The sequence below is a fragment of the Bacillota bacterium genome (assembly GCA_029961055.1).
Taxonomy (GTDB): domain Bacteria; phylum Bacillota; class Sulfobacillia; order JAIMAT01; family JAIMAT01; genus JAIMAT01.
The window spans coordinates 1-57357 of sequence record JASBVM010000017.1 but is presented as its reverse complement, the minus strand read 5'-3'; the positions used below and the strand labels follow the sequence as shown (position 1 = coordinate 57357).

51 protein-coding genes and 1 pseudogene (1 of these 52 only partly in view) are annotated in these 57357 nt (G+C 74.5%); 36 read left to right on the top strand and 16 right to left on the bottom strand.

Features of this window, described 5'->3' with window-relative positions:
• The 7 genes from purF to purE all read right to left on the bottom strand — a co-directional run.
• On the bottom strand, window positions 1-1362 hold the 5' portion of the coding sequence (gene purF, locus QJR14_05940; GenBank protein ID MDI3317141.1) for an amidophosphoribosyltransferase. It extends 105 nt beyond the left edge of the window; 1362 of the gene's 1467 nt are visible here — the first part of the coding sequence; the start codon lies at window positions 1360-1362; its stop codon lies off the left edge, out of view.
• Entirely contained in the window at window positions 1350-3440 is a 2091-nt protein-coding gene (purL, locus tag QJR14_05935; GenBank protein MDI3317140.1) for a phosphoribosylformylglycinamidine synthase subunit PurL, read from the bottom strand. The genes purF and purL overlap by 13 nt, the downstream gene beginning before the upstream one ends.
• 63 nt (window positions 3441-3503) lie before the next feature.
• Window positions 3504-4256 carry a phosphoribosylformylglycinamidine synthase I gene (gene purQ / locus QJR14_05930; GenBank protein MDI3317139.1) on the bottom strand — a complete coding sequence of 251 codons (753 nt, stop codon included), beginning with the start codon at window positions 4254-4256 and terminating at the stop codon, window positions 3504-3506.
• Complete coding sequence (locus QJR14_05925) at window positions 4253-4531, bottom strand: phosphoribosylformylglycinamidine synthase subunit PurS (protein MDI3317138.1); 279 nt, start codon at window positions 4529-4531, stop codon at window positions 4253-4255. The genes purQ and QJR14_05925 overlap by 4 nt, the downstream gene beginning before the upstream one ends.
• On the bottom strand, window positions 4528-5250 hold the full coding sequence (locus QJR14_05920; protein ID MDI3317137.1) for a phosphoribosylaminoimidazolesuccinocarboxamide synthase: 723 nt from the start codon (window positions 5248-5250) through the stop codon (window positions 4528-4530). Before QJR14_05920 ends, QJR14_05925 begins: the two co-directional genes overlap by 4 nt.
• Window positions 5219-6682 (bottom strand): adenylosuccinate lyase, encoded by a 1464-nt coding sequence (gene purB / locus QJR14_05915; protein MDI3317136.1) that lies wholly within the window; start codon window positions 6680-6682, stop codon window positions 5219-5221. Before purB ends, QJR14_05920 begins: the two co-directional genes overlap by 32 nt.
• Window positions 6679-7197, bottom strand: coding sequence for a 5-(carboxyamino)imidazole ribonucleotide mutase (gene purE, locus QJR14_05910; protein MDI3317135.1), 519 nt, complete (start codon window positions 7195-7197; stop codon window positions 6679-6681). The genes purB and purE overlap by 4 nt, the downstream gene beginning before the upstream one ends.
• A gap of 259 nt (window positions 7198-7456) precedes the next feature.
• On the opposite strand from purE, the gene QJR14_05905 reads away from it, so the two are divergent.
• The 5 genes from QJR14_05905 (at window position 7457) to QJR14_05885 (ending at window position 11049) form a co-directional block, all read left to right on the top strand.
• The gene (locus QJR14_05905; GenBank protein ID MDI3317134.1) at window positions 7457-8512 is read left to right on the top strand and encodes a pirin family protein; all 1056 of its coding nucleotides are present in this window, start codon (window positions 7457-7459) and stop codon (window positions 8510-8512) included.
• A complete protein-coding gene (locus QJR14_05900) occupies window positions 8509-8658 on the top strand; it encodes a hypothetical protein (GenBank protein MDI3317133.1) in 150 nt (49 codons plus the stop codon). Before QJR14_05905 ends, QJR14_05900 begins: the two co-directional genes overlap by 4 nt.
• Before the next feature lie 73 nt (window positions 8659-8731).
• Complete coding sequence (gene trxA, locus QJR14_05895; protein MDI3317132.1) at window positions 8732-9055, top strand: thioredoxin; 324 nt, start codon at window positions 8732-8734, stop codon at window positions 9053-9055.
• A 261-nt stretch (window positions 9056-9316) separates the two neighbouring features.
• A complete protein-coding gene (gene sufB / locus QJR14_05890; protein ID MDI3317131.1) occupies window positions 9317-10717 on the top strand; it encodes a Fe-S cluster assembly protein SufB in 1401 nt (466 codons plus the stop codon).
• Window positions 10714-11049 carry a non-heme iron oxygenase ferredoxin subunit gene (locus tag QJR14_05885; protein MDI3317130.1) on the top strand — a complete coding sequence of 112 codons (336 nt, stop codon included), beginning with the start codon at window positions 10714-10716 and terminating at the stop codon, window positions 11047-11049. Before sufB ends, QJR14_05885 begins: the two co-directional genes overlap by 4 nt.
• Here QJR14_05885 and QJR14_05880 read toward each other — a convergent pair.
• Genes QJR14_05880 through QJR14_05870 form a run of 3 tightly spaced genes read right to left on the bottom strand, consistent with a single transcriptional unit; the run spans window position 11031 to window position 14588 of the window.
• Window positions 11031-12107 (bottom strand): NUDIX hydrolase, encoded by a 1077-nt coding sequence (locus QJR14_05880; protein MDI3317129.1) that lies wholly within the window; start codon window positions 12105-12107, stop codon window positions 11031-11033. The two genes, QJR14_05885 and QJR14_05880, sit on opposite strands and share 19 nt — an antisense overlap.
• Before the next feature lie 5 nt (window positions 12108-12112).
• Complete coding sequence (locus tag QJR14_05875) at window positions 12113-13348, bottom strand: alanine--glyoxylate aminotransferase family protein (protein ID MDI3317128.1); 1236 nt, start codon at window positions 13346-13348, stop codon at window positions 12113-12115.
• 40 nt (window positions 13349-13388) lie between these two features.
• On the bottom strand, window positions 13389-14588 hold the full coding sequence (locus QJR14_05870) for an MFS transporter (GenBank protein ID MDI3317127.1): 1200 nt from the start codon (window positions 14586-14588) through the stop codon (window positions 13389-13391).
• A 131-nt stretch (window positions 14589-14719) separates the two neighbouring features.
• Here QJR14_05870 and QJR14_05865 point away from each other — a divergent pair, with 131 nt between their 5' ends.
• Entirely contained in the window at window positions 14720-15445 is a 726-nt protein-coding gene (locus QJR14_05865) for a haloacid dehalogenase-like hydrolase (protein MDI3317126.1), read from the top strand.
• A gap of 23 nt (window positions 15446-15468) precedes the next feature.
• Here the strand turns inward: QJR14_05865 and thrB are convergent, their stop codons facing one another.
• A complete protein-coding gene (thrB, locus tag QJR14_05860) occupies window positions 15469-16434 on the bottom strand; it encodes a homoserine kinase (GenBank protein MDI3317125.1) in 966 nt (321 codons plus the stop codon).
• A complete protein-coding gene (gene thrC / locus QJR14_05855; protein MDI3317124.1) occupies window positions 16431-17510 on the bottom strand; it encodes a threonine synthase in 1080 nt (359 codons plus the stop codon). The genes thrB and thrC overlap by 4 nt, the downstream gene beginning before the upstream one ends.
• A gap of 125 nt (window positions 17511-17635) precedes the next feature.
• Between thrC and QJR14_05850 the strand changes: the two genes are divergently transcribed.
• From QJR14_05850 to QJR14_05790, 13 genes are all read left to right on the top strand, one after another.
• Entirely contained in the window at window positions 17636-18925 is a 1290-nt protein-coding gene (locus tag QJR14_05850) for a homoserine dehydrogenase (GenBank protein ID MDI3317123.1), read from the top strand.
• A 191-nt stretch (window positions 18926-19116) separates the two neighbouring features.
• Entirely contained in the window at window positions 19117-20514 is a 1398-nt protein-coding gene (locus QJR14_05845; GenBank protein MDI3317122.1) for an argininosuccinate synthase, read from the top strand.
• Window positions 20515-20516: 2 nt separating this feature from the next.
• Window positions 20517-21908 (top strand): argininosuccinate lyase, encoded by a 1392-nt coding sequence (gene argH, locus QJR14_05840; GenBank protein ID MDI3317121.1) that lies wholly within the window; start codon window positions 20517-20519, stop codon window positions 21906-21908.
• On the top strand, window positions 21901-23007 hold the full coding sequence (gene argC / locus QJR14_05835) for an N-acetyl-gamma-glutamyl-phosphate reductase (GenBank protein ID MDI3317120.1): 1107 nt from the start codon (window positions 21901-21903) through the stop codon (window positions 23005-23007). The genes argH and argC overlap by 8 nt, the downstream gene beginning before the upstream one ends.
• 22 nt (window positions 23008-23029) lie before the next feature.
• A complete protein-coding gene (argJ, locus tag QJR14_05830) occupies window positions 23030-24355 on the top strand; it encodes a bifunctional glutamate N-acetyltransferase/amino-acid acetyltransferase ArgJ (protein ID MDI3317119.1) in 1326 nt (441 codons plus the stop codon).
• Entirely contained in the window at window positions 24324-25208 is an 885-nt protein-coding gene (gene argB, locus QJR14_05825) for an acetylglutamate kinase (GenBank protein MDI3317118.1), read from the top strand. The genes argJ and argB overlap by 32 nt, the downstream gene beginning before the upstream one ends.
• Window positions 25205-26449 (top strand): acetylornithine transaminase, encoded by a 1245-nt coding sequence (locus QJR14_05820; protein ID MDI3317117.1) that lies wholly within the window; start codon window positions 25205-25207, stop codon window positions 26447-26449. Before argB ends, QJR14_05820 begins: the two co-directional genes overlap by 4 nt.
• Entirely contained in the window at window positions 26446-27630 is a 1185-nt protein-coding gene (gene carA, locus QJR14_05815) for a glutamine-hydrolyzing carbamoyl-phosphate synthase small subunit (GenBank protein MDI3317116.1), read from the top strand. The genes QJR14_05820 and carA overlap by 4 nt, the downstream gene beginning before the upstream one ends.
• Complete coding sequence (gene carB / locus QJR14_05810; GenBank protein MDI3317115.1) at window positions 27623-30991, top strand: carbamoyl-phosphate synthase large subunit; 3369 nt, start codon at window positions 27623-27625, stop codon at window positions 30989-30991. The genes carA and carB overlap by 8 nt, the downstream gene beginning before the upstream one ends.
• Window positions 30992-31040: 49 nt before the next feature.
• The gene (locus QJR14_05805) at window positions 31041-32303 is read left to right on the top strand and encodes an aspartate kinase (protein MDI3317114.1); all 1263 of its coding nucleotides are present in this window, start codon (window positions 31041-31043) and stop codon (window positions 32301-32303) included.
• A gap of 4 nt (window positions 32304-32307) precedes the next feature.
• Entirely contained in the window at window positions 32308-32637 is a 330-nt protein-coding gene (locus QJR14_05800) for a hypothetical protein (protein MDI3317113.1), read from the top strand.
• Window positions 32638-32699: 62 nt separating this feature from the next.
• Complete coding sequence (locus tag QJR14_05795) at window positions 32700-33827, top strand: DegT/DnrJ/EryC1/StrS family aminotransferase (protein MDI3317112.1); 1128 nt, start codon at window positions 32700-32702, stop codon at window positions 33825-33827.
• A 96-nt stretch (window positions 33828-33923) separates the two neighbouring features.
• On the top strand, window positions 33924-34205 hold the full coding sequence (locus QJR14_05790) for a YciI family protein (protein ID MDI3317111.1): 282 nt from the start codon (window positions 33924-33926) through the stop codon (window positions 34203-34205).
• A 24-nt stretch (window positions 34206-34229) separates the two neighbouring features.
• Here QJR14_05790 and QJR14_05785 read toward each other — a convergent pair whose 3' ends face one another.
• Complete coding sequence (locus QJR14_05785; protein MDI3317110.1) at window positions 34230-34913, bottom strand: hypothetical protein; 684 nt, start codon at window positions 34911-34913, stop codon at window positions 34230-34232.
• Between the two features lie 179 nt (window positions 34914-35092).
• Here QJR14_05785 and QJR14_05780 point away from each other — a divergent pair, with 179 nt between their 5' ends.
• The 7 genes from QJR14_05780 to QJR14_05750 all read left to right on the top strand — a co-directional run bounded on the left by QJR14_05780 (window position 35093) and on the right by QJR14_05750 (window position 43177).
• A complete protein-coding gene (locus QJR14_05780) occupies window positions 35093-36526 on the top strand; it encodes an RtcB family protein (protein ID MDI3317109.1) in 1434 nt (477 codons plus the stop codon).
• Between the two features lie 26 nt (window positions 36527-36552).
• Window positions 36553-36996: an archease gene (locus tag QJR14_05775; GenBank protein MDI3317108.1), complete on the top strand. Its 444-nt coding sequence runs from the start codon at window positions 36553-36555 to the stop codon at window positions 36994-36996.
• Window positions 36997-37135: 139 nt separating this feature from the next.
• Window positions 37136-39403 (top strand): cytochrome c-type biogenesis CcmF C-terminal domain-containing protein, encoded by a 2268-nt coding sequence (locus QJR14_05770; GenBank protein ID MDI3317107.1) that lies wholly within the window; start codon window positions 37136-37138, stop codon window positions 39401-39403.
• On the top strand, window positions 39400-40146 hold the full coding sequence (locus QJR14_05765) for a cytochrome c biogenesis protein CcdA (GenBank protein ID MDI3317106.1): 747 nt from the start codon (window positions 39400-39402) through the stop codon (window positions 40144-40146). Before QJR14_05770 ends, QJR14_05765 begins: the two co-directional genes overlap by 4 nt.
• 12 nt (window positions 40147-40158) lie before the next feature.
• A complete protein-coding gene (locus tag QJR14_05760; protein ID MDI3317105.1) occupies window positions 40159-41319 on the top strand; it encodes a TlpA disulfide reductase family protein in 1161 nt (386 codons plus the stop codon).
• 54 nt (window positions 41320-41373) lie between these two features.
• Complete coding sequence (locus QJR14_05755) at window positions 41374-42159, top strand: SDR family oxidoreductase (protein MDI3317104.1); 786 nt, start codon at window positions 41374-41376, stop codon at window positions 42157-42159.
• A 55-nt stretch (window positions 42160-42214) separates the two neighbouring features.
• Complete coding sequence (locus QJR14_05750) at window positions 42215-43177, top strand: nitronate monooxygenase (protein ID MDI3317103.1); 963 nt, start codon at window positions 42215-42217, stop codon at window positions 43175-43177.
• 6 nt (window positions 43178-43183) lie between these two features.
• Here QJR14_05750 and QJR14_05745 read toward each other — a convergent pair whose 3' ends face one another.
• Window positions 43184-43693, bottom strand: a complete 510-nt coding sequence (locus QJR14_05745) for an OsmC family protein (protein MDI3317102.1) — start codon at window positions 43691-43693, stop codon at window positions 43184-43186.
• A gap of 76 nt (window positions 43694-43769) precedes the next feature.
• Window positions 43770-45278: an amino acid permease gene (locus QJR14_05740; protein MDI3317101.1), complete on the bottom strand. Its 1509-nt coding sequence runs from the start codon at window positions 45276-45278 to the stop codon at window positions 43770-43772.
• A 137-nt stretch (window positions 45279-45415) separates the two neighbouring features.
• Here QJR14_05740 and QJR14_05735 point away from each other — a divergent pair, with 137 nt between their 5' ends.
• The 6 genes and pseudogenes from QJR14_05735 (at window position 45416) to QJR14_05710 (ending at window position 50977) form a co-directional block, all read left to right on the top strand.
• On the top strand, window positions 45416-45901 hold the full coding sequence (locus tag QJR14_05735; GenBank protein ID MDI3317100.1) for a phosphoribosyltransferase family protein: 486 nt from the start codon (window positions 45416-45418) through the stop codon (window positions 45899-45901).
• A gap of 211 nt (window positions 45902-46112) precedes the next feature.
• Window positions 46113-47111: pseudogene (locus tag QJR14_05730) on the top strand (malate synthase A).
• Between the two features lie 43 nt (window positions 47112-47154).
• The gene (locus QJR14_05725) at window positions 47155-48099 is read left to right on the top strand and encodes a (Fe-S)-binding protein (GenBank protein MDI3317099.1); all 945 of its coding nucleotides are present in this window, start codon (window positions 47155-47157) and stop codon (window positions 48097-48099) included.
• A complete protein-coding gene (locus QJR14_05720) occupies window positions 48096-49541 on the top strand; it encodes a LutB/LldF family L-lactate oxidation iron-sulfur protein (protein ID MDI3317098.1) in 1446 nt (481 codons plus the stop codon). Before QJR14_05725 ends, QJR14_05720 begins: the two co-directional genes overlap by 4 nt.
• On the top strand, window positions 49511-50209 hold the full coding sequence (locus QJR14_05715) for a lactate utilization protein (GenBank protein MDI3317097.1): 699 nt from the start codon (window positions 49511-49513) through the stop codon (window positions 50207-50209). The genes QJR14_05720 and QJR14_05715 overlap by 31 nt, the downstream gene beginning before the upstream one ends.
• A gap of 36 nt (window positions 50210-50245) precedes the next feature.
• A complete protein-coding gene (locus QJR14_05710; protein ID MDI3317096.1) occupies window positions 50246-50977 on the top strand; it encodes a type 1 glutamine amidotransferase domain-containing protein in 732 nt (243 codons plus the stop codon).
• A gap of 149 nt (window positions 50978-51126) precedes the next feature.
• On the opposite strand, the gene QJR14_05705 is transcribed toward QJR14_05710, so the two are convergent.
• Window positions 51127-52320: an MFS transporter gene (locus QJR14_05705; GenBank protein ID MDI3317095.1), complete on the bottom strand. Its 1194-nt coding sequence runs from the start codon at window positions 52318-52320 to the stop codon at window positions 51127-51129.
• An 81-nt stretch (window positions 52321-52401) separates the two neighbouring features.
• On the opposite strand from QJR14_05705, the gene QJR14_05700 reads away from it, so the two are divergent.
• The 4 genes from QJR14_05700 to QJR14_05685 form a co-directional block, all read left to right on the top strand.
• Window positions 52402-53832: a PIG-L family deacetylase gene (locus QJR14_05700; protein ID MDI3317094.1), complete on the top strand. Its 1431-nt coding sequence runs from the start codon at window positions 52402-52404 to the stop codon at window positions 53830-53832.
• Between the two features lie 373 nt (window positions 53833-54205).
• Entirely contained in the window at window positions 54206-55543 is a 1338-nt protein-coding gene (gene arcA / locus QJR14_05695) for an arginine deiminase (GenBank protein MDI3317093.1), read from the top strand.
• Between the two features lie 62 nt (window positions 55544-55605).
• Entirely contained in the window at window positions 55606-57027 is a 1422-nt protein-coding gene (gene arcD, locus QJR14_05690; GenBank protein ID MDI3317092.1) for an arginine-ornithine antiporter, read from the top strand.
• A 134-nt stretch (window positions 57028-57161) separates the two neighbouring features.
• A partial coding sequence (locus tag QJR14_05685; protein ID MDI3317091.1) for an ornithine carbamoyltransferase occupies window positions 57162-57357 on the top strand: 196 nt, incomplete at its 3' end.

Below are 57357 nucleotides of genomic sequence, written 5' to 3'. Positions count from 1 at the left end.
GGTGCAGAAGCGGGCGGCCCGGCCAGGCCTCTCGCCGGCGGCCTCCAGCAGCCCCTCCAGGCTGAGGAAGGCGAGGCTCTCCACCCCCAGCTCCGCGCGCATCTCCGCCACCGTCCGGCTGGCGGCGAAGAGCTCGCCCCGCTTGGAGGCGTCGATGCCGTACCGGCAGGGGAAGCGGAAGGGCGCGGAGGCGATGCGCAGGTGGACCTCCGCGGCGCCCGCCGCGCGGAGCAGGTCGACGATCCGGCGGGCGGTGGTCCCCCGCACCAGCGAGTCGTCCACCAGCACCACCCGGCGGCCGGCCACCACCGGGCGGACCACGTTCAGCTTGAGACGGACCCGGTCGCCGCGGTCCGCCTCCTCCGGCTCGATGAAGGTCCTCCCCACGTACCGGTTCCGCACCAACCCCATCTCGTAGGGAAGGCCGAGCGCCTCGGCGTAGCCCGAGGCGGCGGAGAGGCTGGAGTCGGGGACGCCGATCACCACGTCGGCCGCCGCCGGCGCCTCGCGGGCCAGCGCCCGGCCGCTCCGCTTGCGGAAGCTGTGCACGTCGCCGCCGGCCAGCAGGGTGTCCGGCCGGGCGAGGTAGATCAGCTCGAAGAGGCAGAGCGCCTGCCGGTCGCCTTCCTGGGGGCGGGCGTAGCGCCGCCGCCGGAGGCCGGCCGGCCCGATCACCGCCGCCTCGCCCGGCTCCACGTCACCCAGCGGCTCCGCCCCCACCGCGTCCAGGGCGCAGCTCTCCGAGGCGACCACCCAGGCCTGTCCCAGCCGGCCCAGGGTGAGCGGGCGGATGCCGTACGGGTCGCGCACCGCCCAGAGCGCCGAGGGACCCAGGAGGGCGAGGGCGAAGGCGCCCTGGAGGATGTGGAGGGCCTCGAGGAAGGCCTCGCCCAGATCCGGCTCCGGCCGGGCCGCCACCAGGTGGGCGATCACCTCGCTGTCGCTCTCGCTCTGGAAGATGGAACCGCGCTGCTCCAGCGCCCGCCGGAGCCGCCCGGCGTTGACCAGCTCGCCGTTGTGCGCCAGCGCCGCCGGCCCCTGCCGGAGCCGGACGAGGAAGGGCTGGGCGTTCTCCAGGCGGCTGGCGCCGCTGGTGGAGTAGCGGACGTGGCCGAGCGCGGCGTCCGGCCCGAGACCCCGCAGCCGCGCCAGCCGCTCGGGCGGGAGCGCCTCGTCCACCGTCCCCATCCCCCGTTCGACGGCCAGCTCCCCTCCGGGTGTGCGGACGGCGATGCCGGCCGACTCCTGCCCGCGGTGCTGGAGCGCCACCAGGCCGCGCCGGACCAGCGGCACCGGATCGGGGTGGTTCCAGACGGCGAAGATGCCGCAGGCCTCGCGCGGGGCGCCGCTCAGTTCGGCCATCCGCCCACCCCCTCGACCAGCCGACCCAGCGGCTCGAGTCGCAGACCGTGCCGGCGCGCCCGCGCCTCCATCTCGGCCGTCCGCTCCGGCGCCACCGCCAGGAGGAAGCGGCCCGGCTCCCAGACCGACGCCGCACCCTCCCCGCCCGCGGCGGACTCCGGCGGCTCCTCGAGCCCGAGCCCCCCGGGCAGCCAGCTTGCGAGCGTGGCGGCCAGGCCCGCGCGGCCCACGTGGGCCGCGACCGCCAGCCCCTCGGCCACCGCGGCCCGGCAGGCTTCCTGAAGCCGCCGCTCCTCTTCCAGGAGGGCGTCCAGGCCAGACTCCCCGCCGGCCGGGCTGCAGAGCAGGAGGAGCCAGCCCGGCCCGGGTCGCGCCAGCGCGCGCTCGAAGTCGCGGACGCGTCCCACGGCGCCGATGACGGGGGTGGGCACGGCGCCCGCCTCCCCCGTCTCGTTGTAGAAGCTGACGTTGCCGCCCACCACCGGCACCCCCAGGTGCTCCGCGGCCCGGGCGACGCCCTCCACCAGGTCGAGGAAGTCCCCCATCACCTCGGGCCGCTCCGGGCTGGCCAGGTTGAGCGCGTCCACCAGGGCCAGCGGCTCCGCGCCCAGGGCGGCCAGCGGGCGGAGGGCGGCGGCGACGCTGAGCGCGGCGCCCAGGAAGGGATCGCGCCCGCACGCCTCCTCGCGCCCGGCCATGGCCAGCGCCAGCGCCCCGCGACCGCCCGGCAGGCGGAGGAGCGCCGCCCCCTGGTCGCCGCCGAAGCCCGGGGCGCGCAGGGTGAGGTGACCCACCTGGCGGTCGTACTGCTCGCTCACCCGGCGGAGCAGGGCGGGATCCGGGAGGGGCGGCCGCCCGGGCGCTCCGGGCTCGCGGCCGCTCTCGGCCTGCCGGCCGCGTCTGCGGGCGGGCCGCCGGTAACGCGGCGCCTTCTCGGTCAGCGCCGCCACGGGCAGGTCGACCACCGTCCGGCCCCGCCAGAGGGCGACCAGGCGACCGTCGCCGGTCACCCGGCCGATCCGCCGGGCTGGCAGGCCGAAGCGGCCGACCAGTTCCTCCACCTCCGCCTCGCGCCCGGCCGGGCTGACCAGGAGCATGCGCTCCTGCGTCTCGGAGAGCAGGATCTCGTACGGCCCCAGGGTGGGGTCGCGCAGCGCCACCCGGTCGAGGTCGAGGAGGAGCCCCGTCCCCGCCCGGGCCGCCGCCTCCGCGGCGGAGGCGGCGATGCCGCCCGCGCCCAGGTCGTTGAGGCCGACCACGAGACCCGCCTCGGCCAGGGCGAGGCAGCCCTCGATCAGCACCTTGCCCGCGAGGGGGTCGCCCACCTGGACGGCGGGACGGAGCGAACGCTCCTCCCCGCCGGCGGCGGCCAACGCCCGCGAGGCGAGGAGACTGGCGCCGTGGAGGCCGTCGCGGCCGGTGGCCGAGCCGAGGAGCCAGACCGGGTTGCCCTCGCCCCGGGCGGCGGGGGAGAGGAGCGAACCCGGGCGGAGGAGCCCCACGCACATCACGTTCAGGAGCGGTGCGGCCGCGTAGCCCGGGTGGAAGACGACCTCCCCGCCCACGGTGGGCACGCCCACCGAGTTGCCGTAGTCGCCGACGCCGCGGACCATGCCGTCGAGCAGGCGCAGGGAGCGGCGGTCGCCCGGCGGGCCGACCCGGAGCGAGTCGAGGAGCGCCACCGGCCGGGCTCCGGTGGAGAGGACGTCGCGGAGGATGCCTCCCGCGCCGGTGGCCGCACCCTGGTAGGGATCGACGGCGGTGGGGTGGTTGTGGCTCTCGATGCGGACGGCCACCCACCAGCCCTCCCCCGTCTCCACCACCCCGGCGTTGCCTCCCGGCCCCTGGACCACCTGCGGCCCCGCGGAAGGAAGCCGGCCCAGGAACGCCCGGGAGGACTTGTAGCTGCAGTGCTCGGACCAGAGGAGCCCGAAGACGCCCAGCTCCACCGGGTTGGGATCGCGGCCGATCAGCCGGACGACGCGCCGGTACTCCCCGGCGGTCAGGCCGACTTCCTCCCAGACCGGCCGGCGTCGCCGGCGTCGAGCTCGAGCGTGAAGGTCGGCGGGGGTTGTCACGCGGCTTGCCCACCCCTCTCGGCGGTCCTTGCAGCAAGAGGCGTCATGCCATCACGGTCGCCATCATGGCGTCCACATCGGAATCCACGTCTCGGGACCCCTGGCGCCCCGCTCGGCACCCTCGTCCGCTCCCAGGAGCGAGCGCAGGAGCCGGAGCCCGTCGACCGACCCCTGCCATGCGGCGACGGCGCGCTCGGGATGCGGCATCAGCCCCATCACGTTCCCGGCGGCGTCGGCGACGCCGGCGATGCTCGCCTCGGAGCCGTTGGGGTTGGCCTCGGGCGTCACCTCGCCGCGGGCGTCGGCGTAGCGGAGGAGGATGCGTCCCTGGGCGGCCAGCCGCTCCGCCTCGCCGGGGGGAAGCCGGTAGTTGCCGGCGCCGTGGGCGACGGGCAGGCGGATCACCTCGCCCGGTCGCAGCGCCGCGGTCAGGGGCGCCCGGTCGCTCTCCACCCGCAGGTGGACCGTGCGGCAGACGAAGCGGCCGCTCTCGTTCCGGACCAGGGCGCCGGGGAGGAGCCCCGCCTCACAGAGGATCTGGAAGCCGTTGCAGATGCCCAGGACCAGGCCCCCCGCGGCGGCGTGGGCCCGTACCGCCCGCATCACCGGCGCGCGGGCGGCCACGGCCCCCGGGCGGAGGTAGTCGCCGTAGCTGAAGCCCCCGGGCAGGACCACCAGGTCGACCGCGGGCAGCGTCGCGCGCTCGTGGTCGACGGGGACAGCCTCCTCCCCCAGCACCTCCCGGAAGGCCCAGAGCGTGTCCCGGTCGCAGTTGGAGCCGGGGAAGTGGACGACGGCCACGCGCAGCGGGCTCACCCCCCGGCCGGCGCGCCCGCCGGCTCCCACGCCTCGACGTGCAGCTCCGCCGTCTCCAGGAGCGGGTGAACCAGCAGCTCGTCGCAGGCGGCCTGCGCCTCGGCCAGCGCCCGCTCCCGATCGGGCGCCTCCAGCACCAGCTCGACGCGCCGGCCGACGCGGACGCTCTCCAGCGACGGATGGGCGGCGGCCAGCGCCGCCCGGACCGTGTCGCCCTGGGGATCGCGGACCCCGGGCCGTGGCATCGCCTCCACCACCACCCGCCAGCGGCTCACCGGGCCGCCTCCCGGAGCCGCCGGAGCACCTCGCGGTAGGCGCCGGTCACGTCGCCCAGGTCCCGGCGGAAGCGGTCCTTGTCCAGCCGCTCCCCGGTCTCCACGTCCCAGAACCGGCAGGTGTCGGGGGTGATCTCGTCGCCCAGGAGCAGGGAGCCGTCGGCGGCCCGGCCGAACTCCAGCTTGAAGTCGATCAGGCGGAGCCCGCGCTCCGCCAGCCAGGGGAGCAGCGCCTGGTCGACCGCCAGCGCCAGCCGTTCCACCTCGCGCATCTCTTCCTCCGTGGCCAGGCCCAGCGCCTGGGCGTGGGTGGCGTTGATCCAGGGGTCGCCCAACGCGTCGTCCTTCAGGAAGAACTCGACCACCGGCCGGGCCAGCACCTCGCCCTCGGCCCGGCCCAGTCGCTGGGCGAGGCTCCCGGCGACCACGTTGCGGACCACCACCTCGACGGGGATCATCTTGAGGCGCCGCACCCGCATCGAGCGCCGGCCCAGCCGCCCCAGGAAGTGCGTCCGGATCCCGCGCGCCTCCAACGCCTCGAAGACGAGCGCGCTGATCTCCCGGTTGAGCTCCCCCTTCTGCGCGATCTGTGCCCGTTTCGCCCCGTTGAAGGCGGTGGCGTCGTCCTTGAACTCGACGCGCAGCACCTCCGGCTCCCCGGTGGCGAAGACGATCTTCGCCTTGCCCTCATACAGCTGCGTCTCCGTCGCGCCCGCCATGCCGCCCACCTCCCGCCTGCTCGGATCTTCCTTCCAGCGATGCCGCCGCCCCGCCGGCCCCGTCCGATCCGCGCCGCGCGCCCGCGGCACCGCCCGCTCCCCCCGCCTCCAGCCCGAGACGGGCGAAGAGCGTGGGGATGTGTCGCAGAGTCGATCCCAGGTCGAAACAGGCCGCAAGCCCGTCTCGGCCCAGGCGCCCCACCACCTCGGGGTCCTCCGCCAGCGCCCGGCGGAATTCGGGCCCGCCGTCCAAGGCGCGCAGCGCGTGTGCCTGGACCCGCGCGTACGCCTCCTCCCGCGTCATGCCGCTCGCGACCAGGGCGGTCAGCACCCGCTCCGAATGGATCACGCCGCCGCCCAGGTCCAGATTCCGCGCCATCGCGCCCGGACGGACCTCCAGCCCCTCGACCAGCTCGCGTTCGAGGCGGAGCATGTAGCCGAGCAGGCTGGTGGCGTCGGGCAGGATCACCCGCTCCACGGAGGAATGGCTGATGTCCCGCTCGTGCCAGAGCGCCTGGTTCTCCAGCGCAGCCAGCGCGTAGCCGCGGAGCAGCCGGGCGAGGCCCGTCACCCGCTCCGACCGCTCGGGATTCCGCTTGTGGGGCATGGCCGACGACCCCTTCTTGCCCGGCGGGAAGGGCTCCAGGAGTTCGCCCACCTCGCTCCGGGCCAGCCCCCGCAGGTCGACCGCCATCCGCTCCAGCGTGCCGCCGGTGATGGCGACGGCGGAGAGCGCCTCGGCGTGCCGGTCGCGGCCCAGCACCTGGCTGGAGATCGGTGCGGGCTCCAGGCCGAGCCGCCGGCAGACCCGCTCCTCCCACCGCGGGTCGCCGCTGGCATAGGTGCCCACCGCGCCCGCCAGGCGACCCACCGCCACCGCCCGCCGGGCACGGAGCAGCCGCTCCCGGTCGCGGCCCAGCTCCTCCCAGTCCAGGGCCAGCTTGAGGCCCAGCGTCACCGGCTCCGCGATCATCCCGTGCGTCCGTCCGGCCATCGGCTGATACGCCCAGCGCTCGGCCTGCCGGCGGAGGGCGAGGCGGAGCCCGTCGAGCTCCTCGACCAGCAGGTCGAACGCCTGGCGCAGCTGGAGTCCCAGCGCGGTGTCGACCACGTCGTAGGAAGTGAGGCCATGATGCAGCCAGCGCCCCGCCTCCCCCACCTGCTCGGCCAGAGCGCTGACGAAGGCGATGACGTCGTGCTGTACCCGCGCCTCGATCTCGGCGATCCGCGGCGGCAGCCGCTCGGGGAGGAGCGGCCGGCCCTCGGGATCGGCCGGCAGCGCGCTCCGGATGGCCGCGGGCACCCCGGCGGGCACGACCCCGAGCTCGGCCTGCGCCTCGAGCGCCGCCAGCTCCACCTCCAGCCAGAGCCGCCAGCGCTGCTCGTCGGACCAGAGTCGCCGGAAGGAAGGCAGGGTGTAGCGCTCGATCACCTGGGGCCGCCTTCCCTCTCGGAGGCCTCCGCCGGCACACTGCCACCGCTCCAGCTGCGGTCGGCCTCGCGCAGGTCGGCGGCCTGCCTCTCGCGCCGGCGCCGGAGCCGCTCCGCCAAGGCGGGGTCGTCCAGGGCCAGGATGGCGGCCGCGAGAAGGGCGGCGTTCCGCCCGGCGTCGGCGCCGACCGCGGCGACCGGCACGCCCGGCGGCATCTGGACCACGCTGAGGAGCGCATCCCACCCCCCCAGCGGGCCCGCCGCCAGGGGAAGGCCGATGACGGGCCGCACGGTGTGCGCCGCGACGGCGCCGGGGAGTGCGGCCGAGAGGCCGGCCGCCGCGATGAAGAGGCGGATCCCCCGGGTCTCCGCCTGGCGGACGTACTCGGCCAGATCGTCCGGGGTCCGGTGTGCGGAGAGGATGCGCTGTTCCCAGGGGATCCCCAGCTCCCGGAGCTCCTCCGTGCAGGCGGTCACGCGCGGGATGTCCGAGGGACTGCCGACGAGGAGCGCCACGGATGGCAAGAGCGATCGCCTCCCCCAGCGTGGGCGGGATGCCGTCCAAATGCGAACGCTAAGGCGTACTCAGTATATATCGTTCGGCGTGGATGGCCAACGTACGGAGGGGCCTCAGGATAAGGTACGTCTTGGGGCGACGGGCGCGGCACCGGGGGGCGCGGCCTGCCCCCGTTTGGCTTTCTGGACGGAAGGGAATATGATTAGACACGCTTCGAAATGAATAACGACGGGTACTCCTCCAAGGAGGTGAAGCCGCTTGTCCCATCCGGAAGAAGGCGAGCTCCTAGTCCTGCCGCGGCTGCCCGAGCCGGTCCCGGGGGCGCGGGAGCGGAGCGTGCGGCACCTGGTGACGGCCCACTCGCAGCTGGAGGGGGCGGGTTTTCGCGTGCGCAGGCCCTTTCCGGGTCCTGAGGCGGACCTGCGGGAGACCGATCCCTTCCTCCTGCTGGACCACATCGGGCCCGTCGACTACGGGCCCCGCGAGGCCCGCGGAGCACCCTGGCACCCGCACCGCGGCTTCGAGACGGTCACCTACATCATGGCCGGCGCCTTCCGCCATCAGGACTCCAACGGCGGCGGCGGGCTGATCCGGGCCGGGGATACGCAGTGGATGACGGCGGGGTCCGGCATCCTTCACGACGAGATGCCGCCCGAGGAGCTCTACCTGCACGGGGGCCTCTTCCACGCGGTGCAGCTCTGGGTCAACCTGCCCCGGCGGCTGAAGTGGACGCCGCCGCGCTACCAGGACATCCACCACGAGCGGGTGACGCGCGTCATCTCCCCGGACGGGGGCGCGCTCCTGCGCATCATCGCGGGCGAGGTGGGCGGCCACAAGGGTCCCGGTGTCACCTGGACGCCGATCGACTACCTCCACGCGTCGATCACGCCGGGCGCTCGGCTGCGCCTGGCCTGGCGCGAGAACTTCAACGCCCTGGCCTACGTGCTGATCGGCAGCGGGAGCGTCGGCCCCGAGGCGACTCCGATCCAGGCGGGACAGCTGGCGGTCTTCGGCCCGGGCGAGGTCGTCACGCTCACCGCGGACCGGCGCCAGCCCGGCACGCTCGACGCCGAGTCGGCGCCGGCCATGGAGGTGCTGCTCCTGGGCGGCCTGCCGATCCGCGAGACCATCGCCTTTTACGGTCCCTTCGTCATGAACACGCGGGAAGAGATCATCCAGGCGTTCGAGGATTTCCAGGCGGGACGGATGGGGACCGTGCCGGCGACGGTGCTCGAACCGGCGCCGGTGACCGGGTCGGGTCAGGGCGCCTCCGGGGAGAGCGGAGGCGACGGCGACCGGGATCCGGCGCGATGAGGCGGTGGTTGGCGCAGCACCCGGAGGAGCAGGTGGTGCAGATGCGCTGGGCGCTGGAGGCCGAGGAGGGCGCAGGCGTCTACATCGTCTACGAGCAGGAGCGGCCCTCGCGGAGCGTCGGCTTCGCCCGGGAGGTCGAGTCCTGAAGGCGGCGAGCCTTCCTTCTCGCGACAGTGGCAGGGGGCGGAGCCCGGCAAGCGTGCAAAGGAGGGGACAGGTGTGGCCGAGATCGAGGTGGACAGCGCCAGCTTCCAGTCCGAGGTGGCGGGGTCGGAGCTGCCGGTTCTGGTCGACTTCTGGGCCGACTGGTGCGCCCCGTGCCGGATGCTGGCGCCCATCGTCGAGGAGCTGGCCGAGGAGTACGAGGGGCGGCTCAAGGTGGCGCGGCTGGACGTGGACGCCAACCCCGACCTGGCCTCCCGGTTCGGGGTCATGAGCATCCCGACGCTCCTGATCTTCAAGGAAGGAGCGCCGGTGGAGCGGCTGGTGGGCTACCGTCCCAAGGAGCAGCTGAAGCGCGCCATCGACAAGGTGCTCGGCTGAGGGAAGCCGCGGGCAGGATCCGGCAGGAGAGGGGCAAGGAGACCCGAGGCGGCGCCGCTCGGCGCCGCCTCGGGTCTCTCGTGTCTGGCGGTCGGCGCGCCGTGTGGCGGATCTGTCCCATCGTCACCTTGTGGCCGGGGCGCAGGGTCGGCTATACTTGAGCGCAGCACTCGGAATTCGCCCGGCAGACCCCGGAGCTGCGCGTTGGGCCGGGCGGCCGTCGGAGGCTGTCGTGACCGGAAAGGGGCTGGTAGCGTGACCATCAAGTCCGCACCCGTCACCAAGCAGGAATACCAGTGGGGTTTCCGCGACCCCGACGACCGGTACGTCTACCGCGGAACGAAGGGGCTCTCGCGGGAGGTCGTCGAGGAGATCTCGCGGCTGAAAAACGAGCCGGACTGGATGCGGGAGTTCCGCCTGCACGCGCTGGACGTCTTCCTCTCCAAGCCGATGCCCACCTGGGGCGTCGATCTCTCGGAGATCGACTTCGACCAGATCACCTACTTCATGCGCGCGGCCGACCGGCCGGGGGACGACTGGTCGGACGTGCCGGAGTACATCAAGAAGACCTTCGACCGGCTCGGCATCCCCGAGGCGGAGAAGAAGTGGCTGGGCGGCGTCTCGGCGCAGTACGAGTCGGAGGTCGTCTACCACTCGATCCGCGAGGACTTGAAGAAGAAGGGCGTCATCTTCCTCGACACCGACAGCGCGGTGCGCGAGTACCCCGACCTGGTCCGCGAGTACTTCGGCACCGTGGTGCCGCCCGAGGACAACAAGTTCGCGGCGCTCAACAGCGCCGTCTGGTCGGGCGGCTCCTTCATCTACGTGCCCAAAGGGGTCACCGTCGACATCCCGCTCCAGGCCTACTTCCGCATCAACGCCGAGCGGATGGGCCAGTTCGAGCGGACGCTGATCATCGTCGACGAGGGCGCCAAGGTCCACTACGTGGAGGGGTGCACGGCCCCGACCTACTCCAGCGAGTCGCTCCACTCGGCGGTGGTCGAGATCGTCGCCAAGGCGGGCGCGAGCGTCCGCTACACCACGATCCAGAACTGGTCGAACAACGTCTACAACCTGGTGACCAAGCGGGCCGTCGCCTACGCCAACGCCACCGTGGAGTGGATCGACGGGAACCTCGGCTCCAAGGTGACCATGAAGTATCCGAGCGTCTACCTGATGGAGCCGGGCGCCAAGGCCGACATCCTCTCCATCGCCTTCGCCGGCAAGGGGCAGGACCAGGACGCGGGCGGCAAGGCGATCCACGTGGCGCCCTACACCACCTCGACCATCCGCTCCAAGTCGATCTCCAAGGACGGCGGCGTCACCCTCTTCCGCGGCCTGGTGGAGGTGGCGCCGGAGGCGCACCACGTCCGCTCGAGCACCAAGTGCGACGCGCTCATCCTGGACGAGATCTCCAAGTCGGACACGGTCCCGACCATCAACGTCGCCAACGACGAGGTGACCATCGAGCACGAGGCGACGGTCTCCAAGCTCTCCGAGGAGCAGCTCTTCTACCTGATGAGCCGCGGACTGACCGAGGAGCAGGCGGCGCACATGATCGTCATGGGCTTCATCGAGCCCTTCGCCAGGGCGCTGCCCATGGAGTACGCGGTGGAGCTGAACCGGCTGATCGAGATGGAGATGGAGGGCGCGGTCGGTTGAACCAGGAGGAGGCGAGCGGCCAAGAGGGCTGGCTGCCGGCGGTGGCGCCCGAGGAGGTGCCCGAGGGGGAGGCGCGGCGGGTCCTCCTCCGGGGTCACCCCATCGCGCTCTGTCGCGTGGAGGGCCATCTCTACGCGGTGGACGACACCTGCTCGCACGAGGAAGCCTCGCTCTCCCAGGGCCGCCTCGTGGGCGAGACGATCCAGTGCCCCAAGCACGGCTCCCGCTTCAGCCTGAGGACCGGCAAGCCGCTCTCGCTCCCCGCCTACCGGCCGATCCGGACCTATGCGGTGGAGGAGCGCGACGGCCGGATCTACGTCGAGCTCCCCTGAGGAAGCAGGCGGAGCGCCCAGGCGATCTCGCTCCCGGGCCGGATCAGCCGACCGGGGTGCGCCCTCGCCTGCCCCTCCCACGCCTCCGGCGCGGAGGCCAGGGCGACCAGCGGCGCGACGGCGGCCAACGTGGGCAGGGTCATGAAGAGCTGGCCGGTGCGATAGCCGGCCAGCGCCTCTTTCGGGCGGAGCCAGCGGGAGTCCATCAGCTCGTCCGGGCTGAGCCGGAGCGGCTGGCCCTCCGGGTAACGCGCCAGGAAGTAGGCCGTCTCCACCCGCCGCGGCACGTAGGGCGGCGCCAGCAGCCGGCCCAGGGGGAGCAGGGCCTCCGCCTCCAGCTCGAGCCCCGTCTCCTCGGCCAGCTCGCGCAGCGCGGCCGCCTGCAGCCCGCGCAGGTCGCCCTCCTCCGCCCCGGTGCCGCGGTAGGCCTCCTGAAGAAGGGGGGAGAGCGGGCGCTGCCCCGGGGTGCCGTCCGGCTCCCGGTCCGCGGGCTCCACCATGCCGCCGGGGAAGGCCCAGCTGCCCGGCGCGATGCTGCCGGGGATCTCGGCGCGGCGGACGAAGAGAAGCTGGCCGTGCCGGTCGTGGAGGATGACGGAGGCGGCCGCGCGGGCGGCCGCGGGCCCGGGGCGGGGGGTGCGGAGCGGCCGGGCGCCCGGCCGCCTCGGCTCGCGCGGAGGCAGCCGCTCCAGCAGGTCAAGCTGTTCCAGGAGAGCGGAGGCCTCCGCCCAGCGCGGCGCCGGCCCCGGACCGAGGTAGGCGGTCTCCGCGGGGTCGGGGGGGAGCCGGCTCGGCAGGAGCGCCAGCAGGCCGAGGCCGGCGGCGGGCAGCACCTCCTCCCGGTAGCGGGAGGCCAGCAGCACCGCTTCGCCGGGCCCGGCGCCGTGACGGCGGAGCACCTCCAGGAGGCTCTGCTGGAGCGTCGCCCCGTCGAGCTGCCGGGCGGACGCGGGCAGTTCGCGGTAGAGCGAGCCGCGGGCGGGGAGGAGCGCCTCCAGCCGCGCCCGCTCCCGCGCGGGCACCGCCTCCGGTAGGGCCAGGACGAGGCGGACGGGCAAGCCCTTCAGCCTTCCCTTCGCGTCGCGGGCGCCGGCCTCTCCTCCCCCAGGGCGGCGGCGGCCGCCTCCAGCCCGGCGCCCCGCGGGACGGGGTGGCCCTCCTCCGCCAGCAGGCTCTCCAGCGCGGAGAGGAGGGCGAAGACGTTCCGCTTCCTGGCGCCGTGACCCATCAGGCCGATGCGCCAGATCTGGCCGCGGGTGGGGCCGACGCCGGCGCCGATCTCGATGCCGTACTCCTCCAGGAGCCGGGCGCGGACCCGGGCGTCGTCGACGCCGGCCGGGACGCGGACGGTGGTCAGCTCCGGCAGGCGGTGGCCCGGCTCGGCGAAGAGCTCCAGCCCCATCGCCTCCAGGCCCCGCTGGAGGGCGGCGCCCACCCGGGCGTGGCGCTCGTAGACGGCCGGCAGCCCTTCCTCCAGGATGAGGCGGAGTCCTTCGTGAAGGGCGAAGAGCATGTTGACCGGCGCCGTGTGGTGGTAGAAGCGCTCGTGGCCCCAATAGCGCCGGATCATGGTCATGTCCAGGTACCAGCTCCGGACGGGCTCCGTCCGCCGGTCGAGCCGTGCCTCGGCGCGCGGGCCGAGGGTGAGGGGGGCCAGCCCGGGCGGCACGCTCAGGCACTTCTGGGTCCCGGCGTAGCAGGCGTCGATGCCCACCCGGTCCACCTCGACCGGGATGCCGCCCAGGGCGGTGACCGCGTCGACGCCCAGGAGCGCCTCGTGCTCGTGGACGATGCGGGCGACCTCTTCCAGCGGCTGGCGGACGCCCGTGGAGGTCTCCGCCAGCACCAGCGCCACCAACCGGACGCCAGGGCTCCGGTCGAGCGCGCGGCGGATCGCCTCGGGATCCACGATCCGGCCCCACGGCGCCTCCACGGTGATCACGTCGGCGCCCGCGCGGCGGGCCACGTCCACCATCCGTTCACCGAAAAGCCCGTTGACACCGATCAGGACCCGGTCGCCCGGCTCCACCAGGTTGACGAAGAGCGCCTCCATGCCGGCGCTGCCGGTGCCGGAGAGGGCCATCGTCAGAGGGTTGGTCGTGCCGAAGACGGCGCGGAGCGCGTCCATCGTCTCGTTCATCACGTCCAGAAAGGCGGGGTCGAGGTGGCCCAGCGTGGGCGTGGCCAGCGCCTGGAGCACCCGGGCGGGGACGGGGCTGGGGCCCGGGCCCAGGAGCAGCCGCTCCGGCAGGTGGAGCGCGGGCGTCGGGGCGTGGTAGATCGGTGCTTCCTCCGTCATCGATCGATCCCTCCTGTTCGAGTCCGGTGGCGGCCGGCCGCTAGGCGCAGGCCTCTCCCTCCGCGCTCCGGCCCGGTTCCAGGTCGGAACGGCGGCTGGCGCCCAGGGCGCAGGCGACGGCGGCCACGCCGCCCGCCACCAGGAAGACGGTCCCCAGATCGAAGCGGTCGGCCACCCAGCCCCCCAGCGAGGTGGCGACCACGGCGGCCAGCGCGTTGAAGGAGTTGAGGAGACCGAAGGCGCGGCCCCGGAAGGAGGCCGGGCTGTGAAGACCCATCAGCACGTTGCCCGAGACGAGGGTCAGGGCGAAGGCGAAGCCCAGGAGCGTCCGCAGGACCGCCAGCTGGCCGAAACTGTGCACGAAGGCCTGGGGCAGCGCGAAGAGGGTGACCAGGCCGAAGCCCAGCACCAGCGTGTTGGCGTAGCCCAGGCGCTGCCCGATCTGGGCCGAGAGCGGCCCCGCGCTGATCTCGGCCATGCCGGAGAGGGAGAAGAGGAAACCGGTGGCCACCTCCGGATCGCCGGGCACGATCCGCGCCACGAAGAGCGTGAAGACCGGCGCGATCACCATGGCTCCCAGCTGGAGAAAGAAGAGCAGCCCGTAGATGGCGCGGAGCGCCGGGAGGTTGAAAGCCTGGCGCAGGTCGGCCAGGATCGACTGGCGGGCGCCCGCCGGGCGGAAATCCTCCCGGACCAGGACGAGGACCAGCAGCGTCGCCATGCTGAGCGCCAGGCCGGAGACGAGGAAAGTCCCCTGGATGCCGACGAAGTGGGCCAGCAGACCGCCCAGGAGCGGGCCAATGATGTTGCCTGCGGCGCTGGCCGTCTGGAGCGTGCCCAGCGCCGTGCCCAGCTTCTCCGGGGGCGTGTTGCCGGCCACCAGCGCCGTGGCGGCCGGGATGAACCCGGAGAGGAGGCCGAAGAGCGTCCTCAGCACGAAGAGCTGGCCGGCGTTCTGGGCGAAGGACATCAGGACGTAGATGACGCCCAGCGAGAGCCCGGAGCGGATCAGCATCGGCTTCTGCCCGTAACGGTCGGCCAGGGCGCCCCAGACGGGCGAGGCGAGGGCGGTGGCGAGGAAGGCGGAGGAGAGGAGCCAACCCGAGAGCGCGGCGACGCCCCGGCGGACGCCCAGCTGCTCCAGGTAGAGCGGCAGGAAGGGCATCACCAGCGAGAAGGCGGCCGCCACCAGCAGATCGCCGAGCCAGAGGACGTACAGGTTTCTCTGCCACGGCTGCATGCCGCGCCAGGGTAAGTGGAAGTTCGTAGGGCTCGCCTCGCGTCGCGGAGAAGTCCGGAACGACGGCCCCGGCCGTCCTGCGTCGCCTACCAGCTCGATCCATCATAGCACCGGGGGGGGCGGCTTGCCGAGTGAACAGGGATTCCGACGAGAACGGGAGAGGGCTGGGCTTCGCCTTCGACATGGACGGGACGCTCCTTCTCGGCGAGGAGACCGGCTTCCCCGCCGGCAACGGGGCGGTGGAGAGCGCGCTGGCCGCGCGCCGGCGGGCGCCGGAGCGGGGCGGCGAGGGGCTGGTGGCCGGCGCCTACCGGTTCACCACCACCGGCGCCGGCGCCTTCGTCCTCTCCAAGCGGGAGCAGATCCAGGTGGCGATGGCGCTGGCCGGCCTTCCTCCCGACGAAGAGGAAGCGGAGCGGCTCCTCCGCCTCTTCCTGGAGCGGGCCCTTCCCCACCGCCACCCCGACCCCGAGGCGGCCGAGGTGCTGGAGACGCTCCGCGCCCGCGGCCACCGGGTCGGGATCGCCACCGCCGCCCCGGCGGACGTGGCGGAGGCGGAGGTCCGGGCCTCGGGGCTGGGCGGGCGGATCGACTTCCTCTTCACCCTGCGCGAGGCGGGAGCGCCCAAGGGGACGCCGGGCTACGCCAGGGGGTTGCGGCGCACGGCGGGCGACGGGCCGCTGGTGATGGTCGGCGACAGCGAGGCCGACATCCTGACCGGCCGCCTGGCCGGGGCGACCACGGTCCTGGTGGAGCGCCGGCCCTACGCGGGCCTCGAGCCGGATCACCGCGTGCGGAGACTGCAGGAGCTCCTCGCGCTGGCGGGCGAGCTGGCTCTCCGGGCGGCCGCCCGCTGACCCCTCGGCGGCTGCGGCTCCGGCTACGGCTCCAGCCGCTCGGCCGAGGCTCCGGCCAGGGCGGGGCGCAGGTGGAGGAGGCGGCTGGGCGTGCCGGCGCGCTCCAGGAGCCGGAGGGCGGCGGCGAGCGCCGCCTCCGCCCGCTCTTCCTCCTCCCGGTCCCGCGGGTGGAGCCAGACCAGGAGCGAGGGTCCCGAACCGCTCAGGGTGACCGGCAGGCCGGCCCGCCGGAGCTGGGCCATGGCCTCGCCCAGGCCGGGGACGAGGGCGGCGCGCGGCCGCTCGTGGAGATCGCCCCGGGCCAGGACGGGGAGCAGCTCGAGCCGGCCGGCGAGGAGCGCGGCCAGGAGCGTGGTCGCCTGCTGCACCGCCTGCGCCATGGTCGGCCAGGCCACCGCCTCGGGCAGGACGGCCCGGGAGGCGCGGGTGAAGAGCGGCTGCTCGGGGACCAGGGCGGCGAAGCGGAGGACCGGCGGCGGCTCCAGGCGGACGGCGACGACGCGCCCCTCCACCGCGGCGGCGGCGGTCAGACCGCCCAGGAGCGCCGCGGCGGCGTTGTCCGGGTGGCCTTCCTCGCGGGTGGCCAGCGCCAGCAGCTCCTCGGGGGCGAGGGGATCGGCCAGCGCCCGGTTGGCGGCGACCAGGCCGGCGACGACCGCCGCCGCGCTGGAGCCCAGGCCGCGCCCCACGGGGATCGCGGAGCGGTCGTGGATGCGGAGGCGCCAGCGGCGCCGGTCGACCCCCGCCGCCTCGAAGGCGCGCAGGAAGGTGCGGGCCACCAGGCTCCGGCCTTCCCCGCCGGCGCCGCCACCCTCGTCCGCGCCCGGCTCGGCGCGGGAGAGCTCGATCTCGCACTCCAGCCACCGGTCCAGGGCCACGCCCAGCGCGTCGAAGCCCGCGCCCAGGTTGGCCGAACTGGCCGGCGCGCGGACGACGTAGCGGCCGGGCACGGGCGCCGGCGGCCGTGCCCGGGCCGGCGCCGCGCTCATGGCCGCCGCGAGGCGGCCAGCAGGCGCCGCGCCACCGCTTCGGGCTCCGCCTCCACCTCTTCCAGCTCCCTCTCCACCAGGTCCCCGGCCAGGGCGGTCTCCGGGTCCTTCAGCCCGTTTCCGGTGAGGACGGCCACCACCCGCTGGCCCGCCTCCAGCAGCCCCCGCGCGGCCAGCTTGCGCAGGCCGGCGACGGACGCGGCCGACGCGGGCTCCGCGAAGAGGCCGCTCAGGCGGGCGAGCGCTCCGTACGCCTCCAGGATCTCCGCGTCCGAGACGGCCAGGATCGCGCCGCCGGACTCCCGCGCCGCCGCCAGCGCCTTCTCGCCGCTGGCCGGCCGGCCGATGCGGATGGCGGTGGCCACCGTCTCCGGCCGCTCCACGGGATGACCCAGGACAAGGGGCGCGGCCCCCTCCGCCTGGAAGCCGAAGAGCCGCGGCAGCCGGCGGCTTCGCCCCGCCCGCCGGTACTCCTGGAAGCCCATCCAGTAGGCGGTGATGTTGCCCGCGTTCCCCACGGGGACGGCCAGCAGGTCGGGCGCCTCGCCCAGCTGCTCCACCACCTCGAAGGCGGCGGTCTTCTGGCCCTCCAGCCGCATGGGGTTGACCGAGTTGACCAGCGCCAGCTCCGGCCGGCTGCCCGCCAGCTCCCGGGCGACCGCCAGCGCCTGGTCGAAGTTCCCGCGCACCGCCAGGACCCGCGCGCCGTAGCGGACCGCCTGGGCCAGCTTCCCCTGGGCGATCTTCCCCGCCGGGATCAGCACCGTCGCCCCGATCCCCGCCGCCGCCGCGTAGGCCGCCGCCGAGGCCGAGGTGTTGCCGGTGGAGGCGCAGATCAGCTGGCGCGCGCCGCCCTCGAGCGCCTTGGCCACCGCCACCACCATGCCGCGGTCCTTGAACGAGCCGGTGGGGTTGAGCCCCTCGAACTTGAGGAAGAGGCGGATCCCGCCCCCGACCCACTCCGCCAGCCGCGGCGCCTCCAGGAGGGGGGTCCCCCCTTCGTACAAGGTCAGCTCCGGCGTCCCGCCCGTCCGCGGCAGGAAGTCGCCCCACTCCCGCCAGACGCCTCTCCACATCGCAACCCGCCCCCGTTCGACCGCAGCTTCGCCGCCCGTCGCGGACGATCCTCCACCGTTCCGCAGGCTGACAGTCCGGGCTTTCACGCAGTACAATTCCGCTCAACATGCAAGGGGTGGTCGCCGTGGCCGAAACGCTCAACGTCGCTCTCCTGGGCTTCGGAAACGTGGGTTCCAGCGTCTGGCAGCTGACCGAGGAGCGGTCGCGGCGGCTGGCCTGGGCGGCGGGCCGGCCCATCCGCATCCGCCGGGCGCTCGTCCGGGATCCCGCCAAACCGCGGGCGGTGACGCCGCCGGCAGGCCTCCTCACCGCCGACCCCGAGGAGGTGCTGGACGACCCGGCGGTGGAGGCGGTGGTGGAGCTGATGGGCGGCCTGGATCCGGCCGGCACCTATGTCCGCAGGGCGCTCGCCTCCGGCAGGAGCGTGGTCACCGCCAACAAAGAGCTGATCGCCGAGCAGGGGCCGGAGCTTCTCCGCCTCGCCCGGGAGCACGGGGCCCAGCTTCGCTTCGAGGCCTCGGTGGGGGCGGGGATCCCCATCATCCGTCCCATCGAGGAGATGCTGGTGGCCAACCGCATCACCCGGGTGACCGGCATCCTCAACGGGACCACCAACTACATCGCCAGCCGTATGGCCTCCGCCGGCGCCACCTTCCGCGACGCGCTGGCGGAGGCGCAGGAGCTCGGCTACGCCGAGCCCGACCCTTCGGACGACGTGGAGGGGCGGGACACCGCCCGGAAGCTGGCGATCCTCGCCAGCTACGCCTTCGGCTCCTGGGTCTGCCCCGAGGCGGTCTACACCGAGGGGATCACGGAGCTCGACCCGGTGGACCTGGGCTACGCGGCCCAGCTCGGCTACGCCGTCCGCCTGGTCGGCACCGCCGTCCACCGCGAGGCCGGGATCGAGGCGCGGGTCCACCCGGCGCTGGTGCCGCAGGACCACCCCCTGGCCAGCGTCCGTGGCGCCGCCAACGCCATCTTCGTCGAGGGCGACCCGGTGGGCGAGCTGATGTTCTACGGCCTGGGCGCCGGCGGCTACGCCACCGCCAGCAGCATCCTGGGCGACCTGGTCCAGGTCGCCCGCGGGAGCCGGCCGTGGCGCCCGGAGCCACGGAGCGGCGAGCAGGCGCTCCCGGTCCTGCCCTCCGAATCCATCGAGTCGGCCTACTACCTCCGCCTGGAGGTGGCGGACAGCCCCGGCACCCTGGCCGCGATGGCGGGCGCCATGGCCCGCCACCGGATCAGCCTCCGCCAGGTGCTCCAGATGCGGGCCGAGGAAGGCCGCGCCGAGGTGGTCTTCGTCACCCATCCGGCGCGGGAGGCGGAGATGCGCCAGGCGAGGCGGGAGCTGGAGGAGCTGCCCAGCGTCCACCGCGTCGCCTCGCTTCTGCGCTTCCACGACGGCGCCCGCTGACTCCCTGCCCTGCGGGTCGGGCTCCGTGCTCCGCTGGCGGCGGGCCAGGCGGTGCCCGGGGCGCCCTGGGACGCGCACGCGTATGACTATAAGCAAGGATTGCATAATCATGCAGGACCGCCTATACTGAGCGGCAGTCTATCCGCTTCCTCCGGCAGGGTGGGGGAGGCGGATCGGAGGAGGCGAGAGGGATGGCATCGGCTCTCGGCCCGAACGGGTGGAACGGCCGGCATGCTTGGGATCTCGAGGAGCGGTCGCGGGCCAGGCGGGAGCCGGCCGGAATCCGCCCGACGAGGATCGTCCTCGCCTACTCCGGGGGTCTCGACACTTCCGTCATCATCCCTTGGTTGCGCGAGCGGTACGGGGCCGAGGTGATCGCCGTCACGGTGGACGTCGGCCAGGGAGAGGATCTGGAGTCGGTCCGCGCGAAGGCGCTGGCCTCCGGCGCCAGCCGCGTCCACCTGGTCGACGCCCGGCAGGAGTTCGTGGAGGAGTTCGTCTGGCCGACGCTCCAGGCGGGCGCGGTCTACGAGGGCAAGTATCTCCTGGGCACCGCCATGGCCCGTCCGCTGATCGGGCGCCACCTGGTCCGCGTCGCCCGGGAGGAGTCGGCCGACGCGGTCGCCCACGGCGCCACGGGCAAGGGGAACGACCAGGTCCGCTTCGAGCTGGCGGTCAAGGCGCTGGCGCCCGACCTGCCGGTGATCGCCCCCTGGCGCGAGTGGGAGCTCCGCTCGCGGGAGGATTGCATCGACTATGCGGCCACCCACGGCGTCCCCGTGCCGGCCACGCGGGAGAAGCCCTACAGCCGGGACCGGAACCTGTGGCATCTGAGCCACGAGGGTGGCGACCTGGAGGAGCCGGGGAACCTGCCGGCCGAGGATCTCCTCCTCTGGTGCACGCCGGCGGAGAAGGCGCCCGACCAGCCCGCCTGGCTCCGGATCGACTTCGAGGCGGGCGTGCCGGTGGCCCTGGACGGCCAGCGGCTTCCACCGGTGGCGCTCCTCGAGCGGTTGAACGAGCTGGGGGCGCTCCACGGCGTGGGCGTGGTCAGCATGGTGGAGAACCGGCTGGTGGGGATGAAGTCCCGTGGCGTCTACGAGACGCCCGGAGGCTCGATCCTGGTGGCCGCCCACCGCGAGCTGGAGGCGCTGGTCCTCGACCGGGCCACCCAGCATTTCAAGGCCCAGGTGGCCGAGCGATATGCCGAGCTGGTCTACGACGGGCTCTGGTACACGCCGCTCCGGGAGGCGCTGGACGCCTTCGTCCGCTCGACCCAGGAACGGGTGACCGGCCGGGTCGTGCTCAAGCTGTACAAGGGGTCCGTCCAGGCGCTGGCCGCCGAGTCGCCCTACTCGCTCTACCGGCCGGACCTGGCCACCTTCGGGGCGAGCGCCTTCGACCACGCCGACGCCGCCGGCTTCATCAAGCTCTTCGGGCTGCCGATCCAGGTGCGGGCCGAGCTCAACCGCGAGCTCTGCCGGCAGGGAGCCGGGAAGGGCGAGGGCGAGGCGTCCGGCGGAGCGCCGACCCGGACCGGAGGCGCCGCGGCGGGCCAGGCGCTGGCCGGGGTGCAGGCGGCTCCGTGAGCCTGGAGAAGGCCTGGAGCGGCCGCTTCCACGAGCCGGCGGCCGCGGAGGCGGAGGCGTTCACCGCCTCCCTCGCCTTCGACCGCCGGCTGTGGCCGGAGGATCTCGCGGGCAGCCGCGCGCATGTCCGCATGCTGGCCGCCCAGGGGATCCTCCCGCGGGAGGAAGCGGAGCGCCTCCTCCACGGCCTGGACGTGGTGGAGGCGGAGATCCGCGACGGCCGCTTCGCCTGGCACCGCGGGGACGAGGACATCCACATGGCCGTGGAGCGGCGGCTGACCGAGCTGCTGGGCCCGGTGGCGGGGAAGCTCCACACGGCCCGCTCCCGGAACGACCAGGTGGCGCTGGACACCCACCTCTGGGCGCGCAAGGCGGCCCGCGAGCTGGCCGGGCGGGTGCGCTCCCTGCAGCAGGCCATCCTGGAGGTGGCCGAGCGCGCCCCCGAGGCGGTGATGCCCGGCTACACCCACCTGCAGCACGCCCAGCCGGTGCTCTGGGCCCACGCCTGGCTCGCCTTCTTCTTCATGTTCCAGCGCGACCGGGAGCGCCTCCTGCGCGTGGAGGAAGCGGCCGACCGGATGCCCCTGGGCGCCGGGGCGCTGGCCGGCACCCCCTTCCCCGTCGATCCGGCAAGGGTGGCGGCGGAGCTGGGCTTCTCCCGCCTCTACGAGAACAGCATGGACGCCGTCTCCGACCGCGACTACCTGGCCGAGCTCCTCTTCGCCTGCGCGCTGACCGCCGCCCACCTGAGCCGCCTGGGGGAGACCCTGGTCCTCTGGACGAGCCGCGAGTTCGCCTTCGTGGAGCTGGCCGACGCCTACGCCACCGGCTCCAGCATCATGCCGCAGAAGAAGAACCCGGACGTGGCCGAGCTGGTCCGCGGCAAGGCGGGCCGCGTCTACGGCGACCTGCTGGCCCTCCTCACGGTGCTGAAGGGCCTGCCGCTCGCCTACGCCAGCGACCTCCAGGAAGACAAGGAAGCGGCCTTCGACGCGGTGGACACCCTGGAACGCGCGCTCCCGGCGCTGACCGGCAGCCTGCGCTCGCTCCGCGTGGACGCCGCCAGGCTGGAGGAGGCCACCCGGGGCGACTACTCCACCGCCACCGAGCTGGCCGACCACCTGGCCGAGCAGGGGCTCCCCTTCCGCGAGGCGCATCGCGTCGCCGGGCGCATCGTGGCCGACTGCCTCCAGGCCGGCCGCCCGCTGGAGGCGCTGGAGCTGGAGGAGCTGCGGCGCTACTCGCCGCTCTTCCGCGCGGAGGTGCTGGCGGCGCTCCGGCCGGCCGCCTCGGCCGCGCGCCGCCGGTCGCCCGGGGGGACGGCCCCGGAGCGGGTGCGCGAGCAGCTGCGCCTTGCCCGCCGCTGCCTGGAGGAGGCGGCGGGCGATGGCTGAGCGCACGCGCGTCGCCGTCATCGGCGCCACCGGCTACAGCGGGGTCGAGCTCTGCCGGCTTCTCCTGGGCCATCCGGAGGTGGAGCTGGCGGCGGTGGCCGCCCGGTCGGAGGCGGGCCGCCCCCTGGGCGAGGTCTACCCGCACCTGGCCCGGGTGGCGGGGGGACTGGTACTGCGCAGCCCCCAGGTGGAGGAGCTGGCCGGGTCGGCCGAGCTCTTCTTCCTGGCGCTGCCCAGCGGCGAGAGCCCGGCTTATGTGGAGGCGCTGCGCGCGCGGGGGCGGGCCGTGATCGACCTGGCCGGCGACCTCCGCCTGGAGCGCCACGAGGAGTACCTCCGCTGGTACGGCGGGCGGGCGGCGGAGCCGCTGGCGGGCGAGCGGTACCGGCGGCTCCGGGCGGGCGCGGTGTACGGCCTGCCGGAGCTCCACCGCGAGGAGCTGCGCCGGCTGGGGGAGGGGTGGCGGCGGGGTGGCGCGCCCGCACCGCTGGTGCTCAACCCCGGCTGTTACCCGACGGCCGCGGTGCTGGTGCTGGCGCCCTTCCTGGCCGCGGGGTGGCTCGAGCCCTCCAGCCTGGTGGTCGACGCCAAGTCGGGGGTGACCGGGGCCGGGCGGGCGAAAGGGCCGGACTACGCCTTCGCGGAGCTGGACGGCAACTTCGCCGCCTACAAGCTGGGCCGCCACCAGCACCGCCCGGAGATCGCGCAGGAGCTGGGGAAGCTGGCGGGGGAGCCGGCGGATCCGCTCTTCACCGCACAGCTCCTTCCCGTCCGCCGCGGCATCCTGGTCACCGCCTACGCCCGCCTGCGGCGGCCGTCGACGGAGCGGGAGCTGTGGGAGCGGTGCGCCGGCTTCTATCGCGAGGAGCGCTTCGTCCGCCTGCTGCCGCCCGGGGAGAGCCCGCAGCTGCGGGACGTGGTCGGCTCCAACGAGGTCCACCTGGGCCTCAGCCTCGACGCGGACGGGCGGAGGGTCACCCTCCTGGCCGCCCTTGACAATCTTGGGAAGGGCGCCGCCGGCCAGGCGGTCCAGAACATGAACCTGCTGCTCGGCCTGCCGGAGGCGGAAGGTATCGAAGCGGCGGCCTTGCGGCCGTAAGGAGGGGAGAGGGGTGGGCATCCTGCCGGAAGTCCGCCGGACGGGCGCGGGGCCGGCGCCGCACCGGCTGCTGCTCGAAGCGGGGGTGACCGCCCCCAGGGGCTGGAAGGCCGCAGGCGTCCACGGGGGCATCAAGCGGCGCCGTCCCGACGTGGCGCTACTGGTCTCGGAGCAGCCGGCCTGGGCGGTGGCCACCTACACCCGCAACCGGGTGCAGGCGGCGCCGCTGCAGGTCACCCGCGCGCTCCTGGGGGGCGAGGGCGGGTGGCTCGGGGCGGTGGCGGTCAACAGCGGCAACGCCAACGCCTGCACGGGCGAGGAGGGGTTGGCGCGGGCGCGGCGCATGCAGGCCCACGCGGCCGCGGCCGTGGGGCTGCCGCCGGAACGGGTGGCGATCGCCTCCACGGGGGTGATCGGCGTCCAGCTGCCGGAGGATCCGGTGGCGCGGGGGCTGGAACGGGCGGCGGCGACGTTGGGCGCCGGCCCGGTCGCCGACGAGGCCTTTGCGCGGGCCATCCAGACCACCGACACCACGCTCAAGCAGGTGGCGGTGGAGGTGGAGGTGGCGCCGGGCGAGCGGGTCCGGGTCGGGGGCGCGGCCAAGGGGTCGGGGATGATTCATCCGGACATGGGGACCATGCTCGCCTTCCTCACCAGCGACGCCGAACTGGGCGACGCGGGGCGGGCACGGCTGCCGGCCGCCTGGCGGCGGGTGGTGGAGAGGAGCTTCAACCGCGTGACGGTGGACGGCGACACCTCCACCAACGACATGGCGATCTTCCTGGTCAACGGCGCGGCCGGCGTGCGCGTCGACGACCTGCCCGAGGTGGCCCGAGAGGGCGCCGAGCCGGAGCCGGAGGCCGGTCCCGGGAGCCGCTGGGCGCGCTGGCTGGCCGCGGTGGAGGCGGTGGCCCGCCACCTGGCCCGCGCCATCGCCGCCGACGGGGAGGGAGCCAGCCGTCTGATCGAGGTGGAGGCCCGCGGCCTGCAGAGCGAGGCGGAGGCGGCTGCCGTGGCGCGGACGGTGGCGGGCTCCAGCCTGGTCAAGGCGGCGGTCCACGGTGGCGACCCCAACTGGGGCCGGGTGCTGGCCGCCGCGGGTAGGGCGACGGTGGCCGGGAGGCCGGTCGTCTTCGATCCCGAGCGGGCGGAGCTGAGCATCGGCGGCTGCCTCCTCTACCGGGGGGGCGAGCCGCTCTGGGAGCGGGAGGCCGAGGCGGCGGAGGCGATGCGCCGCCCCGAGGTGCGGATCGAGCTGGTTCTGGGCGAGGGCCCCGGCTCCGCGACGGCGTGGGGGTGTGACCTGAGTGCCGAGTATGTCCGCATCAACGGGTCCTACCGGAGCTGAGGGCTGGGGCGCCGGCGGCGGTCGCGACGAGCGCTGGCTGGTGGTGAAGCACGGCGGCTCGCTGGGCGCGGGCCTGGGCACCCTCCCGGCCGACCTGGCCAGGCTGGCGGGAGGCGGGCTGCGGGTTGCGCTGGTCCACGGCGGCGGTCCGGAGCTGAGCCGCTGGAGCGGCCGCCTGGGGATCGAACCGCGCTGGCGCGGCGGGTTGCGCGTCACCGACGCCGAGACGCTGGAGCTGGCGGAGATGGTGCTGGCCGGCCACGTCAACCGCCGCCTGACCGCGGCGCTCGCCGCCGCGGGCCTTCCCGCCGTCGGCCTGGCCGCGCTGGACGGCGGGCTGCTGGAACTGGAGCCCAGCGCGCCGGAGGAAGGGCTGGGCTACGTGGCGCGGGTGCGCGGCGTCCGGCCGGCGCTCCTGGGGGCGCTGGCCGGGGCCGGCTTCCTGCCGGTGGTGGCGCCCGTCGGCCAGGCCGGGGGGCAGACCTACAACGTCAACGCCGATCACGTGGCGGCGGCGCTGGCGGCGGCGCTGCGCGCGACGCTGGTCCTCCTCACCGACGTGCCGGGCGTGGCCGCCGGCGGCGCCTGGCGGACGCGGCTGGCCCCGGAGGAGGTGCGCGGGCTCCTCGCGTCGGGCGAGGCTTCGGGCGGCATGCGGCCGAAGCTGGAGGCGTGCCTGGAGGCGCTGGCCGGGGGCGCGCCGCGGGTGGTGATCGTCGACGGGCGGGCCCCGCACGCGCTGCTGCGCGCGCTGGGAGGCGGCCTCGACGGCGTCGGCACCGAGCTGGCGCCGGTCGGGGCGGGGGAGCCGGGAGGAAGCGGGCTCTGGGAGCGAGAGGGGGCGGAGGGGTGAGCCTGCCAGAAGCCAAGAAAGAAGAGACCCGCGCGGGGACGGCCGACCATCTCCTGCCGGTCTACCAGCGGGCGCCGGTGGCCCTGGTGCGCGGCGAGGGCGCCTACGTCTGGGACGACGAGGGCCGGCGCTACCTGGATTTCGCCGGCGGCATCGCCGCCAGCGTCCTGGGCCACGGTCACCCCGCGCTGGTGGCGGCGGTGGCCGACCAGGCCGCCCGGCTGATCCACGTCTCCAACCTCTACGAGATCCCGCTCCAGCGCCAGGTGGCCGACCGCCTGGCCGAGCTGACCGGGCTCGATCGCTTCTTCTTCTGCAACAGCGGCACCGAGGCGACGGAGGCGGCCATCAAGCTGGCCCGCCGCTGGGGCCACCGGCGCGGCATCGCGGAGCCGGAGGTCCTCACCTTCGAGGGCTGCTTCCACGGCCGCACCCTGGGGTCGCTGGCGGCCACCGGCAACCCGCACTACACGGCGGGTTTCGAGCCGCTGCCGGCCGGCTTCCGCCAGCTTCCGTGGAACGATGCGGGGGCGCTGGAGGAGGGGGTGGGCCCGTCTGCGGCCGCCATCCTGCTGGAGGTGATCCAGGGGGAGGGCGGTGTCCGGGAGGCCGAGCCGGGCTTCCTGGCGGCGGTCCAGGCGGTCTGCCGGCAGCGGGGCCTCCTGCTGATCGTGGACGAGGTGCAGACGGGCATGGGCCGGACCGGCCGCTGGTTCGCCTACCAGGAGGCCGGGTTGGAACCGGATGCCGTCACCCTGGCCAAGGGGCTGGCCGGCGGCGTGCCAGCCGGTGCCCTGGGCGTGCGCGAGTCGCTGGCCGGCCTGCTGACGCCCGGCAGCCACGGCTCGACCTTCGGCGGCAACCCGCTGGCCATGGCGGCGGCGCTCGCCACCCTGGACGCCATCGCGGGCCAGGGGCTGGTGGAGCGGGCACGGGAGTCGGGCACCCGGCTCCGCCAGGGGCTGGAGGAGCTGGCGGCCCGCCACCCCTCGCTTCTGGAGGTGCGGGGGCGCGGTCTGATGCTCGGCCTCCGGCTGGCCGAGCCGCCGGCCGCGCTGATCGCGGCGCTGCGGGAGCGCGGGCTCCTGGCGGTGGCGGCGGCGGAGAACGTGGTCCGCCTCCTGCCACCCCTGATCATCGGCCGGGGCGAGGTGGAGGCGGCGTTGGAGATCCTGGACCAGGCGCTGGGCGAGGCCGACCGGAGGGTGGCCGCAGGCGGCGCGGCGGAGGCGGGACGATGAGCGGGAGCGCGGCGCCGGACTTCGAGGCGGGCGAGCCGGGTGGCCTGCTGCTCTCGAGCGGCGAGCTCTTCCTGGGCCGCCTGGTGCACTGGCCGGCCTCGCCGCCGGCCACGGCCTGGGCGGCGGGGGACGAGGCGATCTGGGGCGAGGGCGTCTTCAACACCTCCATGACCGGCTACCAGGAGGTCTTGACCGACCCCAGCTACGCGGGCCAGGTGGTGGTGATGACCTACCCGTTCATCGGCCAGTACGGCCTCTCGTCCCGGGTCGACCAGGCGGCGGAGCCGGCGGTCGCAGGTTTCGTGGCCGCGGAGCTCTGGCGCGAACCCGACCGGGGGAACGGCGAGGGGATCGTGGACTGGCTCCGGCGTCACGGGGTGCCTGCCCTGGAAGGGGTGGCCACCCGCCGGCTGGCGCTCCGCCTGCGCGAGGGCGGGGACACCGCGCTGGCGCTGGTCCGCGGCCGGCTTCTGGCGCAGTTGGAGCGGCTGGCGGATCCTGCCGAGCGGGTGGCGGCGCTGCCCTGGCCCGAGCGGCCGCGCGACCTGGTGGCCCGGGTGGTCCGTCACGGCAGGCTGGCGCTGGAGCGGGGGGACGGCCGCGGCCCCCGGCTGGCGGTGCTCGACCTCGGCACCAAGCGGCGGATCCTGGACGAGCTGCTCCGGGCGGGCGCCTCTCTGGAGCTCCTGCCCTGGAACGCCACCGCCTCCGAGATCCTGGCCGGTGACCCCGACGGGCTGGTGGTGACCAACGGGCCCGGCGACCCGGCCGACCTGCCGGAGGTGGAGGCCGCCCTCCGGCAGGTGGCGGGACGCCTCCCCACCTGGGGCATCTGCCTGGGCCACCAGGTGCTGGCCGCCGCCTTCGGGGCGCGGACGGGACGGCTTCCGTACGGCCATCGGGGCGGCAACCATCCGGTCCAGGAGCTGGAGAGCGGGCGCTCCTTCATGACCGCGCAGAACCACGGCTACGCGGTCCTGCCCGAGGCGCTGCCCGACGAGCTGGAGGTGACCCATCTGCAGCTGAACGACGGGGTGGTGGAGGGGATCCGCCACCGGGAGCTTCCCGTCTGGGGGGTCCAGTTCCACCCGGAGGGAGCGCCGGGGCCGCTGGAGTCGCGCGCCCGCTTCCGGCAGTTCGTCGACCGCGTCGCCCGGTGGAGGGGACTCCGCGTTGCCTGAGCCTGCGCGGGTGACCGGGTCGCCGATCCGCCGGGTGCTGGTGATCGGCTCGGGTCCCATCGTCATCGGGCAGGCGGCCGAGTTCGACTACTCGGGCACGCAGGCGTGCCGCGCCCTGCGCGAGGCGGGTGTGGAGACCGTCCTGGTCAATTCCAATCCGGCCACCATCATGACCGACCCCGACGTGGGCGGGCGCGTCTATCTCGAGCCGCTCCAGGCGGAACGGCTCCAGGAAGTGATCCGGGCCGAGCGCCCGGACGGCCTGGTGGCCGGCTTCGGCGGGCAGACCGGGCTCAACCTGGCGCGGGAGCTGGCCCGGAGCGGCTTCCTGGAGCGGTGGGGCGTGCGGCTCCTGGGCACGCCGCTGGAGGCCATCGAGAAGGCGGAGGACCGCGCCTCCTTCCGCCAGGCGATGCTGGAGCTGGGCATGGCCATCCCGCCCAGCCGCCCGGTCCGCTCGCTGGAGGAAGCCCGGTCCTGGGCCCGGGAGCACGGGTTGCCGCTGGTGGTCCGGCCCGCCTACACGCTGGGCGGGACGGGAGGCGGCCTGGCGCGTACGCCGGCGGAGCTGGAGGCGCTGGTGGAACGGGGTCTGGCGCTCAGCCCGGTGGGCGAGGTGCTCCTGGAGGAGAGCATCTGGGGCTGGCGGGAGATCGAGTACGAGGTGGTCCGCGACGCCACCGGCGACCGCGTCGCCATCTGCAGCATGGAGAACGTGGACCCCGTCGGCGTCCACACCGGCGACAGCGTGGTGGTGGCGCCCGCCCAGACGCTGACCGACCTGGAGCACCAGGAGCTCCGCCTGGCCGCCTTCCGCATCGTCGACGCGCTGGGCATCGTGGGCGCCTGCAACGTCCAGTTCGCCGTCGCGCCCCAGGGACGCCCCTTCGAGTTCCGGGTGATCGAGGTCAACCCCCGCGTCAGCCGCTCCAGCGCCCTGGCCTCCAAGGCGACCGGCTACCCCATCGCCCAGGTGGCCGCCAAGCTGGCGCTGGGCCTCCGCCTGGCCGAGATCCGCAACCCGATCACGGGCACCAGCGCCTGTTTCGAACCGGCCCTCGACTACGTGGTGACGAAGGTGCCGCGCTGGCCCTTCGACAAGTTCCCGCTCGCCGACCCGGAGCTGGGGACGCAGATGCAGGCGACCGGCGAGGCGATGGCCATCGACCGGAGCTTCGAGGGCGCCTTCGCCAAGGCGCTCCGCTCCCTGGACCAGGGGCCGGTGCTGGCGCGGGCGGTGGAGGAGCTGGGGCGCCTCGGGCGGGAGCAGGGCCGCCAACGGCTGGTCGAGGCGGCCATCGCGCCCCGGGAGGGACGGCTGCAGCGGCTGGCGGCCGCCTTCGCCCTCGGACTCCCCTGGGAGGAAGCGCGTCCCACCGGGATCGACCCCTTCTTCCTGCGGAGGCTCCACCGGCTGGGCACCACCCTGGCCCGCGTCCGCTCCGCCGGGCCGGAGCTCGACGGCGACCTCCTGGCGGAGGCGAAGCGGGCCGGCCTGGGGGACGGCGAGCTGGCGGCGCTGACCGGGTCGGAGGAGCGCCGGGTGCGGCGGCTCCGCGAGGAGGCGGGGCTGGAGCCGGGCTTCCTGGAGGTGGACAGCTGCGCCGGCGAGTTCCCCGCGCGGACGCCGTACTTCTACTCGACCTATTACCGGCCGCGGTTCCGGCTGGCCGGCCCGGCCTGGTGCCGGGAGGGGGAGGCGGGGCCCGCGGCGGCGGGCGGGTGTTCGCAGGGCCGGACGGGGGACGGATCGCGGCCGGCCGTCCTGGTGGTGGGGGCGGGGCCGATCCGGATCGGGCAGGGGATCGAGTTCGACTACTCGGCGGTCCAGGCGGTGCGCGCGCTCCAGCGCGCGGGTTACCGCGCCGTCATCGTCAACAGCAACCCCGAGACGGTGAGCACCGACTTCGATGTGGCGGACGCGCTCTACTTCGAGCCGCTGACGGCGGAGGACGTGCTGGCGGCGGCAAGGCGGGAGGGGGCGGTGGGCGCCCTCGTCCAGTTCGGCGGCCAGACGGCGCTGGACGTGGCCGCGGAGCTGGAGGCGGAGGGGCTGACGCCGCTGGGGACGCCGCCTGAGGCCATCGCCAGGGCGGAGGACCGGGAGCTCTGCGAGCGCTGGCTCCGGAGCCTGGGGGTGCGCCAGCCCCCGGGTGGCGGCGCCGCCTCGCCGGAAGAGGCGCGGGAGCTGGCGCGGCAGATCGGCTTCCCCCTGATGCTCCGGCCGAGCTTCGTCCTGGGCGGGCGCGGCATGGCCGTGGTCCGCGGCGAGGACGAGCTGGAGCGGTGGCTGGACGAGGCGCGCCGGGTCCACCCCGGCGCCTCGATCCTGCTCGACCGCTACCTGGAGGGGCGCGAGCTGGAGGTGGACGCCGTCACCGACGGCACCCGGACGCTGATCCCGGCGGTGATGGAGCATGTGGAGCGGGCGGGCATCCACTCGGGCGACTCCATCGCCCTCTTGCCCGCGGAGCTCGATCCGGCGGTGGAAGCGGAGCTGGTGGAGGCCACGCGCCGGATCGGCGCCAGCCTGGGGCTCCGCGGCCTCTTCAACATCCAGTTCGTCCTCCACCGGGACCGGCTGTACGTGCTGGAGGTCAACCCGCGCGCCTCGCGGACCGTCCCCTTCGTGAGCAAGGCGACCGGTCTCCCCCTGGTGGAGCTGGCCGTCCGGGCGGCGCTCGGCCAGCCGCTCCGCCAGGCCTCGGCGGCCCTGGGGCTGCCGGTGGAGGACGGGCTTCTGCCCCGGCCCGCTGTGGTCGCCGCCAAGGCGCCGGTCTTCTCGACGGGGAAGATCCACCGCGCCGAGGCGGCGCTGGGACCGGAGATGCGCTCCACCGGCGAGGTGCTCGGCTTCGGCCGGAGCCGGGGCGAGGCGCTCAGCCGGGCGCTCCAGGCGGCCGGCCTGCTGCCGCCGCGGCGCGCGCTCCTCCTCTCGGCGCCCCCCGCCGAGCGGCCGGCGCTGGTGGAGCGGGCGCGGAGGCTGGAGCGGCTGGGCTTCCGCCTGTCGGCCACACCGGGGACGGCGGAACGGTTGCACGCCTCCGGCCTCGAGGTGAAGGCGCTGGCCTACGGGGAGGCGGTGGCGGCGCTGGCCGAAGGACGCCTGGGCGGCGTCGTCGACCTGCCGCGCCGGGGCTTCGACCCCGGGCGCCCCGGCTTCCGGCTGCGCCGGGCGGCGGTGGAGTTCGGACTCCCCTGCTACACCGCCCTGGAGACGGTGGACGCGCTGGTGGAAGCGCTGGAGACGCTGGATGCGGGCCGGGCGGGCGGCGTCTGGCGGCTGCGGGACCAGGCGCCGCCGGTCAAGGTGGGTGGCGAGGCCGAGCTGCTCCCCCGGCAGGCGAAGCCGCTCGGGTGACGAAGCGTAGCACCTGGATGGCTCGGACGGCGGAGGAAAGGAAGCGACGTTGGCTCTCAGGGTTCAGAAGTTCGGAGGCAGCTCGGTGGCGGACCTGCCCTCCATGCGGCGGGTGGCCGAGCGGGTGCTGCAGGCCTGGCGCGGCGGCGACCGCGTCGTGGTCGTGGTCTCGGCGCGACGCGGGCGGACCGACGCGCTCCTCGACCTCGCCCGGCAGGCGAGGTCGGTGGACGGCCGGGACGGCGCGGCGTGGGAGGAGCGTCTCCCCGGCGACGACCGCGAGATCGACGCGCTCCTGGCCACGGGCGAGCAGGAGTCGGCCGCGGTGGTGGCGCTGCTCCTCCGCTCGCTGGGCTGCCCGGCGGTCTCCTTCACCGGCTGGCAGGCGGGCATCCTGACCGATTCGCGCCACCGGATGGCGCGGGTGGAGGCGGCGGCGGTCGACCGGATCCGGGAGGCGCTGGAGCAGGGCTGGGTGCCGGTGGTGACCGGCTTCCAGGGTATCGACCGGGAGGGCGACCTGACCACCCTGGGGAGGGGGGGCTCGGACGCCACCGCGGTGGTGTTGGCGGCGGCGCTGGGCGCCGACAGCTGCGAGATCTACTCCGACGTGGCCGGCGTCTTCACCGCCGATCCGCGCGTGGTACCCGACGCCCGCCCGCTCCGGGAGATCTCCTACGACGAGATGCTGGAGCTGGCCCGCCTGGGCGCCAAGGTCCTCCAGCACCGGGCGGTGGAGTACGCCCGCGAGCACGGCGTCGTCATCGAGGCGCGCTCCACCTTCGAGGAGGCTCCGGGCACCCGCGTCCTGGCGCACCCCGGCTGGGCGGAGAGCGACCGGCCCGTCTCCGGTGTCACCGTCGACCGGGAGACGGCCAAGATCGCGCTGCTCAAGGTGCCCGACCGGCCCGGCGTGGCCGCCGCGCTCTTCGGCGCCCTGGCCGAGCGCGGCATCAACGTGGACATGATCATCCAGAGCGTCTCCCGCGAGCTGCTCAACGACATCGCCTTCACGGTGGCGCGGAGCGACCTGGCCTCGGCCCGCGAGGCCTCGGAAGAGGCCTGCCGGCGGCTGGGGGGCGAGGGGGTCCTGGCCGACGCGGGCGTGGCCAAGCTCTCGGTGGTGGGGGCCGGCATGGTGACGCACCCGGGCGTGGCGGCCACCCTCTTCCGGGCGCTGGGCGAGAGCGGGATCAACATCGAGATGATCGCCACCTCGGAGATCAGCATCTCCTGCCTGATCCGGGCCGAGCACGCGGAGGCGGCGGTGCGCGCGGTGCACGCCGCCTTCCGCCTGGGCCGGGAGGGATGAAACCGTGGAGAACCTGACGGGCCCGCTTCCTCTCGAGGCGGAGCAGCTGGACAGGCTGGACCGGAAGCCCGGCGTCTTCGTCCTCTACGACGGCGCGGGCAACGTGACCGGCTGGGGACGCGACGACACCGACCTGCCCGCCCGCCTCAGCACCTTCGGGGGCCCCCACCGCTCTTTCTCCTACCGCCTCACCGACACGCCCAAGGAAGCCTTCACCCTGGAGTGCCTCCTCTACCACGAGGCGGGGGGCGCCTTCGCCTCCCAGGGGCTGGCGCACCCGGAGCGGCCCGAAGGCCACAGCTGGCGCTGCCCCATCTGCTCGCTCTACGACTGATGGTCCGCCCGTCGCCGCCCGGCCGGCCGCCGCAGGAGCCGCCGGCCTGGGCCCGCTCGCCCGTGGCCGAAGGAGCGCCGGAGGCGGTCGCCGCCTGGCTCCGCGGGGGGGAGCTGGACGCGCTGGACGGCTCCGGCGCCGTCCAGCGTTTCGAACAGGCGATGGCGGAGCGCGTGGGGGTGGGCTGGGCGCTGGCCACCGCCTCGGGCACGGCCGCGCTGGAGGCTGCGCTGGCCGCTCTGGAGCTGGTACCGGGCGAGACGCTCCTCGTCGCCCCGTTCGCCCCTTCCTACGTGTACATGGCCGCGCGGCGCGCCGGGGCGCGGCTCGCCTGGGTGGACGTGGAGGCCGGCGGGCTGGGCCTCGACCCGGGGGAGGCGCTCCGCCGCCTGGAGGCGGAAGAACGGCGCGGCGCGCGGGTGCGGGCGCTGCTGGCCGTCCACACCGCCGGCTATCCCGCCCGCCTGGGACCGCTCCTGGAGCCGCTGGCCGAGCGGGGGGTCGCCCTGATCGAGGACGCGGCCCAGGCGCTGGGGGCGCAGCTGCCGGAGGGGCCGGCCGGAAGCGTGGGGACGGTGGGCCTCTTCAGCTTCCAGGGAGGGAAGATGCTGCCGCTGGGTGAGGGCGGCCTGCTGGTGACGCGCATGGGCGACCTCTACCGGCGCGCGGTCCGGGCGGGGCAGCACCCGGCGCGCATCGAGCGGGAGTGGGGGGAGGCGGGGGCCGTCCCTTCCTTCCAGCACCGGATCAATCCGCTGGCGGCGGCGCTGGGGCTGGCGCAGCTGGGGGCGCTGGACGAGTGGCTCCGGCGGCGGAGGCGGAGGGCGGAGGAGGCGGCCGGCTTCCTGGCGCGCCGGGGTGGCGGGCTCGAGGCGGTGAGCGGCGCCCCGGGCAGCCGTCCGGCCTGGCTCCGGCTGGCCCTGCGACTGCCGGAGCCGCTGCCGCCGCAGGCGCTGGAGGCGTTCTGCGAAGAGGCGGTGGAGCGCGGCGCCGACCTCGACCCGCTGCCGGAGCCGCTGCCCGCCCGGCTGGGGGGACCGGCGGCCGGGGAGCTGCCGCGGGCGGAGACGGTGCGCAGGCGGACGCTCCTCCTGGGCGGGGCGGGCTCGCTGATGGCCGACGAGGCCGGCTTCCGGCGCGTGCTGGAGGCGGTGGTGGAGGCCTGGCGCCGGTGGAGGAGGTCCGGCTGACGCGGGCGCGGAAGAAGGGGAGCCGAGAAGGGGGATCGGGGCGCCGGACCGCTGCCGGCTCCGTCGCCCGGTCCCGCCCGGAGGGGGGATGGCACGATGCTGGTCGCCTGCATCCAGACCATCGTCGACGCGGAGAAGAACCGGCGCGACCGGCCGGCCCACCTGGAGTACGTCTTCGCCCGGCGCGCCGAGGGGAAGGTGCACGAGGGCGGTCGCTTCGCCGACGGGAGCGGCGGCATGGTCGTCTATAGCGTGGAGACGCTGGAGGAGGCCCGCCGGCTGGCGGAGGCGGATCCCATCATCGCCGGGGGCGCCCGCACCTACGTCCTTCACGAGTGGGTGACCATCGACTGGGAGCACCCGGAGAGCTACCGCTGAGCCGGCGGGCGGGGCGGCGAACGGTCAGGCGGCCAGGAGGCGGGTGAGGAGCCAGCCTGTCGCGCAGCCCGTCAGGGCGGCCAGGAGGAGGCCGGGGCGCGGCGCGTCGGCCGACCAGGCGGCGGGGAGCAGCGTGCCCGCCGTCACCTCCAGCATGGCGCCGGCGGCGAAGCCCATGGCCACCGCCAGCGCCTCGCGGTCGACGCCGGCCAGGTGACCGGCGAGGGCGCCCAGGAGCGTGGGCAGGCCGGCCACGAGCGCCCGCCAGGCGGGGAGCCAGAAGGCGGCGGCCCACCGGCCGGCGCCCGGCCGGCGAGGACGGGCCGGGGGCGGCCCGGCTTCCTGGGGGAGGGCGATGGCCATCCCCTCGGGCAGGTCGTGGAGCGCCAGCAGGAGCGTGATGGCCAGACCGACGGCGCGCTCGTGGGCGAAGCCGGCCCCGATGGCGAGCCCCTCGGGGAAATTGTGGGCGGCGATCCCCCAGGCGACCACCGCCGAGGGCGAGGGCTGGAGCCGTTCCACGCCTAGGACCACGGCGACGCCCAGGGCCAGGCCCGCCACGCCCGCCCGGGCGCCCAGCCGCCATGCGGCCGGCAGCAGATCGAAGGCGGCTACCGCGAACATGATGCCCGCCACCCAGGCCAGGAGTGGCGCCACGGCCTGCCGCAGGCGCCGGCCGGCCAGGGTGGCCAGGAGGGCGCCCAGCACCCCCGCCCCGCTTCCCGAGAGGAAGGCGGCCCAGGCCGCCTCCCAGCCTCCTCTCCCGCCCGGTGGCGCCGTCCGCCATCCCCCCGCCCGATCCTTACTCGCAGGGCGGCGGAGCCTTGCGACTTGCGGCAAGATGGAACGGGTGGGGCCTGTGCCCGCGCGGGAGGAGGACCGAGGCGATGCTCTCCTTCGAGCCGGATGGCAGGGGACGGTACCGGATCCGGCGCCGCGGCGCCATGCGGGTGGACGCGGTCTTCTACGCCTCCCCCGCGATCCTGGCGGACCTGGAGGGGGAGGGCGGCGCGGCGCTGGAGCAGCTGGCCGCCGTGGCCAGCCTGCCCGGGGTGGTCGAGCCGGTCCTGGCCATGCCGGACATCCATTGGGGCTACGGCTTCCCCATCGGCGCCGTGGCCGCCTTCGACCCGGAGGCCGGCGGGGTGGTCAGCCCGGGCGGCGTCGGCTTCGACATCAACTGTGGCGTCCGGCTGCTGGCCTCGTCGCTGACCGCAGCCGACCTGGAGCCGGTCCGGGAGCGGCTGGCCGACGAGCTCTGCCGGAGCGTCCCGGCGGGGGTGGGCGCCGAGCGGGGCGAACTCCGGCTGGACGCCCGCCAGCTCCGGCGGCTCCTGGCGCTGGGCGCGGCCTGGGCGGTGGAGGCGGGGTTCGGCGAGCCGGCCGACCTGGAGCGGATCGAGTCGGGTGGCGCGCTGCCCGGCGCCGATCCGTCCCAGGTCTCGCCGCGGGCGCTGGAGCGGGGGCGGCCGCAGCTGGGGACGCTGGGGAGCGGGAACCACTTCCTGGAGGTGGGGGTGGTCGACCGGGTCGACGACCCGGAAGCCGCCCGGGCGTTCGGGCTCGTCGAGGGGCAGGTGACCGTGCTGGTCCACACCGGCTCCCGCGGCCTCGGCCACCAGGTCTGCCAGGAGTTCGTGGAACGGATGCTGGCTGCGGGCCCCCGCTACGGCATCGAGCTGCCCGACCGCCAGCTGGCGGCCGCCCCGGCGAGGAGCCCCGAGGGGGAGGCCTACCTGGGCGCCATGGCCGCGGCGGCCAACTTCGCCTTCGCCAACCGGCAGGTGGTCACCGCCTACGCGCGGCGCGCCTTCGAGCGCGCCGGCCTGCCCGCGTCGCTCCACGGCCTGCGGCTGGTCTACGACCTCGCTCACAACACCGCCAAGTGGGAGGAGCACGGCGGCCGCCGCCTCCTCGTCCACCGGAAGGGCGCCACCCGCGCCTTCCCCGCCGGCCACCCGGAGCTGCCCCCGGCCTACCGGCGGGTGGGCCAGCCGGTCCTGGTACCGGGCGACATGGGCCGCGCCTCCTTCGTCTTGGTGGGCGGCGAGCGGGCGATGGGCGAAAGCTTCGGCTCCGCCTGCCACGGCGCCGGCCGCAGGCTGAGCCGCCAGCGGGCCAGGCAGGTGGCGCGCGGGCGCCACCCGGTGCGCGAGCTGGCGGCCGAGGGGGTGCTGGTCCGGGCGGCCAGTCGCGCCACGGTGGACGAGGAGATCCCCGAGGCGTACAAGGATGTGGCCGACGTGGTCGAGGTGGTCCACGCCGCCGGCCTGGCCGGGAGGGTGGCGCGCCTCCGCCCGCTCATCGTGGTCAAGGGCTGAGCGACGGGCGGAGGGGGTGCAGCGCCGTGACGGGGAGTTGGCGCTGGCTCGAGCACACGGCGGACGTGGGCCTGGAGGCGGAGGCGGAGGGGTTGCCGGCGCTCTTCGCGACGGTGGCCGAGGCGACGCTGGCCCTCCTTCTGGAGAGGCCGCCGTCCGGCGGCCGCGGGCGGAGGCGCGTCCTCCTGTCGGCGCCCGACCTGGAGGGACTCCTGGTCCGCTGGGTGGACGAGATCCTCTTCCTGGTGCAGACGCGGGCGTTCGTGCCCGCGCGCTGCTCCGTCCGCCTGGAAGGGCCCGGCCCGGAAGGCGGCTGGAGGCTGGAGGCGCGGCTGGCGGGCAGCCGGCTCGACCGCGTGGCGATGGGCTTCCGGGGCGAGGTGAAGGCCGCCACCCGGCACCGCCTCTCCGTCGCCCGCGAGACGACGGCTGGCGGCCGCTGGCGGGCGCGACTCTTCCTCGACGTCTGACGCCGGAGGGGGGCGGAGCCCCCCGGAGGCGGCGGTGGCCGGGCCGGCTCCCCGAGGGCCGGCTCGGCGAGGGCCGCCGGATTCCGTATAATCGCTACAGGCTGCTTTTCAAAAGTAAGCCTCGCGGGGAGGCGGGCCCTTGATCGATTCGGTCACGCGGCTGCTGGCGGGGATCGGACAAGGATCGCTGGTGGCCGTCTTCCTCCTGGCGCTGGCGGCGGTGGCGCTTCTGGCGGACGGCACGCGCCGCCGCGAGCGGGGGCCTGGGGAGGCCGCAGGCCGGGCGGAGCGCGAGATCCGCGCCGGCCGGGTGGCGCTGATGGTGGTGGCGGCGCTCGCCCTGCTCAGCGCCGCCGGGCTCGTGGGGCTCCTCCTCACCGACAACTTCGCCTTCGCCTACGTGACCGCCCACTCCAGCCGCGACCTGCCCGCCGTCTACAAGGTGGGCGCGCTCTGGGGCGGGCAGGAAGGCTCGCTCCTCTTCTGGCTGACCATCCTCGCCCTCTACGCCGCCTCCATCGCCTGGCGGTCGCGGGAGCGGAGCGCGCCGCTGGCGCTGGCGGTGATGGGGGTGACCGAGCTTTTCTTCAGCTTCCTGGTCGCCTTCGTCGCCAGTCCCTTCGCGCTTCTGCCGCCGGACCGGGTGCCGCCGGACGGGAACGGGTTGAGCCCGCTCCTGCGCGACCCGGCGATGCTGATGCATCCGGTGGCGCTGTACACCGGCTTCGTCGGCTTCAGCGTCCCCTTCGCCTTCGGCGTGGCGGCGCTCATCCTGCGCGAGCCCGGGGCGCGCTGGATCCGCCTCACCCGCAGGTGGGCGCTCCTGGCCTGGGGCGTCCTGGGGCTGGGGCTCCTGCTGGGCGCCTGGTGGTCGTACCACGTGCTCGGCTGGGGCGGCTACTGGGGCTGGGACCCGGTGGAGAACGCGGCGCTGATGCCCTGGCTGGTGGGCACCGCCTTCATCCACTCGGCCCTGGTCCAGGAGCGGAGGGGACTCCTCAAGGCCTGGAACATGGTGCTGGTGATGGCCGCCTACCTCCTGACCATCCTGGGCACCACGCTGACGCGGAGCGGCCTCCTGGTCTCGGTCCACGCCTTCGCCCAGTCGCCCATCGCGCCCTACTTCATCGTCTTCCTGGGCCTGGCGCTGGCCGGCTGCCTCTATCTCCTGGGCGTCCGCTGGGACGATCTGCGCGACGAGCAGCCGGGCGTGGAGACGCTGGTCAACAAGGAGACCGCCTTCCTGGCCAACAACGTGGTCCTGCTGGTGACCGCGCTGGTCGTCCTGGTGGGGACGCTCCTGCCGGAGATCACCGGTCTCTTCGGGCTCCGCCTGACGGTCGGCGCGCCCTACTTCGAGCAGACCGCCGGCCCCCTCCTGGGGCTGCTCCTGGTCCTGATGGGGCTGGGGCCGCTGGTGGCCTGGCGGCAGTCGGACGGACGGCGCCTGCGGAGGAAGCTCCTCCTCCCGGTGCTCTCGGCGGTGGTGGTGGCGGCCGTGCTGGTGGCGGCGGGCGTCATGGGCGGCTTCATCGCCTTCGGTGTGGCGGCCGCCCTCTTCGTCATGGCCTCGGTCTTCCTGGAGGTGGCGGACGGGTACCGCGCCCGCCGGTCGATGACCGGCGAGCCGCCGCTCCTCAGCCTCTGGCGGCTCTTCGACCGGAACCCCTCGCGCTACGGGGGCTACGTGGCCCACCTGGGGATCGCGCTGATGGCGCTGGCGGTGATCGGCTCGACCGCCTACCAGCAGCACCTCTCCCTCACCCTCCGCCCCGGGCAGAGCGCGCTGGTGGGGCCCTACACCGTCACCTTCGCCGGCCTCCGGCAGGGATTGGACGGCGTGGTTCCGGTGGTCCGGGGAGAGGTTGAGGTCCGCCAGGGAGGCCGCTTCCTGGGGACGCTGACACCGGCCACGCTCTTCTACCAGGACTCCCGGGAGGGGCCGATCAGCCGGGCCGCCATCCGGCACAGCTTCGGCGACGACCTGTACGTGGTCCTGGCGGGATGGGACGCCTCCGGGCAGGCGGGCCTGGAGGTCTATGTCAACCCGCTGGTCAACTGGCTCTGGGTGGGGGGTCTCCTCCTCCTCCTGGGGACGGGCTTCGCGCTCTGGCCCCGGCCGTCGGCTCGGCTGGCGGCGGTGGAGCCGGAGCGGGAGCGTGTCTTCGGGCTCCTGCGGGAGCTGGAGTACGACTACCGCATGGCCAAGGTGGACGGCGAGACCTACGCCCGGCTGCGCGGCGAGTATGAGCGGCAGGCGCGGCGGGCGCTGGAGGAGGCGCGCGAGCGCGAGCGCCGCCGCCGGGAGGTGGAGGAAGGACTCCTGGGCGGGCGACAGCCGGCCGCCCCCTCCGGCACGGTCGATCATCCTGACGCGGGTCACCCCGCTCCGGAGGTGGTTCGATGACCGGAACCGTCTCCTACTCCGTCGCCTTCCTGACGGGGTTGGTCTTCTTCTTCTCCCCCTGCGTCTGGCCGATGTACCCCTCGTACCTGAGCTACATCGCCGGGGCGAGCGCCGGCCTGGCGGCCCGCGGCGACGGTGGCGTCCGGCTGGGCGGCCTCGCGCGCCTGCGCATCCTGGGAAGGGCGCTCGCCTTCGTCCTGGGCTTCTCGCTGGTCTTCATCGCCCTGGGCGCCACCGCCAGCTCGGTGGGACAGTTGCTGCTGGCCAACCTGCCGCTCTTGCGCAAGGTGGCCGGCGTCCTGATCGCCTTCTTCGGCTTGGCCATGACCGGCTGGATCCACATCCCGCTCCTGGAGCGGAGCTGGCAACCTCTGGCCGAGCAGGGCACCCGGCCCGCACGGGCGGGGAGCTGGCTCGGCGCGCTGGTGCTGGGAGGAGCCTTCAGCGTCGGCTGGACGCCGTGCGTCGGCCCGGTGCTGGCGGCCATCCTGGTCTACGCCTCGACGCAGGCTTCGCTGGCGCAGGGGGTGACGCTCCTGGCCGCCTACTCGGCGGGGATGGGGATCCCCTTCCTCGTCCTGGCCGCGGCCTTCGAGTGGCTCTGGCCGCGGCTCGGGGGCGTCCGCCGGGCGCTGCCCGCGGTGCAGAAGGCGGCGGGGCTCCTGCTGGTGCTCCTGGGCGCCCTGGTCTACAGCGACCTGCTCACGCAGATCTCCTTCCGACTCTTCTACCTCTTCTCCTGAGGCGGAGGGGAGGTGAGCGGAACGCGACGGTGGACGACGTGGCTTGCCCTGGGAATCCTGGTGCTGGCGCTGGGTGGCGCCTTCCTCTCCAGCCGGCCCCACGGCCGACCGGCCGTGGGCAGCCTGGCTCCCGACTTCTCCCTCCCCGAGCTGGGCGGCGGCAAGAGGCTGCAGCTGAGCGACCTGCGGGGCAGGGTGGTGCTCATCAACTTCTGGACGACCTGGTGCCCGCCCTGCCGGGAGGAGACGCCGGCGCTGGTCGCCTTTGAGGAGCGGTACGCCCGCCAGGTCATGGTGCTGGGTGTCGACGTGGCCGAGACAGCGGAGACGGTGCAGGCCTACGTGCGCGACTCGGGCATCGACTATCCGGTCCTTCTCGACCGGGACAAGGCGGTCTCGGGCGCCTACGGGCTGACGGGCTACCCCGAGTCCTGGTTCGTGGGGCCGGATGGGCGGCTGCGCGCCTTCGCCTCGGGTCCCATGAGCTTCGAGCAGATGCAGAGCCTGGCCGCCCGGGCGCTGGGGCGCCCGCTGGACGCCGAGGGCGTGGGACCGGTCCGGCCGGGCGACCGTCTGGTGGCGCTGGCGCGCGCGGCGGACGGTGGCCTGGTGGTGGTGACGGAGCGGGGCAGCTGGGAACGGGCGGGCGCCGGCTGGAGGACGGTCAAGGGGGTGCTTCCCGGGCAGGGAGGGGGAGGCGCCCCCGAGGCGGTCTCGGAGGACGGCCGCTGGCGGGTCCGCTGGCAGCCGGGCCAGGGGCTCCTGGTCGGGGGGCCGGGGGGACGGATGCTGCCCTTCGCCACAGACCTGCCCGGCGACCTCGCGGTGACGGCGCTGGCGGTGGAGAGCGATCCCCGGGGGCGCCTGGCGCGGATCTGGCTGGGCGCGGGCGCGACGCTCCTGACGGTCGACCCGGAGGGGAGGAGCCGGACGGTCAGCGGCTTCGAGCGGCGGGCCGGCGCGCTCCTGCCGCTCTCCCCGGGCCGGGTCCTGGTGGCCAGCGACCGCGGCCTGTGGCTGGCCGACGCCGCCTCGGCAAGGGCGGAGGCCGCGGGCGCGCCCGCGCGAAGCTTCGCGGGCCTGGCCAGGGCCGCGGGCTTCCTCTGGGCGGGGGCGCCCAACGGCGACCTCTACCGTTCGGCGGACGGTCTGCACTGGGAATGGGCCCCGTGAGACGGAGGAGCCCCCGCAGCAGGCGGTGAAAGGGGCAAAGGGGGTGGCTGAGGCTTGGACTTGGGACTGAGGGGACGGGTGGCGGTGGTGACCGCGGCCAGCCAGGGACTGGGCCGGGCCGTGGCGGCGGCGTTCGCGGCGGAGGGGGCGCGCCTGGCCGTCTCCAGCCGGAGGCAGGCGGCGGTGGCCGAACTGGCCGGCACCCTGGAGCGGGAGCACGGCGCAGAGGTGCTGGCCATGGCCTGCGACCTGACCGACCCGGCGGCGGTGGAACGCTTCTTCCAGGCGGTGGGGGAGCGGTACGGGCGCATCGACGCGCTCTTCACCAACGCGGGCGGCCCGCGGCCGGGGGAGTTCGACGAGCTGTCGGACGCCGACTGGCTGGCGGCCTTCGAGCTCAACCTGCTCAGCGTCGTGCGCACGCTCCGGGCGGCGCGCCCCTGGCTGGAGAAGAGCGACGCGCCGGCGGTGGTCAACGACGTCTCGACGTCGGTGAAGCAGCCCATCGAGGGACTGCTCCTCTCCAACGTGATCCGGGCCGGAGTGGTCACCCTGACCAAGAGCCTCTCCCAGGAGTGGGCGCCGAGGATCCGCGTCAACGCGGTCGCGCCGGGGCGGATCGCCACCGAACGGGTGGCCGAGCTCGACCGCGACCGGGCGGCCCGGGCGGGCACGACGCCCGAGGCGGTGGCGGCGGAGTACGCCCGGAACATCCCCCTGGGCCGCTACGGTCAACCGGAGGAGCTGGCCCGGGTGGCTGTCTTCCTGGCGTCGCCGGCGGCCAGCTACGTGAACGGCCAGTTCGTCCTGGTCGACGGCGGCCTGGTCCACGCCCTGTGAAGGCGGGGCGTGGAAGGCGGCGCGGGACGTGGGACGCGACGAGGGGTGGGCGAGGGTGAGGACGCGCCTGACCGAGCTCCTGGGCATCCGCAGGCCCGTCATCCAGGGCGGGCTCGCCTACCTGGCGCGGGCGGAGCTGGCGGCGGCCGTCGGCGAGGCAGGCGGGCTCGGGCAGGTGACGGCGGCCACGCTCCACACCCCCGAGGCGCTCCGCCAGGAGGTGGGCCGCCTCCGCCAGCTGACCGGGGCGCCGTTCGGCATCAACTTCGCCCTGGGCCACTGGCAGGTGGAGCCGATGCTGGAGACGGCCCTGGAGCTGGAGCCGGATGTGATCAGCATCACCGGCGGGAACCCCGAACCGGTGCTCCGCCGGATCCAATCCTGGCCCGGGCGCCGGCCGCGGACCCTGGTGCTGGTCTCCAGCGTCCGCCAGGCGAGGAAGGCGGAGGCGCTGGGCGCCGACGTGGTGGTGGCCGTGGGGGCCGAGGGCGGCGGGCATATCGGGCGCGACGACACCAGCACGCTGGTGCTGGTCCGCCAGGTGGTGGAGGCGGTCCGGGTCCCGGTGGTCGCCTCGGGCGGGATCGTGGACGGGCGCGGCCTGGCGGCCGCCCTCGCGCTGGGCGCGGAGGGGATCGAGATGGGGACGCGCTTCGTGGCCACGCGCGAGTCGCCGGCCCACGCCGCCTACAAGCAGGCGCTGGTGGAGGCGGGCGAAGCCTCCACCGCCCTGATCGAGGTCTCCCTGGGCCGGCCCGGGCGGGCGCTGAAGGGCGCCTGGGTGGAGCGGATCCGGAGCGCCGAAGGTGCCGGTGCGCCGGAGGAGGAGATCCTGCCGCTGGTCAGCGGGGAGAGGAACGTGCGCGCCGCCCTGGAGGGCCGGCTGGACGAAGGCTTCGTCTGGGCCGGCCAGGCCAGCGCCTTGATCCGGGACATCCCCACCGTGGCCGAGCTGCTCGACCGCATCGAGCTGGAGGCGAGGGAGGCGCTGGAGCGGCTGGAGCAGCTGCTTGCCTGAGGCCGCTCAGGAAGCGCGGCTTCTCGCCGGCACCTCGGCCGGCTCGTAGGCGAGCTCCTGCCCGTTCAACTCCACCTCGGTCTGAACCGAAGCGGTCTGGGCGAGCATGGCCAGCACGCCACAGTATTTCTCCTCCGAGAGGCGGACGGCGCGGACCACCCGGGCCGGCTCCAGCGGCCCCGTGAAACGGTAGCGCAGGCGCAGGTGCGTGAAGACCTTGGGGTCGCTCTCGGCCTGCTCGGCCGCGATCTCCACCGCGAAGCCCTCCAGGGGCTGGCGCATCTTGTCGAGGATGGAGACCACGTCGATCCCGGTGCAGCCGCCGAGACCGGCCAGCACCGCCTCCTTCGGCCGGACCGGAGCCGCGGACGCCTCGTCGGCCAGCTCGTCCAGCGTCCGCCCGCCTGCTCCCTGCACCTCGCCGGCGGCGCGGATCTCCACCCGGCCGCCGCTCCCCGCCCGCGCCAGGAAGCTGGTACCGCCCCGCCACTCCACCGTCGCCGTCAGTGCCGCCATGGTCGGGCTTCCACCCCTTCTTCGCGATGATCGCTCGGGTCGCTCATCCCCCGCGAGTGGCACCAGGATACCGCACTCAGGGCGCCGGGCGCACCGGCTCCGGCTCGCGCCCGCGGCCTGGAGCCGCCTCTTCCCGGGCGAGCCGGCTGTGTCGCCGGCCGTAGAGGAAGTAGAGGACGAGCCCCAGGAGAAGCCAGCTGGTGAAGACGATCCAGGTCAGGCGGGGCAGGTTGGTGGCCAGCCAGAGCGACGATGCGGCCGCCAGCCCGGGCAGCCACGGGACGGCGGGGACGCGGAAGGGCCGCTTCCATTCGGGGTGGCGCCGGCGGAGGACGATGACGCCCAGGGAGACCAGGAAGAAGGCGGCCAGCGTGCCGAGGCGGAGGACGATGACGCCCAGGGAGACCAGGAAGAAGGCGGCCAGCGTGCCGATGTTGGCCAGCTGGGCGACGTCGGAGACGGGGAGCAGTCCTCCCAGCGCGGCCACCGCCAGACCGGTGAGGATCGTCACCCGGTAGGGCGTCCGGTAGCGGGGGTGAACCTGGGCGAAGGACTCGGGCAGCAGGCCGTCCCGGGCCATGGCGAAGAAGATGCGGCTCTGCCCGAAGATGTCGACCAGAAGGACGCTGGTCAACCCGGCCAGCGCCCCGACCGAGACCGCCGCCGCGCCCCAGCGGACGCCCACATCGAGCAGCGCCGAGGCCACCGGCGAGGCGGTGTCCAGCCGGTCGTACGGCACCAGCAGCGTCAGGAGGGCCGAGACGGCCACGTAGAGCAGGGTGGAGACACCCAGCGAGGCGAGGATCCCCCTGGGCAGGTCACGGGCCGGATCCTTCACCTCCTCGGCCGCGGTCGAGACCGCGTCGAAGCCGATGTAGGCGAAGAAGATGATGGCCGCCCCGCGGAAGATGCCCGTGACGCCGTAGGGCAGGAACGGCTGCCAGTGCCGGATGCGCGCGTGGAAGAGCCCGGCTCCCAGGAAGACCCCGATCACCGCCAGCTTGACCAGCACCACCAGGTCGTTGACCCGCTCCCCCTGCTGGGTCCCGCGCACCAGGAGCCAGGTGATCGCCGCCGCCACCGCCATCGCCGGCAGGTTGAGGCCGTGGGGCTCCCCCGCTGGCCCGACCAGCGGCGAGGTCGCCCACCTGGGCAGTTCGAGGCCGGCCGAGGCCAGCAGGTCGCGGAGGTAGCTGGACCAGCCGATGGCCACCGCCGAGGCCGCCACCACGTATTCCAGGATGAGGTCCCAGCCGATCACCCAGGCGATGATCTCGCCCAGGGCCGTGTACGCGTAGGTATAGACGCTCCCGGCGATCGGCAGCATGGAGGCGAGTTCGGCGTAGGAGAGGGCCGCCAGCGCGGCCACGGTGCCCGAGACCAGGAAGGAGAGGACGATGCCGGGACCCGCGTAGCGGGCCGCGCCCACGCCCGTCAGGACGAAGATGCCCGTGCCGATGATGGCGCCGATGCCGAAGAGGGTCAGGTCCCCCGCGCCCAGGGTGCGGCGGAGGCGCGGCCCCTCGCGGGTCTCGCGCAGCGTGAAGTCGAGCGGCTTTCGCCGCAAGAGCGTGCGCAGGTTCATCGCCCTTTTACGGTCTCCCCCGGACGCCGGCCTATTCCCCGGCCCATCCCGGGCAGGCTCCCCGGTCCCGCGGGGGCGCTGGTGCAGGAGATGCGGGCGTGCGGCCGGAATGGAATGGCTCGAGCGGAGGTGCCTCGTTGAACCCGTCGTCGAAGCCGGAACGCCGGATCGAACTGAGCTGGCAGGACGTCGAACGCCTGGTGGTGGAGCTGAAGCCGAGGCTACTCGCGGCGGGCCCGTTCGACGCCATCCTCTGTGTGACGCGGGGCGGGCTGATCCCCGCAGGGCTCATCTCGGAGCTGCTCGACCTGCGCAACGTCATGGCGGCTTCGGTCGTCTTCTTCTGTGGCCCGTGGCAGACCGAGCGACGCCCGCTCTTCTGGCAGTTCCCGTCCACCGACGACCTCCGCGGCAAGCGGTTGCTGGTGGTGGACGACGTCTGGGCGGACGGGGAGCTGCCCATGGCGGTCAAGACCCGCGCCATCGCGGCCGGCGCCAAGCCCTACGTGGTGGTCCTCCACTATCGTCGCCGGCAGAGCCACTTCCCCAACGACGGCCCCGACTTCTTCGCCGCCGAGACCGACGACTGGCTGGTTTACCCCTGGGAGCGGCTCGCCGACTGACGAGCCGCGGCGCCGCCCGGGCGGTCGAGAAGGGAGGGAGCGATCTGGACACCCTGCTCAACGTGGCGCGCGCCGTCCACGGCCTGGAGCTGGCCGGCCTGGTGATGCTGCTGGGGCTGCTGCGCGTCGTCTGGTTGCTGGGAGGCGGCCGCTGGCGGGGCGAACGCTGGCTGGCGGCGGCCTTCCTCGGGTTGGCGGACCTGATGGCGCTCTTCTGGAGAGGGGGAGCGGGCCCTACCTCTACCTGCCCAAGCTGGAGAGCCACCTGGAGGCGCGGCTCTGGAACGACGTCTTCACCTGGGCGGAACGGCAGCTGGGCCTGCCCCACGGTGTGACCAAGGCGACCGTGCTGATCGAGACGCTGCCGGCGGCCTTCGAGATGGACGAGATCCTCTGGGAGCTGCGCGACCACTCGGCCGGTCTCAACTGCGGCCGCTGGGACTACATCTTCAGCACCATCAAGACGCTCCACGCGCACGAGGAGTGGATCCTTCCCGACCGCGCCCAGGTGACCATGACCGTCCCCTTCATGCGCGCCTACACGCAGCTGGCCATCCGCACCTGCCACCGCCGGAACGTCCACTGCATCGGCGGCATGGCCGCGCAGATCCCGGTCAGGGACGACCCGGAGGCGAATGAGCGCGCCTTCGCCCTGGTCCGCGAGGACAAGGAGCGGGAGGCCGGCGACGGGCACGACGGCACCTGGGTGGCGCACCCCGGCCTCGTCCCCGTGGCCAGGGAGGTCTTCGACCGCCGGATGCCCGGCCCCAACCAGATCGACCGGAAGCGGGAGGACGTGCGCGTGACGGCCGAGGAGCTGCTCCGGGTGCCGGAGGGGACCATCACCGAGGCGGGCGTCCGCAACAACCTGAGCGTCGCCGTCCAGTACATCGCGGCCTGGCTGGGCGGCCGGGGCGCCGTCCCCATCTTCCACCTGATGGAGGACGCCGCCACGGCCGAGATCGCCCGTACCCAGCTCTGGCAGTGGCTCCACCACCCGCGGGGCGTCCTCGACGACGGGCGGCGGGTGACGGCGGAGCTTCTGGAGAAGCTTCTCGACGAGGAGATGGCGAAGATCCGGGCGGAGGTGGGCGAGGAGCGCTCCGCCGGCGGAGACTACGAGGAAGCGCGGCAGATCCTGCGCCAGCTGACCTTCCAGGAGGAGCTCCCCGGCTTCTTCACCCTGGCGATGTACGAGCGCCTGCCCTGAACGCGCGCCGCCCGGAGGGACCCGGGAAGGAGGCGACGGGACGGTGTCCGGCGAGGCCGGTGCGGCCGGGAACGGCGGCACCGTCGATCTCTTCGTCAGTTGCATGGTCGACCTGTTCCGGCCCCAGGCGGCCGTCGCCGCGCTCCGGCTCCTGGAGCGGCGCGGCTTCCGCGTCCGCTTCCCGGAGCGGCAGACCTGCTGCGGGCAGTTCGCCTTCAACGCCGGCCACGACCGCGAGGCGGCCGAGCTGGGGCGCCGGCTGGTGGCGGCCTTCGAGGAGGCAGGCGATGCGGCTCCGGTGGTGGCGCTCTCCGGCTCCTGCGCCGCCATGGTCCGCGCGGAGCTGCCCGGGCTGCTCGAGCGGGAGGCCCGCGAGCGGGGCGAGAGCGGGGTCGAGGCCTCGTCCTGGGGCGAGCGAGCCCGGCGCCTGGCCGGCCGCGTGGTGGAGCTGAGCGAGTTCCTGGAGCGGGTGGGGGCCGAGGAGCGTGAGACCGGGGAGGACGGTCCGCCCCGCGCGCCGGCGGGGAGGGAGGCGCCCCTCCGCGTCGCCTACCACAACGGCTGTCACATGCGCCGGCTCCTGGGGGTGCGCGAGGCGCCGCTCCGCGCGCTCGAGCGGGCCGGGGTGGAGGCGGAGGAGCCGCCGGCCGCCGACCAGTGCTGCGGCTTCGGCGGCACCTTCTCCCTGGTGGAGCCTTCGCTGGCGGCGGTGATGGCCGACGCCAAGCTGGCCCAGGTGGCCGAGAAACGCCGGGAGGGCGCGGCGGCGCTGGTCAGCGCCGACCTGGGCTGCCTCCTCCACCTGGGCGGGCGCCTCCGGCGGCGGGGAGACCCGTGGCCGGTCGTCCACCTGGCGGAGCTGCTGGAGCTGGCCGAGGAAGGCCGCCTGGACCCCGCCGCCCTCGCCTCCGCCTCGGCGCTGCCGGCCGGGGCGCCGGCGCGGCACCCGGCACCGGCGGTTTCCGCAACGGGGGGCGAGGAGCCGTGAGCGGCAGCCTGCCCCTGGACCGGGCTCCCTGGACCGTCCGACGGAGCCGCGGCCTCCTGGACCCCGACCTGCGGCGGGCGGCCACCGGCGCCACGCGCCGCCTCCAGGGGAGCAAGGAGGCCGCTTACGCCGAGTACCCCCAAGGCGAGGAGAGGCGCCGCCGCGCCGTGGAGGCGAAGCGGCGCGCCATCCGCCAGCTGGACGCCCTGCTGGAGCGGCTGACCGGGCAGGTGGAGGCGCGCGGCGGCCACGTCTTCCGCGCCCGCGGGCCCGAGGAGGTGGCGGGCTACGTCCTGGAGGTGGCGCGGCGCCGGTCGGCGCGGCAGGTGGTCAAGTCGAAGTCCATGGCCACCGAGGAGGTGGAGCTGAACGCGCGCCTGGAGGCCGGCGGCCTCCGCGTGCGCGAGACCGACCTGGGCGAGTACATCATCCAGCTGGCCGGCGAGAGGCCCGCCCACATCCTGGCCCCGGCGGCGCACAAGAGCCGCGCCCAGGTCCGCCGGCTCTTCGAGCGGGAGGCGCGGGAGGCGGGCGAGGCCCCGCCCGCGGGCGAGAGCCCGGAGGAGCTGACCGCCTTCGCCCGGCGGCGCCTGCGGGAGGAGTTCCTCCGGGCGGAGATCGGGATCACCGGGGGCAACTTCCTGGTGGCGGAGACCGGCACGCTGGTGCTTTTCACCAACGAGGGGAACGGGCGGATGGTCACCTCGCTGCCACCCGTCCACATCGCGGTGGTGGGCGTCGAGAAGGTGGTGGCCACCTGGGAGGACTTGGCCGACCTCATCGAGCAGCCGCCGCTGAGCGGCGTCGGGCAGCGGCTCTCTTCCTACGTGAGCCTGCTGAGCGGGCCGCGCCATCCTGGCGAGCTGGACGGGCCGGAGGAGTTCCACCTGATCCTCCTGGACAACGGGCGGAGCGAGCTCCTGGGCACCGAGTTCGAGGACGTCCTGAGCTGCATCCGCTGCGGCGCCTGCCTCAACGCCTGCCCCGTCTTCCGGAACGTGGGCGGGGGCCATGCCTACGGGAGCATCTACAGCGGCCCCATCGGCGTGGTGCTGACGCCGCTCCTGGCCGGCCTCGAAAAGGCGCCCGAGCTGCCGAAGTCGCTCTGCAGCATGTGCCACGCCTGTGGAGAGGCCTGCCCGATGGAGATCGACCTGCCCGGCCACATCCTCCGCCTCCGCCGCCAGGAGGCGGAGCGCGGCCTGGAACCCCGCGGCTACGCCGCCATGCTGGCGCTCTGGTCGCGCCTCTGGTCGAGCCCCTCGGGCTTCGTCCTCTCGGCGCGGCTGGGGCGGCTGGGACAGCGGGCCTGGGAGCGGGACGGCCGCCTGACCGGCGGGCCGGGCCCGTTCTCGGCCTGGTTCGTCGGCCGCGACATGGCGCCGCTCGCCCGGGAGAGCTTTCACGAGTGGTGGCGGCGGAACCGGGGTGGTGCACGGTGACGGGCGAGGAGCGGGTCGAGGCCTTCCGGCGGCGCTGGGAGGCGCTGGGCGGCCGCGCGGTCCTGGCCGAGGAAGGTCGGGAGGGTGTCCGCGCCGCGGTCCGCCGGGCGGTGGAAAGCCTGCTCGCGGAGAGCGCCGCGGCCGGCGGCCCCGCGAGCCCCGGCCCAGCCCCCGTCTCCGCCGACGGCCCGGACGGCACCCCGCTGGCCGTCCTCTGGGACGATCCGGAACTCGCGGCCCTCGACTTGGCCGAGCTCCTGGAGCGTCTCGGCCTCCGGGCCGCCGTCTGGCGCGCCCAGGGGTCGGAGGAAGCTGCGGAGGCGGCCGCGCGCCTCCGCGGCCAGGCCGCCCGGGCGGTGCTGGGCGTCACCGGCGCCTCCTGGGCGGTGGCCGAGACCGGGACGGTGGCGCTCAGCTCGGACCGCGGCAGCGGCCGGCTGGTCAGCCTCCTCCCGCCGGCCCACCTGGCCGTGGTCCGCCGCTCGCGGGTGGTGGAGACGGTGGGGGAGGGTTTCCGGCTCCTGATGGAGGAGGCGGGCCGGCGCGGGGGACTGCCCTCGGCCGTCCACCTGATCAGCGGCCCCAGCATGAGCGCCGACATCGAGGGGGAGCTGACGGTCGGGGTCCACGGGCCGGGACGGGTGGTGGCGGTCATCGGGGAATGGTGAGGGCGGCTCTCCGCGTTACCATGGAAGACGGGAGGGATGGCTGTGGGACGACTCGACGGCCAGAGGATCGCGCTTCTGATCGGACCGGGCTTCGAGGATTCGGAGGCGCTCTACCCTTACTATCGCCTCCAGGAGGAGGGCGCCCGCGTCGAGGTGGTGGCGGTCGAGCGGCCCGGCGGCTCGGTGGTCGGAAAGCACGGCGTGCCGCTCACCGTCGACAGGGATGTGGCCGAGGCGAGGGCGGCGGAGTATGACGCGCTGGTCCTGCCGGGCGGCCGCGGGCCCGACGCCATCCGCACCAACCCCGACGTGCTCCGCTTCACCCGCGACTTCTTCGACGCCCGGAAGCCCGTGGCGGGCATCTGCCACGGTCCCCAGATCCTGATCAGCGCCGACCTGGTCCGGGGGGTCCGCCTGACCGGCTACAAGAGCATCGCCCAGGATCTGAAGAACGCCGGCGCGCTCTACGAGGACCGCGAGACGGTGGTGGACGAGCGGGTGCAGCTGTGCTGGACGCCCAGCACCAGCACCGAGACCGGCGGCAGATCCCCGGTCATCGCCTTGGCCACGCTGGTGGCGGGGCTGGGCGAACCGGTGGGACGCGAGCTCCACCAGCCCCAGGCGGCGCCTGCGACGACCAGGACGGCCAGGAAGATGAGAAGCGCCCTGCCCCGCCGGCGCAGGCGACGACGGCGGGGCCCGGTCCGGGCCTCCGCGCGGCCGGGCGCGGGTGCCGCCTGGGCCTGCTCTCCCGGTTCTCGCTCGTAGTAGTCGTTCACCAGCCAGCCTCCTTGTCCGCTGGTCGTCGTGGCGGGCGGGACTCGCCAGGCAACGCCTCTACTCTAACTCTTCCTTCGACGGGAACCGACCCCGGGGCTTCTGTTGCTTTCTGCCGCTCACATGGTGACTTCCGCCGCTCAACGAGGACGCGGAAGGAACCAGAGCAGAAAGAGGAGCAGGCCCAGCGCGGCCGCCATGGCCAGGAGGCCCGAGAAGCCGGCCCGAGCCAGCACCAGGCCCGCCAGCCCGGGTCCCAGGGCGAAGCCGGCGTCCTCCACGCTGGAGGCGAGCCCCAGGCCGGCGGGGCCCAGCTCCGCCGGCATGGTCGCGGTCAGCCAACCGTTCCAGGTGACCACCGCCGCGCCGTAGCCGGCGGTGATGGCGAAGGCGGCCGGCGTCCAGGCGGCGGGCGTGGGCGAGACGGCGGCGAGGAGGAAGCCCAGCGCCAGCAGCGCCGCGCTGGCGCGGAGGAAGAGGAGCGGTCGCGCGGAGGTGCTGATCCGGCCACCCCCGACGAAGCCCAGGAGGAGGCCGGAGCCCGCGGCCGCCGCCAGGGCCACCCGGGCGCCCGGCCGGAGGATGTGGAGAAGCCGCGGCAGGTAGGGGACGAAGGCCCCCGGTACCATGGCCAGCCCGGCCATCAGCACGAGAGGCCCAAGAAGGGGCCGGACCCAGGCCCAGGGGAGGCTGCCCAGCCCGGCGGCCACGCCCTCCTGGCGGGGACCCCCGCCGCCGGGCGGGTTCTCCGGCTCGTCACAGGCGGTGCGGGGAGCCCAGCGCAACGTCACCGGCAGAAGGAGCGCGGCGCTCAGGCCGAGGGCGAGGATGAGCGGCCGCGCCAGCGCATGGGGCAGGAGCAGGACGCTGACGTAGCCAATGCCCGAACCGGCCACCCAGGCGGTGAAGGTGGGCCCCTGGCCGAAGCCGGCCTGGCCCTGGTAGGCGTAGCCCGACTGGGCCAGCGCCAGGGGCCAGACGGGCGCGCCGCCGAGGCCCAGGAGCAGGGCACCGCCGCCCAGCATGGCCAGGTTCCGCCCGGTGGCGACGAGACCGCTTCCTGCAGCCAGAAGGAGGAGGGCGGCCAGGAGGATGCTGCGGTGGTGCCGTCGCATCCACCAGCCGGCCACGGGCTTGGCGGCGGTGTCGACGAGGTAGGCGACCGAGACGATGGTGCCCGCGGCGCCGACGCCGACCCAGTGGGCCGCCTGAAAGGGGAGAAAGGCCAGCAGGGCGGCGCTTCGCGCGGCCTCCACCCAGCCCAGCTGGAGCGCCGCCAGCGCGGCGTCGACCCACCCCGTGCGGCCTGTCAGTTCGCTGGAGCCCGGCTCCATTCCCGTCCTCCTTCGACTCGGTAGCGTACGTCATTTGGCGAACCGGCGGGTGGTGCGTAACCTGTGCGCGGAGGGACCGTGTTGCGACGCTGGTGGCCGGCTCTGGCGGTGCTGTTGGCCGCGCTCCTGTGCGTCTTCCTGCCGCCGGTCGGGGGCGGCGGGCGGCCGCGCAGGGCGACGGCGGCACCGCGCCCGCTGGAGGTGGGACGCCTGGGCCGCAGGATCCTGGTCCTGGCGCCGCATCCCGACGACGAGGTGGTGGGGGCCGGCGGGTTGATCCAGACCGCGCTCCGCGCGGGCGACCAGGTCTGGGTGGCCGTGGCCACCAGCGGCGAGAGCTCCACCCCCGCCGCCATACGGGCGCTTCACGTCCTCCGGCCCACGCCCCGGGACTTCGCCCTGTTGGGGCAGATCCGCAGGAACGAGAGCCGCGCGGGTACCCGCGTCCTGGGTCTTCCGCCTTCGCACCTGATCTTCCTGGGCTACGCCGACGGAAGCCTGACGCCCCTCTGGGTGGACAGCTGGAACTGCCGCCAGCCGCGGGTCAGCGGCGGCACCCACGTCGCCTACAGCCTCCTCGACCGGGGCTTTGACCCCCACGTCGCCTACTGTGCGCCGCATCTGCTGGACGACCTGGAGCGGCTGCTCCGCCAGGTCCGGCCGGACGCCGTCATCCTGCCCGATCCGGCCGACCACCACCCCGACCACGCGGGCCTGGCCGACTTCACGTGGGCCGCCGTGCTGGCCTACGACCGGAGCCGCCCCGCGGCCGCACCGGAGCCGAGCCTCTACGGGTACCTGGTCCACTACCCGGACTGGCCGCAGCGGTGGGGATACGACCCTGCCGGCCAGGAAGCCTTCCCCAGCACGTGGACCGGCGGGCCGGTCCGCCTCGTCCGCCTGCCGCTGGCGAAGCCGGTCACGGACGGCAAGGAGCGGGCCCTGCTCCGCTACCGGAGCCAGCTGGCCGTCTCACCGGAGTTCCTGGAGTCTTTCGTCCGGCGGGACGAGCTCTTCACCCGGCGGCCCCTGGTCCTCCGCCTCGGCCCGCGCTGGACGGAGCTGGGGCAGGTGCGTCCGCTCTCTTCCACCTTCCGGGTGCTGCGGAGGGGGCGCGGCATTCCCCGCATCGTCCGGCTCAGCCGCTACGCGGGGTTCGCCGCCACGCTCTGGGCGCGGTCGTCCGGCCCCGGACGCCTCGAGTTCCGCCTCAGCGGCCGGGACGTGCCGATGGAGCGGCTCACGCTCCGCTTCTACGCCTGGCAGGTCCGCCCCGGAGGCCCGGACCGCCGGCTGGAGTTCTTCTGGCAGCAGGGGCGCGGCCGCTGGTTCCTCGAGCCGGGGCGGGGCGCGGACGGGATCCGGCCGGCCTGGAGCCGGGCCCCCGGCGGGTTGACGTGGTCCTGCCCGTCGGGCGACGCGCCCTGGCAGGTGGCGGCCAGCCTGGTGGAGGGGGGGCGCCTGGTGGGCTGGACGCCATGGCTGGCCGTCTCCGGCCCAAAGACGGAATGAGACCGCCGGCGGAGGGATCCGGCCCGGACCCGACGGCCTCCAGGCGCGCTGGGGTCCCAGACCCGAGGCGCCGCGAGGCGGCGCGGACCGGGATGCAACTTCATACCGTCTCCCGGTATGGAGCGATCGATGCCCCCTCCCCGCGACCGGCCAGGGCCCGGACGGTTCGCAGCTTCCCCTCGAGGTCCCCTTCCTGAGTATTCTGTGGCCTTGAATCAAGTGCGAAAGATTATGCAGAATCGCGGCGACCAGCCCGGCGCCGGCACCTGCATCGCTTGTGCCGCCGGCTCGGGCGGCCAGCGGATGGCGCTTTCTTTGCGCACGTTATATTCCATTCGTAGAGGGTTGATTCGCGAGGAAGGAGTGAGGCTCGATGGACAGGTCGGCGATTCCCCTCGGCGTCCCGGGCGGCGAAGAGGTGGAGGCCGCACCGGACCACAGGCGCCCGGCGCGACCGGAGAGGGCCCGCGAGAGGCGGGTCCCCCTGCACGTCACCTCGGAGATCGGCCGGCTCAAGGCGGTCGTCCTTCACCGGCCGGGTGCGGAGATCGAGAACCTGACGCCGGAACTGATGCCGCGCCTCCTCTTCGACGACATCCCCTACCTGCCGCCGATGCAGGAGGAACACGACTATTTCGCCACCGTGCTGCGCAACCGCGGTGTGGAGGTGCTCTACATCGAAAAGCTGGCCGCGGAGGCGCTGGCCGACCCGCGGGTGCGCGAGGCCTTCGTCGACAGGCTGCTGGAGGAGAGCCAGGAGAACGTCTACGACTCCTTCGACCGCCTGCGCGAGTACCTGCTCGGGCTCCCGCCCGACGAGATGGTGCAGCGCGTCATCGCCGGCGTCCGCAAGGAAGAGATCAAGAAGGAGAAGGTCCACCTGCACGAGCGGATGGCCGACGCCTACCCCTTCTACCTCGACCCCATGCCCAACCTGCTCTTCACCCGGGACCCGGCGGCGGTGATCGGCGAGGGCGCCTCCGTCCACCCCATGCGCTACGAAGCCCGCCGCCGCGAGTCGCTGCTCATCGACGCGATCCTCCGCCACCACCCCGAGTTCCGGGACGCCCGCGTGCCGCTCTGGTTCGAGCGCTCGGAGCGCTTCCCGCTGGAGGGCGGCGACGTCCACGTGCTCTCGGCGGAGACCGTGGTGGTGGGCATCGGCGAGCGGACGGCGCCCCAGGCCGTGGAACGGCTGGCCGGGCGGCTCTTCACGGGAGGCTCCGGCGTCCGGCGCGTGGTGGCGGTGGAGATCCCCAAGGCCAGGGCCTCCATGCACCTGGACACGGTCTTCACCATGATCGACCGCGACAAGTTCGCCGTCCACCCGCAGGTGGTCGGCGACGGCCATCACCTGCGCCACTTCCTGCTCATCCCCGGCGAGCGGCCGGGACAGATCGCCATCGAAGAGCGGACGGACTTCGCGGGCACGCTTGCGGAGGCCCTGGGGATCGAGCGGCCGATGCTGATCCCCTGCGGAGGAGGTGACGTGATCATCTCGGCTCGCGAGCAGTGGAACGACGGCTCCAACATGCTCAGCCTGGCACCGGGAGTGGTGGTCGCGTACGACCGGAACCACGTCTCCAACGAGCTGCTGCGCCAGCAGGGCGTCGAGGTGCTGGAGATCCCCAGCGCCGAGCTCTCGCGAGGGCGCGGCGGCCCGCGCTGCATGAGCATGCCCCTGGTGCGAGAGGAGGTCCCGCAACCATGAGCGCAACCTCGGCGCCCAGCGTCCCGCCGGGCAAAGCGGAGGCGAGAGGGGCGGGCGGACGGATGAAGGAGACCGTCGGCCTGGCGCCCCTGGTCTTCCTGGTCATCGGCGCCATGATCGGCGGCGGCGCCTTCAGCCTGCCCGGCGACCTGGCGGCCCGCGGGGCCCATGCCGGCGGGGTCCTGCTGGGCTGGCTGATCACGGGCGTCGGCATCGTCATGCTGGCCCTGGTCTTCCAGAACCTCTCGCTGCGGAAGCCCGACCTGAACGCCGGCATCTACAGCTACGCCCGGGCCGGCTTCGGCGAGTTCGTCGGCTTCTCCAGCGCCTGGGGATACTGGATCTCGGCCTGGCTGGGCAACGTGGCCTACCTGACGCTGCTCTTCGCTGCGGCAGGCTACTTCGTCCCCGCCTTCGGCCAGGGGAACACCCCCTGGGCGGTGCTGGGCGCCTCGGTCATCCTCTGGGCGATCACGGCCCTGGTGGCGCGGGGCGTCCGGGAGAGCACGCTGGTCAACATGGTGACCACCATCGCCAAGATCGTCCCCATCGTGGTGTTCATCATCGCCGCCATGCTCGCCTTCCACCCCGGCGTCTTCCGGGCGGCCTTCTGGGGTCCCGGCGGCTTCCACTGGGGGAGCGTGATCGAGCAGGCGCGGAGCACCATGATGGTCACCCTCTGGGTCTTCATCGGCGTGGAGGGCGCCGTCGTCCTCTCCGCCCGCGCGCGGGAGCGGCGGGACATCGGCCGGGCGACGGTGACAGGCCTGCTGGGCACGCTGGTCATCTACGTCCTCATCTCGGTGGCCGCCATGGGCGTGATGGGACAGGCCCAGCTGGCCGGGCTCAAGTCGCCGTCCATGGCCTACGTGATGGAGTCGGTCGTCGGCCCCTGGGGCGCCGCGCTGATCAACGCGGGCCTGATCGTCTCGCTTCTCGGCGCGACGCTGGGCTGGACGCTGCTGGCGGTGGAGATCCCCTTCGTGGCCGCCCGCGAGGGCATCTTCCCGGCCGGCTTCGGGCGGGAGAACGAGCGCGAGGCGCCCATCCACTCGCTCTGGATCACGCAGGGGCTGATCCAGCTCTTCCTGATCGTGGTCCTCTTCAGCTCCTCCACCTACCAGGCGCTCTACACCATGGCGACCGCGGCCATCCTGCTGCCCTACCTCTTCTCCGCGCTCTACCAGGTGAAGCTGGCCTGGACGGGCGAGGCGTACGGAGCGCATGAGCCGCGCACGGGCGACCTGGTCGTCGGGCTGGTGGCCACCGCCTACGCGATCTGGCTGATCTACGGCGCCGGCCTGGACTACCTGCTGCTGACCGGTATCCTCTATGCCGTCGGCATCCTCCCCTACGCGCTGGTGCGGCACGGACAGGGGAAGCCGCTCTTCCAGCGGTACGAGGGGGCGATCGCCGCGCTCTTCGTGGTGATGGCGGTGGTGGCCGTCTATTACGTGGCCCATGGCTGGATCCAGCTGACCTGAGCGCCGGGGGCCGGCCGTCCGCGGGGGAGGGTGCAGGCGACCGGCCCGATCCGTCTCGTCCGCGCTCCGCGCGGCGGGACCCGGAGCCGGAGGGGAACCACGGGCAACCAAGGGACGGGTTGGAGGGGGATGGCATGGCTTACAGCCTGAAGGGACGCTCGCTCCTGTCGCTCGAGGACTGGAGCCGCGACGAGATCGCCTTCCTTCTGGAGATCGCCCGGCAGGTCAAGGCCGAGCGACGGGCAGGGACGGTCCGGCGGCGGTTCGCCGGCAAGTCGCTGGCGCTGATCTTCGAGAAGCGGTCGACGCGGACGCGCTCCGCCTTCGAGA

What these genes read in the sequence shown, in the direction of transcription:
- QJR14_05705 (MDI3317095.1), bottom strand. Translation starts at nt 52,320, where the DNA reads ATGGAGCCGGGCTCCAGCGAACTGACAGGCCGCACGGGGTGGGTCGAC.
- argC (MDI3317120.1), top strand. Translation starts at nt 21,901, where the DNA reads ATGGCTGAGCGCACGCGCGTCGCCGTCATCGGCGCCACCGGCTACAGC.
- QJR14_05780 (MDI3317109.1), top strand. Translation starts at nt 35,093, where the DNA reads ATGCTCTCCTTCGAGCCGGATGGCAGGGGACGGTACCGGATCCGGCGC.
- arcA (MDI3317093.1), top strand. Translation starts at nt 54,206, where the DNA reads ATGGACAGGTCGGCGATTCCCCTCGGCGTCCCGGGCGGCGAAGAGGTG.
- argB (MDI3317118.1), top strand. Translation starts at nt 24,324, where the DNA reads ATGTCCGCATCAACGGGTCCTACCGGAGCTGAGGGCTGGGGCGCCGGC.
- QJR14_05900 (MDI3317133.1), top strand. Translation starts at nt 8,509, where the DNA reads ATGAGGCGGTGGTTGGCGCAGCACCCGGAGGAGCAGGTGGTGCAGATG.
- QJR14_05790 (MDI3317111.1), top strand. Translation starts at nt 33,924, where the DNA reads ATGCTGGTCGCCTGCATCCAGACCATCGTCGACGCGGAGAAGAACCGG.
- QJR14_05845 (MDI3317122.1), top strand. Translation starts at nt 19,117, where the DNA reads ATGGCATCGGCTCTCGGCCCGAACGGGTGGAACGGCCGGCATGCTTGG.
- arcD (MDI3317092.1), top strand. Translation starts at nt 55,606, where the DNA reads ATGAAGGAGACCGTCGGCCTGGCGCCCCTGGTCTTCCTGGTCATCGGC.
- QJR14_05710 (MDI3317096.1), top strand. Translation starts at nt 50,246, where the DNA reads ATGGCTGTGGGACGACTCGACGGCCAGAGGATCGCGCTTCTGATCGGA.
- QJR14_05765 (MDI3317106.1), top strand. Translation starts at nt 39,400, where the DNA reads ATGACCGGAACCGTCTCCTACTCCGTCGCCTTCCTGACGGGGTTGGTC.
- QJR14_05745 (MDI3317102.1), bottom strand. Translation starts at nt 43,693, where the DNA reads ATGGCGGCACTGACGGCGACGGTGGAGTGGCGGGGCGGTACCAGCTTC.
- QJR14_05740 (MDI3317101.1), bottom strand. Translation starts at nt 45,278, where the DNA reads ATGAACCTGCGCACGCTCTTGCGGCGAAAGCCGCTCGACTTCACGCTG.
- carA (MDI3317116.1), top strand. Translation starts at nt 26,446, where the DNA reads ATGAGCGGGAGCGCGGCGCCGGACTTCGAGGCGGGCGAGCCGGGTGGC.
- thrB (MDI3317125.1), bottom strand. Translation starts at nt 16,434, where the DNA reads ATGAGCGCGGCGCCGGCCCGGGCACGGCCGCCGGCGCCCGTGCCCGGC.
- QJR14_05875 (MDI3317128.1), bottom strand. Translation starts at nt 13,348, where the DNA reads ATGACGGAGGAAGCACCGATCTACCACGCCCCGACGCCCGCGCTCCAC.
- QJR14_05870 (MDI3317127.1), bottom strand. Translation starts at nt 14,588, where the DNA reads ATGCAGCCGTGGCAGAGAAACCTGTACGTCCTCTGGCTCGGCGATCTG.
- QJR14_05920 (MDI3317137.1), bottom strand. Translation starts at nt 5,250, where the DNA reads ATGGCGGGCGCGACGGAGACGCAGCTGTATGAGGGCAAGGCGAAGATC.
- thrC (MDI3317124.1), bottom strand. Translation starts at nt 17,510, where the DNA reads ATGTGGAGAGGCGTCTGGCGGGAGTGGGGCGACTTCCTGCCGCGGACG.